General features: G+C 71.8%; 50 protein-coding genes and 1 pseudogene (2 of these 51 running past the window's edge). 34 read left to right on the top strand and 17 right to left on the bottom strand.

The window, feature by feature from the left end; genetic code table 11:
• Together ACIGDI_RS03230 and ACIGDI_RS03225 are read right to left on the bottom strand one after the other, a co-directional pair.
• A protein-coding gene (locus tag ACIGDI_RS03230; RefSeq protein WP_399889727.1) for an organic hydroperoxide resistance protein crosses the window boundary here: on the bottom strand, nt 1-77 show its 5' portion. It extends 343 nt beyond the left edge of the window; only the first 77 of its 420 coding nucleotides appear in the window; it begins with the start codon at nt 75-77; its stop codon lies off the left edge, out of view.
• 107 nt (nt 78-184) lie between these two features.
• Entirely contained in the window at nt 185-1,183 is a 999-nt protein-coding gene (locus ACIGDI_RS03225; RefSeq protein ID WP_390626047.1) for an NADP-dependent oxidoreductase, read from the bottom strand.
• An 89-nt stretch (nt 1,184-1,272) separates the two neighbouring features.
• Between ACIGDI_RS03225 and ACIGDI_RS03220 the strand changes: the two genes are divergently transcribed.
• Nucleotides 1,273-1,722: a MarR family winged helix-turn-helix transcriptional regulator gene (locus ACIGDI_RS03220; protein WP_399889723.1), complete on the top strand. Its 450-nt coding sequence runs from the start codon at nt 1,273-1,275 to the stop codon at nt 1,720-1,722.
• A 240-nt stretch (nt 1,723-1,962) separates the two neighbouring features.
• On the opposite strand, the gene ACIGDI_RS03215 is transcribed toward ACIGDI_RS03220, so the two are convergent.
• Nucleotides 1,963-2,793 (bottom strand): hypothetical protein, encoded by an 831-nt coding sequence (locus ACIGDI_RS03215; RefSeq protein ID WP_399889720.1) that lies wholly within the window; start codon nt 2,791-2,793, stop codon nt 1,963-1,965.
• Nucleotides 2,794-3,072: 279 nt separating this feature from the next.
• On the opposite strand from ACIGDI_RS03215, the gene ACIGDI_RS03210 reads away from it, so the two are divergent.
• From ACIGDI_RS03210 to ACIGDI_RS03180, 7 genes are all read left to right on the top strand, one after another.
• Nucleotides 3,073-4,230 carry a mandelate racemase/muconate lactonizing enzyme family protein gene (locus ACIGDI_RS03210; protein ID WP_200704599.1) on the top strand — a complete coding sequence of 386 codons (1,158 nt, stop codon included), beginning with the start codon at nt 3,073-3,075 and terminating at the stop codon, nt 4,228-4,230.
• Nucleotides 4,227-5,231, top strand: a complete 1,005-nt coding sequence (locus tag ACIGDI_RS03205) for a zinc-binding dehydrogenase (protein WP_399889717.1) — start codon at nt 4,227-4,229, stop codon at nt 5,229-5,231. The genes ACIGDI_RS03210 and ACIGDI_RS03205 overlap by 4 nt, the downstream gene beginning before the upstream one ends.
• A 112-nt stretch (nt 5,232-5,343) precedes the next feature.
• Nucleotides 5,344-6,315 (top strand): hypothetical protein, encoded by a 972-nt coding sequence (locus ACIGDI_RS03200; protein WP_399889714.1) that lies wholly within the window; start codon nt 5,344-5,346, stop codon nt 6,313-6,315.
• Nucleotides 6,316-6,352: 37 nt separating this feature from the next.
• Complete coding sequence (gene chvE / locus ACIGDI_RS03195; RefSeq protein ID WP_399889711.1) at nt 6,353-7,462, top strand: multiple monosaccharide ABC transporter substrate-binding protein; 1,110 nt, start codon at nt 6,353-6,355, stop codon at nt 7,460-7,462.
• Nucleotides 7,463-7,494: 32 nt separating this feature from the next.
• Nucleotides 7,495-9,045, top strand: coding sequence for a multiple monosaccharide ABC transporter ATP-binding protein (gene mmsA, locus ACIGDI_RS03190; RefSeq protein ID WP_399889708.1), 1,551 nt, complete (start codon nt 7,495-7,497; stop codon nt 9,043-9,045).
• Nucleotides 9,042-10,286 (top strand): multiple monosaccharide ABC transporter permease, encoded by a 1,245-nt coding sequence (gene mmsB / locus ACIGDI_RS03185; RefSeq protein ID WP_399889705.1) that lies wholly within the window; start codon nt 9,042-9,044, stop codon nt 10,284-10,286. Before mmsA ends, mmsB begins: the two co-directional genes overlap by 4 nt.
• Nucleotides 10,287-10,344: 58 nt before the next feature.
• Nucleotides 10,345-11,499, top strand: coding sequence for an aldose epimerase family protein (locus ACIGDI_RS03180; RefSeq protein ID WP_399889702.1), 1,155 nt, complete (start codon nt 10,345-10,347; stop codon nt 11,497-11,499).
• 67 nt (nt 11,500-11,566) lie between these two features.
• On the opposite strand, the gene araD is transcribed toward ACIGDI_RS03180, so the two are convergent.
• The 3 genes from araD to araB are packed head-to-tail and all read right to left on the bottom strand — an operon-like array spanning nt 11,567 to nt 15,470.
• The gene (gene araD / locus ACIGDI_RS03175) at nt 11,567-12,271 is read right to left on the bottom strand and encodes an L-ribulose-5-phosphate 4-epimerase AraD (protein ID WP_272173824.1); all 705 of its coding nucleotides are present in this window, start codon (nt 12,269-12,271) and stop codon (nt 11,567-11,569) included.
• Nucleotides 12,268-13,788 carry an L-arabinose isomerase gene (gene araA, locus ACIGDI_RS03170; protein ID WP_399889698.1) on the bottom strand — a complete coding sequence of 507 codons (1,521 nt, stop codon included), beginning with the start codon at nt 13,786-13,788 and terminating at the stop codon, nt 12,268-12,270. The genes araD and araA overlap by 4 nt, the downstream gene beginning before the upstream one ends.
• 29 nt (nt 13,789-13,817) lie before the next feature.
• Entirely contained in the window at nt 13,818-15,470 is a 1,653-nt protein-coding gene (gene araB, locus ACIGDI_RS03165) for a ribulokinase (RefSeq protein WP_399889695.1), read from the bottom strand.
• A 327-nt stretch (nt 15,471-15,797) separates the two neighbouring features.
• Here araB and ACIGDI_RS03160 point away from each other — a divergent pair, with 327 nt between their 5' ends.
• A complete protein-coding gene (locus ACIGDI_RS03160; protein ID WP_399889692.1) occupies nt 15,798-17,459 on the top strand; it encodes a pyridoxal phosphate-dependent aminotransferase in 1,662 nt (553 codons plus the stop codon).
• A 200-nt stretch (nt 17,460-17,659) separates the two neighbouring features.
• Here the strand turns inward: ACIGDI_RS03160 and ACIGDI_RS03155 are convergent, their stop codons facing one another.
• Nucleotides 17,660-19,288 carry a methyltransferase gene (locus ACIGDI_RS03155; RefSeq protein WP_399889689.1) on the bottom strand — a complete coding sequence of 543 codons (1,629 nt, stop codon included), beginning with the start codon at nt 19,286-19,288 and terminating at the stop codon, nt 17,660-17,662.
• Between the two features lie 15 nt (nt 19,289-19,303).
• Nucleotides 19,304-20,475: pseudogene (locus ACIGDI_RS03150) on the bottom strand (4-hydroxybenzoate 3-monooxygenase).
• Nucleotides 20,476-20,755: 280 nt separating this feature from the next.
• Between ACIGDI_RS03150 and ACIGDI_RS03145 the strand changes: the two are divergent.
• Nucleotides 20,756-20,974, top strand: coding sequence for a hypothetical protein (locus tag ACIGDI_RS03145; protein ID WP_399889686.1), 219 nt, complete (start codon nt 20,756-20,758; stop codon nt 20,972-20,974).
• Complete coding sequence (locus ACIGDI_RS03140; protein ID WP_399889683.1) at nt 20,975-21,364, top strand: DUF4328 domain-containing protein; 390 nt, start codon at nt 20,975-20,977, stop codon at nt 21,362-21,364.
• 10 nt (nt 21,365-21,374) lie between these two features.
• Here ACIGDI_RS03140 and ACIGDI_RS03135 read toward each other — a convergent pair whose 3' ends face one another.
• Nucleotides 21,375-21,854, bottom strand: coding sequence for an ATP-binding protein (locus ACIGDI_RS03135; protein ID WP_399889680.1), 480 nt, complete (start codon nt 21,852-21,854; stop codon nt 21,375-21,377).
• 169 nt (nt 21,855-22,023) lie between these two features.
• On the opposite strand from ACIGDI_RS03135, the gene ACIGDI_RS03130 reads away from it, so the two are divergent.
• From ACIGDI_RS03130 to ACIGDI_RS03120, 3 genes are all read left to right on the top strand, one after another.
• On the top strand, nt 22,024-22,809 hold the full coding sequence (locus ACIGDI_RS03130; protein WP_272174253.1) for a helix-turn-helix transcriptional regulator: 786 nt from the start codon (nt 22,024-22,026) through the stop codon (nt 22,807-22,809).
• A complete protein-coding gene (locus ACIGDI_RS03125; protein ID WP_399889677.1) occupies nt 22,806-22,994 on the top strand; it encodes a DUF397 domain-containing protein in 189 nt (62 codons plus the stop codon). The genes ACIGDI_RS03130 and ACIGDI_RS03125 overlap by 4 nt, the downstream gene beginning before the upstream one ends.
• A 79-nt stretch (nt 22,995-23,073) precedes the next feature.
• A complete protein-coding gene (locus tag ACIGDI_RS03120; RefSeq protein WP_399889674.1) occupies nt 23,074-23,841 on the top strand; it encodes an intradiol ring-cleavage dioxygenase in 768 nt (255 codons plus the stop codon).
• A 78-nt stretch (nt 23,842-23,919) separates the two neighbouring features.
• Here ACIGDI_RS03120 and ACIGDI_RS03115 read toward each other — a convergent pair whose 3' ends face one another.
• Nucleotides 23,920-24,570 carry a DUF4360 domain-containing protein gene (locus ACIGDI_RS03115; RefSeq protein WP_399889671.1) on the bottom strand — a complete coding sequence of 217 codons (651 nt, stop codon included), beginning with the start codon at nt 24,568-24,570 and terminating at the stop codon, nt 23,920-23,922.
• Nucleotides 24,571-24,905: 335 nt separating this feature from the next.
• The gene (locus ACIGDI_RS03110) at nt 24,906-25,364 is read right to left on the bottom strand and encodes an Rrf2 family transcriptional regulator (protein WP_142151752.1); all 459 of its coding nucleotides are present in this window, start codon (nt 25,362-25,364) and stop codon (nt 24,906-24,908) included.
• Between the two features lie 77 nt (nt 25,365-25,441).
• Here ACIGDI_RS03110 and ACIGDI_RS03105 point away from each other — a divergent pair, with 77 nt between their 5' ends.
• Complete coding sequence (locus tag ACIGDI_RS03105; protein WP_399889667.1) at nt 25,442-28,381, top strand: beta-galactosidase; 2,940 nt, start codon at nt 25,442-25,444, stop codon at nt 28,379-28,381.
• Nucleotides 28,382-28,421: 40 nt separating this feature from the next.
• Nucleotides 28,422-29,594 (top strand): hypothetical protein, encoded by a 1,173-nt coding sequence (locus tag ACIGDI_RS03100; RefSeq protein ID WP_399889663.1) that lies wholly within the window; start codon nt 28,422-28,424, stop codon nt 29,592-29,594.
• A 9-nt stretch (nt 29,595-29,603) separates the two neighbouring features.
• On the opposite strand, the gene ACIGDI_RS03095 is transcribed toward ACIGDI_RS03100, so the two are convergent.
• Nucleotides 29,604-31,124 carry an alpha-N-arabinofuranosidase gene (locus ACIGDI_RS03095; protein WP_399889660.1) on the bottom strand — a complete coding sequence of 507 codons (1,521 nt, stop codon included), beginning with the start codon at nt 31,122-31,124 and terminating at the stop codon, nt 29,604-29,606.
• 268 nt (nt 31,125-31,392) lie between these two features.
• Between ACIGDI_RS03095 and ACIGDI_RS03090 the strand changes: the two genes are divergently transcribed.
• On the top strand, nt 31,393-32,037 hold the full coding sequence (locus tag ACIGDI_RS03090) for a toxin-antitoxin system, toxin component family protein (RefSeq protein ID WP_399889657.1): 645 nt from the start codon (nt 31,393-31,395) through the stop codon (nt 32,035-32,037).
• Here ACIGDI_RS03090 and ACIGDI_RS03085 read toward each other — a convergent pair.
• Together ACIGDI_RS03085 and ACIGDI_RS03080 are read right to left on the bottom strand one after the other, a co-directional pair.
• Nucleotides 31,952-32,797, bottom strand: a complete 846-nt coding sequence (locus ACIGDI_RS03085; protein ID WP_399889654.1) for an SMP-30/gluconolactonase/LRE family protein — start codon at nt 32,795-32,797, stop codon at nt 31,952-31,954. The two genes, ACIGDI_RS03090 and ACIGDI_RS03085, sit on opposite strands and share 86 nt — an antisense overlap.
• Nucleotides 32,794-33,567 carry an IclR family transcriptional regulator gene (locus ACIGDI_RS03080; RefSeq protein WP_200702826.1) on the bottom strand — a complete coding sequence of 258 codons (774 nt, stop codon included), beginning with the start codon at nt 33,565-33,567 and terminating at the stop codon, nt 32,794-32,796. Before ACIGDI_RS03080 ends, ACIGDI_RS03085 begins: the two co-directional genes overlap by 4 nt.
• Nucleotides 33,568-33,745: 178 nt before the next feature.
• Between ACIGDI_RS03080 and ACIGDI_RS03075 the strand changes: the two genes are divergently transcribed.
• The gene (locus ACIGDI_RS03075; protein ID WP_399890472.1) at nt 33,746-34,786 is read left to right on the top strand and encodes an NAD-dependent epimerase/dehydratase family protein; all 1,041 of its coding nucleotides are present in this window, start codon (nt 33,746-33,748) and stop codon (nt 34,784-34,786) included.
• Nucleotides 34,787-34,822: 36 nt separating this feature from the next.
• Here ACIGDI_RS03075 and ACIGDI_RS03070 read toward each other — a convergent pair whose 3' ends face one another.
• A complete protein-coding gene (locus ACIGDI_RS03070; protein WP_399889650.1) occupies nt 34,823-36,064 on the bottom strand; it encodes a PucR family transcriptional regulator in 1,242 nt (413 codons plus the stop codon).
• A gap of 3 nt (nt 36,065-36,067) precedes the next feature.
• Nucleotides 36,068-36,220, bottom strand: a complete 153-nt coding sequence (locus ACIGDI_RS03065) for a hypothetical protein (RefSeq protein WP_174267325.1) — start codon at nt 36,218-36,220, stop codon at nt 36,068-36,070.
• A 349-nt stretch (nt 36,221-36,569) separates the two neighbouring features.
• Between ACIGDI_RS03065 and ACIGDI_RS03060 the strand changes: the two genes are divergently transcribed.
• The 10 genes from ACIGDI_RS03060 to ACIGDI_RS03015 all read left to right on the top strand — a co-directional run bounded on the left by ACIGDI_RS03060 (nt 36,570) and on the right by ACIGDI_RS03015 (nt 49,075).
• Entirely contained in the window at nt 36,570-37,556 is a 987-nt protein-coding gene (locus ACIGDI_RS03060) for a DUF3068 domain-containing protein (RefSeq protein WP_399889647.1), read from the top strand.
• A gap of 194 nt (nt 37,557-37,750) precedes the next feature.
• Nucleotides 37,751-38,902 (top strand): glycosyltransferase family 4 protein, encoded by a 1,152-nt coding sequence (locus tag ACIGDI_RS03055; RefSeq protein WP_399889644.1) that lies wholly within the window; start codon nt 37,751-37,753, stop codon nt 38,900-38,902.
• Nucleotides 38,899-39,639: a bifunctional 2-polyprenyl-6-hydroxyphenol methylase/3-demethylubiquinol 3-O-methyltransferase UbiG gene (locus ACIGDI_RS03050; RefSeq protein ID WP_200702831.1), complete on the top strand. Its 741-nt coding sequence runs from the start codon at nt 38,899-38,901 to the stop codon at nt 39,637-39,639. The genes ACIGDI_RS03055 and ACIGDI_RS03050 overlap by 4 nt, the downstream gene beginning before the upstream one ends.
• Entirely contained in the window at nt 39,636-44,378 is a 4,743-nt protein-coding gene (locus ACIGDI_RS03045; protein ID WP_399890470.1) for an alpha-(1->3)-arabinofuranosyltransferase family protein, read from the top strand. Before ACIGDI_RS03050 ends, ACIGDI_RS03045 begins: the two co-directional genes overlap by 4 nt.
• Before the next feature lie 5 nt (nt 44,379-44,383).
• Nucleotides 44,384-45,772, top strand: coding sequence for a condensation protein (locus ACIGDI_RS03040; RefSeq protein ID WP_399889640.1), 1,389 nt, complete (start codon nt 44,384-44,386; stop codon nt 45,770-45,772).
• Nucleotides 45,769-46,503, top strand: a complete 735-nt coding sequence (locus ACIGDI_RS03035; RefSeq protein WP_399889637.1) for a class I SAM-dependent methyltransferase — start codon at nt 45,769-45,771, stop codon at nt 46,501-46,503. Before ACIGDI_RS03040 ends, ACIGDI_RS03035 begins: the two co-directional genes overlap by 4 nt.
• A gap of 23 nt (nt 46,504-46,526) precedes the next feature.
• Entirely contained in the window at nt 46,527-47,444 is a 918-nt protein-coding gene (locus tag ACIGDI_RS03030) for a hypothetical protein (protein WP_200705606.1), read from the top strand.
• The gene (locus ACIGDI_RS03025) at nt 47,441-47,665 is read left to right on the top strand and encodes a Trm112 family protein (RefSeq protein ID WP_399889634.1); all 225 of its coding nucleotides are present in this window, start codon (nt 47,441-47,443) and stop codon (nt 47,663-47,665) included. Before ACIGDI_RS03030 ends, ACIGDI_RS03025 begins: the two co-directional genes overlap by 4 nt.
• Nucleotides 47,662-48,510 (top strand): FkbM family methyltransferase, encoded by an 849-nt coding sequence (locus tag ACIGDI_RS03020; RefSeq protein WP_399889631.1) that lies wholly within the window; start codon nt 47,662-47,664, stop codon nt 48,508-48,510. The genes ACIGDI_RS03025 and ACIGDI_RS03020 overlap by 4 nt, the downstream gene beginning before the upstream one ends.
• Nucleotides 48,476-49,075, top strand: coding sequence for a hypothetical protein (locus ACIGDI_RS03015; protein WP_399889628.1), 600 nt, complete (start codon nt 48,476-48,478; stop codon nt 49,073-49,075). Before ACIGDI_RS03020 ends, ACIGDI_RS03015 begins: the two co-directional genes overlap by 35 nt.
• A gap of 32 nt (nt 49,076-49,107) precedes the next feature.
• On the opposite strand, the gene ACIGDI_RS03010 is transcribed toward ACIGDI_RS03015, so the two are convergent.
• Nucleotides 49,108-49,980 carry a RimK family alpha-L-glutamate ligase gene (locus ACIGDI_RS03010; RefSeq protein WP_399889626.1) on the bottom strand — a complete coding sequence of 291 codons (873 nt, stop codon included), beginning with the start codon at nt 49,978-49,980 and terminating at the stop codon, nt 49,108-49,110.
• Between the two features lie 145 nt (nt 49,981-50,125).
• Here ACIGDI_RS03010 and ACIGDI_RS03005 point away from each other — a divergent pair, with 145 nt between their 5' ends.
• The 6 genes from ACIGDI_RS03005 to ACIGDI_RS02980 form a co-directional block, all read left to right on the top strand.
• Nucleotides 50,126-51,178: a MerR family transcriptional regulator gene (locus ACIGDI_RS03005; RefSeq protein WP_399890467.1), complete on the top strand. Its 1,053-nt coding sequence runs from the start codon at nt 50,126-50,128 to the stop codon at nt 51,176-51,178.
• An 85-nt stretch (nt 51,179-51,263) separates the two neighbouring features.
• Nucleotides 51,264-52,712, top strand: a complete 1,449-nt coding sequence (locus ACIGDI_RS03000; protein WP_399889623.1) for an acyl-CoA synthetase — start codon at nt 51,264-51,266, stop codon at nt 52,710-52,712.
• On the top strand, nt 52,705-54,126 hold the full coding sequence (locus tag ACIGDI_RS02995) for a carboxyl transferase domain-containing protein (protein ID WP_399889619.1): 1,422 nt from the start codon (nt 52,705-52,707) through the stop codon (nt 54,124-54,126). Before ACIGDI_RS03000 ends, ACIGDI_RS02995 begins: the two co-directional genes overlap by 8 nt.
• A gap of 46 nt (nt 54,127-54,172) precedes the next feature.
• Nucleotides 54,173-54,523, top strand: a complete 351-nt coding sequence (locus tag ACIGDI_RS02990) for a CU044_2847 family protein (RefSeq protein WP_399889616.1) — start codon at nt 54,173-54,175, stop codon at nt 54,521-54,523.
• Nucleotides 54,520-56,187 (top strand): trypsin-like peptidase domain-containing protein, encoded by a 1,668-nt coding sequence (locus ACIGDI_RS02985; RefSeq protein WP_399889613.1) that lies wholly within the window; start codon nt 54,520-54,522, stop codon nt 56,185-56,187. The genes ACIGDI_RS02990 and ACIGDI_RS02985 overlap by 4 nt, the downstream gene beginning before the upstream one ends.
• A 43-nt stretch (nt 56,188-56,230) precedes the next feature.
• Nucleotides 56,231-56,433, top strand: the beginning of a protein-coding gene (locus ACIGDI_RS02980) for an AAA family ATPase (RefSeq protein ID WP_399889610.1). Its footprint extends 799 nt past the window's final position; 203 of the gene's 1,002 nt are visible here — the first part of the coding sequence; it begins with the start codon at nt 56,231-56,233; the stop codon falls past the right edge of the window.

Raw genomic sequence — 56,433 nt, 5'->3', positions numbered from 1 at the left:
GTGGCGACCCGGCCGTCGCGGCCGTTCTCGGCGGTGGCGACGGCGGTGTACAGGACGTCGGACTGCTGAATGGGCATGCGGTTGTCTTCCTCCTCGGTCCGCCGCGACTCGCGCCCACGATCGACGACGGAATTCGGAAAGAAGTTACCGCATGCCGGAAACGGCAGCCAGGGGCCCGGGAGGGTCAGAGCTTGACGATCATCTTTCCGGTGTTCTCGCCCCGCAGGACCCCGAGGAACGCCTCCAGGTTGTTCTCGATGCCCTCGACCACGGTCTCGCGGTACTTCAGCGCACCCGAGGCGACCCACGGGCCGACCTCCTGGACGAACTGCGGCTGCAGGTCGTAGTGGTCGCCGACCAGCACGCCCTCGACCCGGAGCCGGTTCTGCAGGATCTTGACCATGTTGCGCGGGCCGGGCGTCGGCTCGGTCGAGTTGTACTGCGAGATCATGCCGCAGATCACGGCACGGCCCCGCAGGTTGAGCGCGCCGATCGCGGCCTCCAGGTGCTCGCCGCCGACGTTGTCGAAGTAGACGTCGATGCCGTCCGGGGCAGCCTCCTTGAGCTGCTCCCACACCGGGCCGTTCTTGTAGTTGAACGCGGCGTCGAAGCCGTACTCCTCGACGAGGAGCTTGACCTTCTCGTCGGAGCCGGCCGAGCCGATGACCCGGGAGGCGCCCTTGAGCTTCGCGATCTGGCCGACCTGACTGCCGACGGCACCCGCGGCGCCGGAGACGAACACCGCGTCGCCCTCCTTGAAGGCGCCGACCCGCAGCAGGCCCGCGTACGCCGTCAGGCCCGTCATGCCGAGCACGCCGAGGTAGGTGCTCAGCGGGGCCGCGTCCGGGTCCACCTTGACGGCGCTCTTCGCGTCCACGACGGCGTACTCGCGCCAGCCCAGGAAGTGCAGGACGCGGTCGCCGACGGCGATGCCCTCGGCGTTGGAGGCCACGACCTCGCCGACCGCGCCGCCCTGCATGACCTTGCCGAGCTCGTAGGGGGCCACGTACGACTTCGCGTCGCTCATCCGGCCACGCATGTACGGGTCCACCGAGAGGTACTCGTTACGGACCAGCACCTGCCCCTCGCCCGGCGTGCCGACCTCCGTTTCGACCAGGGCGAAGTCCTCGGGCTTGGGCCAGCCGACGGGGCGGGAGAGGAGGTGCCACTCGCGGTTGATCATGACGGAGCCTTTCCAATTTACTTCAGTACCTTAAACAACCATGCCTCTGAATATTTCAGGTTGTCAAGCAATGGGGTAGGCTGAAGCCTATGGCCACTCCGCAGCAGACTCAGCGTCCCGACGCGCTGACCCTCGAGGTCGTCGAGCTGATCGGTGACGTCGTGGCGCGTTATCACGCGGACTTCGACGAGGCGGCCGCGCGGCACGCGCTGACCGGGGCGCAGGCCCGGCTGCTCAGCCTGCTGTCGCTGGAGCCGCTGCCGATGCGGAAGCTGGCCCAGAAGCTGAAGTGCGAGCCGTCGAACGTCACGGGGATCGTGGACCGGCTGGAGTCGCGGGGGCTGGTCGAGCGGCGGCCCGACCCGGCCGACCGGCGGGTGAAGCTGGCGGCGGCGACGCAGGAGGGGCGGCGGGTCGCCCGGGAGCTGCGGGACGGGTTGCGCTTCGCGCGGGAGCCGTTGGCGGGGCTGTCGGATGCGGAGCGGTTGTCTTTGCGGGATTTGCTGAAGCGGATGCTGGGGGCTTCGCAGGGGGCGTGATGGGCGGGTGCCCGGCGTTTCGGGGGCGCCGTGTGTTGGTGCCGGCGTCACGGGGGGCTGCCGCCCCCGGACCCCCGCTTCGGCCCTGAACGGGCCTCGTCCTCAAACGCCGGACGGGCTGATGATGAGCGGCCGACGTCCGTCAGGAGCACTCGGCCTCAGCCACGGGACGGGCCGGACGCCGCCTCCTGCGCCGGACGGGCTGATTGTGACCGGCCGGCGCCGAGCAGTGTCCGGGGTCTAGCTGCACCACCACAGGAAGCGTGTGCACGTCTTCGTGGGGGACGGGGTCGGGCTCGGGGCCGATGTCGTGGGGGCGGACGTCGGGGTGGGGGTGGTGGCCGGGGGGGCTGCCGTGGGGGTCGTCGTCGACGTTCCCGACGTCGTGCCGGTCGTGGCGGACGAGGCGGAGGCGCTCGGTTCGTCGTGCTTCTTCTTGTCCTTGGGCGGCTTGGAGGCCGTCGAGGACGCGGAGGCTCCGTCGGTCGGGGTGCCCGTCGCCCCGGCGCCCGTGGCGTCGTCGACCGACTTGGCCTTGCCGCCCGCCTCCGCCGACGCCCCGCCCTCGGCCGAGTCGCCCCCGGCCGTGGCCGGTGCCGGTGAGGAGAAGGGGGCGTCCATGCCCAGCTCGGCGAGGCTGAGGCCGCCGGCGGCGAGCACGGCCGCCGCGGTGATCAGCAGCACCCGGCGGCGGCGCCTGCGGTGTGCGGCGGCTTTGCGATCGCGGCGACTGGCGGCACCCCCGGGGCCGGCGGGACCCTCGTCGCCCCCGCCCGACCGTCCACGGCCGCGCCCACGGCCCTGCGCCCGGCGCGCCGCCCGGCCGGCCGGGCGGCCGTCCTCCGGGGCGTCCTCGTCGTCGTAAGGGCCCTCGTCGTCGCCGTGAGAGGCGTCGTCGTAGGACCCCTCGTCGCCGTGGCCGTCGTACGCCACCCCGTGCCCGCCCTCGTACGGGGGCAGGCCCGAGTGCTGCGCGTGCGTCTGCGCGCGGAGCTCTTCGAGGGTGGTGCCGCACCCCGGGCAGGCGAGGGCGCCGTTGAGGTGCCTTCGGCACGGGTCGCAGTAGTCCATGACGCGGGAAGACTAAGTTCCTGACAGGTCACGTTCATAGGCACAGCTGTGAAAGTTGTGTGGTGAACGACCTGTTCCGGCGTCGCGAGTTGAGGACATCTGCGAAGACGCGACCGAAAAGCGTGCCGAAAGCAGTGTCGAAACCGTTATGTGTTCGACCCATTGACACCCCCGCCACCCCGTCCTTACTGTCACGCCAGCATTTCGAACGTGTGACGAAATTTCGAACACACTCGACGAGCCGAACGCAAGCAGACGACGCAGCAAGGGGCAACTGCCGTGCGCATCACCGGAATCAGCACACACGTGGTCGGGACGCCGTGGCGCAACCTGACATACGTCCAGGTGCACACCGACGAAGGAATCACGGGAGTCGGCGAGACCCGGATGCTGGGCCACACCGACGCGCTGATCGGCTACCTGCGGGAGGCCGAGGCCAATCACATTCTGGGCTCCGACCCGTTCGCCGTGGAAGACCTCGTACGCCGGATGAAGTACGGCGACTACGGCCGCGCCGGCGAGATCGTGATGTCCGGCATCGCCGTCATCGAGATGGCCTGCTGGGACATCAAGGGCAAGGCCCTCGGGGTGCCCGTCTGGCAGCTGCTGGGCGGGAAGGTCACGGACAAGGTCAAGGCCTACGCCAACGGCTGGTACACCACGGAGCGCACCCCGGAGGCGTACCACAAGGCCGCCCAGGGGGTCATGGAGCGCGGGTACAAGGCGCTGAAGATCGACCCCTTCGGCACCGGGCACTTCGAGCTCGACCACGAGCAGAGCCTGTACGCCGTCTCCCTCATCGAGGCCGTGCGCGACGCCATCGGGCCGGACGCCGAGCTGATGCTGGAGATGCACGGGCGGTTCTCGCCGGCCACCGCGGTGCGGCTGGCCCACGAGCTCGCCCCCTTCAAGCCCGCCTGGCTGGAGGAGCCCTGCCCGCCGGAGAACCTCAAGGCGCTGGAGAAGGTCGCCGCCAAGGTCGACATCCCGGTCGCGACCGGTGAGCGGATTCACGACCGCATCGAGTTCCGCGAGCTGTTCGACAGCCAGGCCGTGGACATCATCCAGCCGGACGTCGGCCACATCGGCGGCATCTGGGAGACGCGGAAGCTGGCCGCCACCGCCGAGACCCACTACATGCTCGTCGCCCCGCACAACGTGGGCGGGTCCGTGCTCACCGCCGCCTCCCTCCAGGTCGGCTTCACCTCCCCCAACTTCAAGATCCTTGAGCACTTCAACGACTTCGCGGACGCGGAGATCAAGAAGGTGGTCAAGGGGGCGCCGGAGGTCGTGGACGGCTACTTCCACCTCTCGGACGCGCCGGGTCTCGGCGTCGAGCTCGACGTGGACGCGGCCGCGGAGTTCCCGCAGCAGCAGGCCCGCTTCGACCTGTGGGCCGAGGGCTGGGAGCAGCGCAAGCCCAAGGGCACCAAGTGAGCACCCAGGTCGTCATCGAGGCGCCGGGCGAGCACCGGCTGACCTCGCACGACCCGCGGCAGCCGGGACCCGGCGAGGCGCTGGTGGCCGTCCACGCGGTCGGCATCTGCGGCAGCGACCGGGAGGTGTACCAGGGCAACCGGCCCGAGGGGTACGTCCGTTATCCGCTGACGCCCGGCCACGAGTGGTCGGGGACCGTGGAGGCGGTCGGCGCCGGGATCCCGGAGACGCTGGTCGGCCGCAAGGTGGTCGGCGAGGGCTTCCGCAACTGCCAGGTGTGCGACCGCTGCCACGCGGGCGAGACCACCCTGTGCAGCAGCGGGTACGAGGAGACCGGGTTCACCCAGCCCGGTGCGATGGCCACCACGCTCACCCTGCCGGCGCGGCTGTTGCACGTCCTGCCGGACGACGCCGACCTCACGGCCGCTGCGCTGCTGGAGCCGGCCGCCTGTATCGCGGCCGCCGCGATCAAGGCGAACGCGCTGCCGGGCGAGCGGGTGGCCGTCGTCGGCACCGGGACGCTGGGCATGTTCGCCGTCCAGTTCCTGAAGGCGGGCTCGCCGGCCGAGCTGCTCGTGGTCGGGACCCGACCCGACCGGGCGGAGCTTTCGAAAGCTTTCGGCGCCACCGACTTCCGGACCAGGGACCAGCAGCTCCCCGACGACTTCGACGTCGTCATCGAGACCGCCGGGTCCGCGTCGGCCGCGGGCACCGCGGCCTCCCTGCTGCGGCGCGGCGGACGTCTGGTGCTGACCGGCATTCCCGCGCCGGGAGCCGATGGGCTGGACCCAACGGCCCTGGTGGTAAGGCAGTTGGAGGTGTCGACTGTCTTCGGCGCGCCGCCGGCCGCCTGGGCCCACACGGTCCGGGTGTTCGGCGCCGGGCTGCTCGATCCTCTGCCCCTGGTCACGCACGAGCTCCCGCTCGACGAGTTCGAGGAGGCCATCGAGCTGGTCGGGTCCGGCGATCCGAAGGTGGGCAAGGTGCTGCTCCGCCCCTAGACCGTACGCCGGTACGGGGGCGACCTGACGGCCCCCGCACCGGCGTACACCCAAGCCCCCCATGACTTGAGCCGCGAACCTCGTCCGAAATATCGAACAAGAAGGACAGCTTGTGACGACCGACGCTTCCGCTACGGCGGCCCGCCGACCCGGTGAGCAGGTGCTCTCGGCCCTCGGTCTGGGCGCGCCCGCCCCCGACCCCGCCGACGCCTCCCCGCACACCTTCCCCGGCGGCGGCAAGTGGCGCACCGAGATCCCCTCGTGCGAGGGTCCCGAAGCGCTGGCCGTCGTCCTGAAGGAGTCCTCGCGCCTGGACGTGCCGATCCACCGGATCAGCCAGGGCAGCGGGGTGTGGATGCTGAGCGACGCCGAGATCACCGAGATGGTCGAGGCGACCGACGAGCGCGACATCGAACTGTGCCTGTTCACCGGCCCGCGCGGCACCTGGGACATCGGCGGCTCCGTACGGTCCGACTCGCGGGGGGCCGGACTGCGCGCACGCGGCCACGACGCCGTCGCCGGCTGCGTCGAAGACGCCGTCCGTGCGACGGAGTTGGGCGTCAAGTGCCTCCTCGTCGCCGACGAGGGCGTGCTGTGGACGCTGCACCGGGCGCGTGCGGCGGGGATCATCCCGGCCGACACCACCCTGAAGGTCTCGGCGCTGATCGGTCCCGTCAACCCGGCCTCGTACGCGGTGTACGAGCGGCTCGGCGCCGACTCCCTGAACGTGCCCAGCGACCTGACGCTGGATCACCTCACCGAGATCCGGCGGGTCTCCGCCGCCCCCATGGACATGTACATCGAGGCCCCCGACGACCTCGGCGGATACATCCGGATGTACGAGGTCGCCGAGCTGATCCGGCGTGGCGCACCGCTCTACCTGAAGTTCGGTCTGTCCAAGGCTCCCGGCATCTACCCGTGGGGCACCCACCTTCGGGACGTGACCCTGGACACCGCCCGGGAGCGGGTGCGGCGCGGCCGTCTCGCTCTCGACCTGCTCGCCCGGCACGGTGCGGACGGCGACATGGCGCCGCTCGGCTCCCGGCTGCCCGGACCCCTCAACCGCTTCCCCACCGAAGCCTGACCCTCTCAACGACGAGAAACCCAAGGATGGATGACCCATGCGCAACCGCAGAGCAGCCCTTGCCGCGATAGCCGGAGCCGCGTCCCTCGCCCTCACCCTGTCCGCCTGCGGGCAGAGCAGTTCGGGCGGCAGCAAGGAGAAGGCCGACGACTCCAAGGGCGGCACGATCGGCATCGCGATGCCGACCAAGTCCTCCGAGCGCTGGATCGCGGACGGCAAGAACGTCGTCAAGGACCTTGAGGCCAAGGGTTACAAGACGAAGCTGGTCTACGGCGAGGACAACCCGGACACCCAGGTCTCGCAGATCGAGAACCTGATCACGCAGGGCGTCAAGGGCCTGATCATCGCGGCCATCGACAACAAGTCCCTGAACAACGTGCTTCAGGAGGCCGCGTCGGCCCACATCCCGGTCATCGCCTACGACCGTCTCATCCTGGGTACCAAGGACGTCGACTACTACGCCTCCTTCGACAACGAGAAGGTCGGCGTGCTGCAGGGCACGTACATCGTGCAGAAGCTCGGCCTGGACAAGGGCAAGAAGGGCCCGTTCAACATCGAGCTGTTCGCCGGTTCGAACGACGACAACAACACCAAGTACTTCTTCAACGGTGCGATGAGCGTGCTCAAGCCGTACATCGACAAGAAGGAGCTGGTGGTCAAGTCCAAGCAGACCGCGCTCAACCAGGTCACCACCCTGCGCTGGGACGGCGCCACCGCCCAGAAGCGCATGGAGGACATCCTCACCTCCACGTACTCCAACGCCAAGGTCGACGCGGTCCTCTCGCCGTACGACGGCATCTCGATCGGCATCCTCGCCGCGCTGAAGTCGGACGGCTACGGCTCCAAGAGCCAGCCGCTGCCGGTCATCACCGGCCAGGACGCCGAGCTCGCCTCGGTGAAGTCGATCATCGCGGGCCAGCAGACGCAGACGGTCTACAAGGACCTCCGCAAGCTCGCCAAGGTCGCCGCGGCCATGATGGACGACGCCCTGAACAAGAAGACGCCGCAGGTCAACGACACGAAGACCTACGACAACGGCACCAAGGTCGTCCCCGCGTACCTGCTGCAGCCGGTGAGCGTCGACAAGAGCAACTACGAGGACGTCCTGGTCAAGGGCGGCTACTACACCGACGCCGAGCTCAAGTAACCGCCGCCCCCTACTGATTGGAAGGCACGACCATGGCGGGACCCGTCCTGGAAATGCGCTCTATCGTCAAGACCTTTCCCGGTGTCAAGGCGCTGTCGGACGTCACGCTGACAGTCCGCCAGGGCGAGGTCCACGCCATCTGCGGAGAGAACGGCGCCGGCAAGTCGACCCTGATGAAGGTGCTCTCCGGTGTCCATCCGCACGGCACCTACGAGGGCGAGATCCTCTTCGAGGGAGAGGTCTGCGAGTTCAAGGACATCCGGGCCAGTGAGGATCGCGGCATCGTGATCATCCACCAGGAGCTGGCCCTGGTGCCCTTCCTGTCCATCGCGGAGAACATCTTCCTCGGCAACGAACACGCCTCGGGCGGGTTCATCGACTGGCGGGAGACGCTCAAGCACGCCAGCGAACTGCTGCGCCGGGTGGGTCTGAGCGACCACCCGGAGACCCGCGTCGCCGACATCGGCGTGGGCAAGCAGCAGCTGGTGGAGATCGCCAAGGCGCTGTCGAAGAAGGTGAAGCTGCTCATCCTGGATGAGCCGACCGCGGCCCTGAACGACGAGGACAGCGGCAAACTCCTGGATCTAATGCTGGAGTTGAAGAAGCAGGGCATCACCTCGATCATCATCTCCCACAAGCTCAACGAGATCCGCCGGGTCGCGGACTCGGTGACGATCCTGCGCGACGGGCGGACCATCGAGACGCTCGACGTGAAGGCACCGGAGACGACCGAGGACCGGATCATCTCCGGCATGGTCGGCCGCGACCTCGACCACCGCTTCCCCGACCGCACTCCCTACGAGGGCGAGCCGGACGCGGCGCCGGCGCTGGAGATCCGCAACTGGACCGTGCACCACCCGCTCGACCAGGCCCGCAAGGTCGTCGACGACGTGTCGATCAACGTCCGGCGCGGGGAGATCGTGGGCATCGCGGGCCTGATGGGCGCCGGCCGCACCGAACTCGCGATGAGCGTGTTCGGGCGCACCTACGGCCGGCACGCGGGCGGCACCGTCCTCAAGGACGGCGCGGAGATCCGTACCAAGACCGTCTCGGAGGCGGTCGGGCACGGCATCGCGTACGTCACCGAGGACCGCAAGCACTACGGGCTCAACCTCATCGACACGGTCAACCGCAACATCTCGCTGAGCGCGCTGCAGAAGGTCGCCAACCGGGGCGTGGTCGACGAGCACGAGGAGCGGCAGGTCGCCGAGGGCTTCCGCAAGTCCATGAACATCAAGGCGCCGACCGTCTTCGAGCCCGTGGGCAAGCTGTCCGGCGGCAACCAGCAGAAGGTCGTCCTCAGCAAGTGGATCTTCGCGGGTCCGGACGTGCTGATCCTGGACGAGCCCACGCGCGGTATCGACGTGGGCGCCAAGTACGAGATCTACACGGTCATCGACCGGCTGGCGGCCGAGGGCAAGGCGGTCGTCTTCATCTCCTCCGAGCTGCCCGAGCTGCTCGGCATGTGCGACCGCATCTACACGATGGCCGCGGGCCGGCTGACCGGTGAGGTGGCGCGGGCCGAGGCCACGCAGGAAGTGCTGATGCGCCAGATGACGAAGGACAAAGAGGTAACCCGATGAGCACGGACGTCACCGACAAGACGCCGGCGGCGGCACCGCCCGGTGGCGGAAGCCCGTCCGGCGGCCGCAACTTCGTGCAGGTGGTCTTCGGCTTCATAGCCCAGAACCGGCGCCAGTACGGCATGCTGATCGCGCTGCTGCTGATCGTGCTGCTCTTCCAGTTCTGGACGGGCGGGGATCTGCTGCTGCCGCGCAACGTCTCGAACCTGGTGCTGCAGAACAGCTACATCCTGATCCTCGCGATCGGCATGATGCTGGTGATCATCGCCGGGCACATCGACCTGTCGGTCGGCTCGCTGACCGCGTTCATCGGAGCCTTCGCGGCCGTCCTGACGGTCAGTCATCATGTGGCGTGGCCGGTCGCGTTGGTGCTGTGCCTGCTGATGGGCGCGGTCGCGGGCAGCGTCCAGGGCTTCCTGATCGCGTACGGCGGCATACCGTCGTTCATCGTGACCCTCGCCGGCATGCTGCTCTTCCGCGGTCTGACGGAGATCCTGCTGAAGGGTCAGACCCTCGGCCCGTTCCCGAACGGCCTGCAGAAGATGGGCAACGGCTTCCTGCCCGCGGTCGGCCCGAACACCAACTACCACAACATCACGCTGCTGCTCGGCATCGTCCTGGTCGCCTCGGTGGTGTGGCAGGCGGTCCGGGGCCGGCGCAGGCAGCAGGAGTTCTCGCTCGACGTGCAGCCCAAGGGACTGTTCTACGGTCTGCTCGCCGCCCAGGTCGGCGCCATCATCTGGCTGACGCTGACCCTCGCCAGCTACAACGGCGCACCGATCGTGCTGATCATCCTCGGTGTGCTGGTGGTCGGTTACGGCTACGTCATGCGCAACTCCGTCTTCGGCCGTCACATCTACGCGATCGGCGGCAACCTGCCGGCGGCCAAGCTGTCCGGCGTGAAGGACAAGAAGGTCACCTTCTATGTCTTCCTGAACATGGGCGTGCTCGCGGCCCTGGCGGGTCTGGTGGTCGCATCCCGTCTGAACGCGGCGTCTCCGAAGGCGGGACTGAACTTCGAACTCGAGGCGATCGCCTCGTCGTTCATCGGTGGCGCGTCCATGAGCGGCGGTATCGGTACCGTCATCGGCGCGATCATCGGTGGTCTCGTCCTCGGCGTGCTGAACAACGGCATGAATCTCCTCGGCGTCGGCACCGACTGGCAGCAGGTCATCAAGGGCCTGGCCCTGTTGGCCGCGGTCGGATTCGATGTCTGGAACAAGCGCAAGTCCGGTTCGTAGTAAGTCAGCTCGGGCCCCGTCGCAAGGCGGGGCCCCACCCCTTTACGGGAGCCGCAACATGGAACTGAACAGACGCACGGTCATCGCAGGAGCCGCGGCGGCGGGTATCGCCGCGACCACCCTCGGCACGGGTACGGCCGAGGCCGCCTCGGGAGGCAGGAAGCCGGTGAAGGAGCTCTTCGGCAAGCTCGCCGACGGCACCAAGGTCTACCGCTGGTCGCTGGAGAACGGCGGCACGCGGCTGAAGGTCCTCAACTGGGGCGGTGTCGTCCAGGGCCTGGAGATCCCGGACCGCAAGGGCCACTACGCCAACGTCTCCCTCGGCTTCGACAACATCGAGGACTACGTCGCCAAGACCCCGTACTTCGGCGCGCTGATCGGCCGTTACGGCAACCGCATAGCCAAGGGCCAGTTCACCCTGGACGGCAAGAGCTACCAGCTGTCCGTGAACGACGGCGTCAACAGCCTGCACGGCGGCACCCAGGGCTTCGACAAGCACATCTGGGACGTCGAGCCGTTCACCAAGGGCTCCGACGTCGGCCTCCACCTGTACTACACGTCCGTCGACGGCGAGATGGGCTACCCGGGCACGCTCAAGACGAAGGTGACGTACACCCTCACCAAGCACGGTGACTGGCGCATCGACTACGAGGCCACCACCGACAAGGCCACCGTCCTCAACCTGACCAGCCACGTGTACTGGAACCTGGCGGGCGAGGGCAGCGGCACGATCGAGGACCACGAGCTGTCGATCGCCGCCGGCCGGTACACGCCCACCGACTCGGGTCTGATCCCGACCGGTGAGCTGGCGAAGGTCGCGGGCACGCCCTTCGACTTCCGCAAGACCAAGACGATCGGCCGGGACATCCGCGCCGGTCACGTCCAGCAGGTGCAGGCCAAGGGCTACGACCACAACTGGGTCCTGGACAAGGGCATCACCGCCAAGCCCGAGCACGTCGCCACCCTGCGCGACCCGCGCTCCGGCCGCACCCTGAAGATCGCCACGGATCAGCCGGGCCTGCAGTTCTACTCCGGCAACTTCCTCGACGGCACGCTCACCGGCACCGGCGGCCACACCTACCGTCAGGGTGACGCGCTGTGCCTGGAGACCCAGCACTTCCCGGACTCGCCGAACCACGCGAACTTCCCGTCGACGGTCCTGCGTCCCGGGCAGACGTACCGGACGAGCACGGTCCACACCTTCGGCTGCTGATCCGCGTCCGAAGTGAGAAGGCGGCCCGTGCTGTGCGCACGGGCCGCCTTCCGCGTTGCCGGGACGGTCAGTTGCCGTAGTAGGCGCCCGGACCGTGCTTGCGGGTGTAGTGGCGGTCGAGCAGATGGCGGGGCGGCGGTGCCGTGGCGGCCAGCGCCATGGTGTGGATCGCCATGTCGGCGACGGCCTCGCAGATGATCGCGTGCTCCACGGACTTGCGGGCACTCGCGCCCCAGGTGAACGGCCCGTGGTTGGCGACCAGCACGCCGGGGACCTCGATCGCCCTGTCGTCGTCGCCGTCGAGCAGGTCGACGATGATCCGGCCGGTGTTGTACTCGTAGTCCTTCGCGCACTGTTCGGGGGTGAGGTCGGGCGTGCACGGAACAGGCCCGTTGAAGGTGTCCGCGTGTGTGGTGCCGAGGACGGGTATGTCCCGGCGGGCCTGGGCGAAGGCGACCGCGTGCGTGGAGTGGGTGTGGGTGACGCCCCCGATGGAGGGGAACGCCAGGTAGAGGCATCGGTGGGTCTCGGTGTCGGTCGACGGACGCAGCTCGCCGTCCACCACCGCCCCGTCGGACAGCCGTACCGTCACCAGGTCGTCCGCCTTCAGTTCCTCGTACGGCACTCCCGACGGCTTGATGAGGAAGACCCCCGCCTCCCGGTCGACCCCGCTCACGTTGCCCCAGGTCAGGGTGGCGAGGCCGGCCCGGGGGATGGCGAGGTTGGCTTCCAGGACCTCCTGCCGCAGGGCGTCCAGGACATGCGTGGTCATGGCTGACTCCGGTGGGCGAGGCGGTAGTAGGCGGAGTTCCAGCGGATCTCCTTGGCCAACTGGTCCGAGCTGGTGTGCTCGTCGATGGTGAGCAGTTCGACGTCGGCCATGGAGGCGTAGTCGGTGAGGGTCTCCAGGTCGACGGCCGCGCTGAGCACGGTGTGGTGCGGGGCGCCGGCCAGCAGCCAGCTCTCGGCGGACTCGGCCAGCGACGGGCGCGGCACCCACACGGCCCGGGCGACCGGCAGATAGGGCAGCGGTTCACTGGCCATGACGTCGACGGTGTTGGCGGTGAGCCGGAAGCGGTCGCCGAGGTCGCACAGGCCGACGACCACGGCCGGGCCGGGGGCGGCGTCGAAGACGAGCCGGACCGGGTCCTCGCGCCCGCCGATGGACAGCGGGTGGATCTCGCAGCGGGGACGGCCGGCGGCGATGGACGGGCAGACCTCCAGCATGTGGGCGCCGAGGATGCGCGGGGTGCCGGGGCCCAGGTGGTAGGTGTAGTCCTCCATGAAGGTGGTGCCGCCGTGCCGGCCGGCGCCCATGACCTTCATGGTGCGCAGCAGCGCGGAGGTCTTCCAGTCGCCCTCGGCGCCGAAGCCGTAGCCGTCGGCCATCAGCCGCTGGACGGCGAGTCCGGGGAGCTGACGCAGGCCGCCGAGGTCCTCGAAGTTGGTGGTGAACGCGGTGAAGCCGCCGTCGATCAGGAAGGCGCGCAGGGCGAGTTCGACCCGGGCCTCGTACACCAGCGAGTCGTGGCGGGGGCCGTCCGGACGCAGGATGGGCACCACGTCGTACGACTCCGCGTACTCGGCGGCGAGTTCGGCGGCCGCCTTGTCCTCGACCTCGTCGACGAGCGCGACCAGGTCGTTGACGGCGTAGGTGTTCACGGAGTAGCCGAAGCGCAGTTCCGCCTCGACTTTGTCCCCCTCGGTGACGGCGACGTCGCGCATGTTGTCGCCGAAGCGGGCCAGGCGCAGGGTGCGGGCGGCCTGCCGGCCGGCCGCGGCGCGGGACCAGGCGGCGACGCGGGCGATCACCCGGGGGTCGGTGACATGCCCGGCGACGATCTTGCGGGGCACGCCCAGGCGCGCCGCGATGTGGGCGAACTCCCGGTCGCCGTGGGCGGCCTGGTTGAGGTTCATGAAGTCCATGTCGATGCTCGACCACGGCAGCGACAGATTGAACTGGGTGTGCAGGTGCAGCACCGGCCGGTCCAGGACGGCGAGTCCGCCGATCCACATCTTGGCCGGGGAGAAGGTGTGCATCCACACGATCACACCCGTGCAGGTGTCGGAGGCGCTGGCCTCCTGGCACATCCGGCGGATCGAGTCGGCGTCCGCGAGGACCGGCTTCCATACGATCCGGGGGCGTATCTTCGGCGACTCGTCGAGGATGGCGGCGATCCGGCGGGACTGGTCGGCGACCTGCTTGAGGGTGTCCTCGCCGTAGAGGCTCTGGCTGCCGGTGAGGAACCAGATCTCCTGAGGCTGGTAGGTCTCGTTCGGTGCGGTCATGACGGTTCCTTTCGGGGAGATCCGGTTCGTCAGGAGGCCTCGGCGCGGATGCGGCGCAGGCGGTGCATGACGTCGTTGGCGCCGCGCCCGAAGTAGTCGTGGAGGGTGCGGTACTCGGCGTAGAGGCGGTCGTAGACCGCCGCCCGGTGCGGGTCGGGGAGGTAGACACCGCGCTCGACCTTGCCCATCGCGCGAGCGGCGGTACGGATGTCGGGGTGGGCGCCCGCCGCGACGGCCGCGTGCGTCGCCGCGCCCAGCGCCGGGCCCTGGGTGGAGCCGATCAGGCTCAGCGGGCGGCGGGTGACGTCGGCGTAGATCTGCATGAGCAGGGCGTTCTTCGTCAGCCCGCCCGCGATGATCAGCTCCCGGACCGGGACACCGGCGGTCTCGAAGGCCTCGACGATGGTGCGGGTACCGAACGCGGTCGCCTCCAGCAGCGCCCGGTACACGTCCTCGGGTCGGGTGGCCAGGGTCTGGCCCACGATCACGCCGCTGAGGTCGTGGTCGACCAGCACCGAGCGGTTGCCGCTGTGCCAGTCCAGGGCGACCAACCCGTGCTCGCCGACCTTCTGCCGGGCGGCCAGCGCGGTCAGGTAGGCGTGCGAGTCCTGGCCCGCCGCCTCGGCGGCAGCGGCGTACTCGGCGGGAAAGCCGGTACGCACGAACCAGCCGAAGATGTCACCGACCCCGCTCTGCCCCGCCTCATAGCCCCACAGGCCCGGCAGGATGCCGCCGTCGACGATCCCGCACATCCCCGGCACCGTGCCGTAACGGTCGGAACTCATCACATGGCAGGTCGAGGTGCCCATGATCGCGACCATCTGGCCCGGTTCCACCGCCACCGCCGCCGGTGCCGTGACATGCGCGTCCACGTTGCCGACACACACCGCGGTGCCCTCCGCGAGGCCCGTCCAGGAAGCCGCCTCCGCCGTCAGGCCGCCCGCGCGGTCGCCGAGTCGAGCGATCGGCTGCTCCAGCTTGTCGGCGACGAACCCGGCGAAGTCCGGATGCAGGGCGGCCAGATATTCGCGGGAGGGATACCGACCGTCCTGGTACTGGCCCTTGTACCCGGCCGTGCAGGCGTTGCGGACGTACCTGCCGCACAGCCGCCACACGATCCAGTCCGCCGCCTCCAGCCACCGCTCGGTACGCCGGTAGACCTCCGGGTCCTCCTCCAGCACCTGCAGCGCCTTGGCGAACTCCCACTCCGAGGAGACCTTCCCGCCGTACCGCTCCAGCCACGCCTCCTTGCGCTCCGCGGCCAGCGCGTTGATCCGGTCCGCCTGCCCCTGCGCCGCATGGTGCTTCCACAGCTTGGGATAGGCGTGCGGGCGAGCGGCGAACCCGGGCAGCTCACACAGCGGGGTGCCGTCCGCCAGCACCGGCAGCACCGTGCAGGCGGTGAAGTCCGTGCCGATGCCGACCACCTGCTCCGCCCGCACCCCCGCCGCCGCCAGCGCCTCCGGCACGGCGGTGCGCAGCACCTCGACCCAGTCGGCCGGCACCTGCAGGGCCCAGTCGGCCGGCAGGGGCGTGCCGTCGGGCAGTTCCCGGTCCAGCACGGCGTGCGCGTAGACGTGCTCGGCCGACGCCAGTTCCGCGCCGTCGCGGACCCGTACCACCACCGCCCGGCCCGACAGCGTGCCGAAGTCCACTCCCACGACGCAGAGTTCGGGGTTCATCAGCCGGCCACCCTTCCCAAGTGTTCGACATATCGACCGTCGTTCGGAAAATCTGGAAAATCGATGCCGGAGGCGAAGGCATCACCCCTTCATGGTGTCCGCGCGGACGACCTGCGGGCATGGGCCGTCAGGTCCCGCGTGAAGGGTCGAACGGGGCCGATCCGGGCACCAGTTGGGCTCGGCCCGGCGCCTCGCGCGGTTTCGCCGAGAGTTGAACAACGCCACCCCCGCCCTCGTATCTAGGTGCGGCCCGTGCTCCCCCGCGCGGGCCACCCAAAGACGACGGGCCCGGTCGTCCCCAGCGGGCCCGCCCCATACGGAGGTTCCATGGCCGACAACGTCACCTCGCTGTTCCGCAGCAACGCGGCCCACAGTCCGTCGATGGCTGCGTTGGCACGGGAGGGCGGCGACGGGGCCGGTCCGATCGACTTCTGTATCCCCTGCAATCCGTACTTCCCCACCCCGGCCATGTTCGAGGAGATGTCGGCCCGCCTGCGCGACATCATCACGTACTACCCGAGCAGCGCCGACACGATCACCGCCGAACTGTGCAGCCTGCTGCAGCTGCCGCCGCAGTGCGTGGCCATGGGCAACGGCTCGACCGAGCTGATCACCTGGATCGACCACCTGCTGGTCCGCGAGTCCCTCGCCATCCCCGTCCCCACCTTCGGCCGCTGGACCGACCAGCCGATGGAGACCGGCAAGCGGGTCGACATGTTCCCGCTGCAGGAGTCCAGCGGCTTCGCCCTGGACCTGGCCCAGTACGCCGAGTTCATACGCAAGAGGGGCACTCGGGTCGCGGTGATCTGCAACCCCAACAACCCCGACGGCGGCTACCTGCACAAGCAGTCGCTGGTGCAGTTCATGGACGCGATGGCCGACCTGGACCTGGTCGTCATCGACGAGTCGTTCCTGGAGTTCGCCGACGCGGAGGCCGAGCCGTCGGTCGTGCAGGAGGCGATGATCCGCCCCAACGTGGTCGTGCTGCGCAGCCTCGGCAAGAACTTCGGCCTGCACGGCATCCGCTTCGGCTACCTGGTCGCCAACCCCGCACTGGCCGGCAAGGTCCGCTCGATGCTGCCCAAGTGGAACCTGAACTCCTTCGCCGAGCACGTGGTGTTCATGCTGAAGGAGCACGGCGCGGAGTACGCGCAGAGCCTGCAGCAGGTGCGCCGGGACCGCCTCGACATGTCCGGTCAGCTCTCCGCGCTGCCCGGGCTGACCGTCTATCCCTCCCAGGGCAACTTCCTCTTCGTACGCCTTCCCGTGGGCGCCGAGGGCAGTGTGGTCCGGGACCGGATGCTCACCGAGCACCGGATCCTGGTCCGCGAGTGCGGCAACAAGATCGGTTCTTCCAGCCGCTTCCTGCGGCTCGTGGTGCGCCCCCAGACGGACGTGCGTCGCCTGGTGTCCGGCATGGAACAGGTGCTCTACGGGACCAGGAGGGGAGCCGCCGTGCCCGAGCTGGGCGCCGGGACCAGCTACAGCTCGGGTACGGCGGCCGTGGACCGGCTGGTCAGCGAGACCAACGGGGCCGGTCTGCCGCTCGCCGCGCAGGCCTTCGCCGGGGGCGGGGTCGGTATGCCGATGCCGGTGCCCGCGGCGGCTCAGGCGGGGCCGCAGCCGGTGCCGGCTCCCATGCAGGCGCCCCCTCCCATGCAGGCGCCCACGCCGATGCCCACGCCGGCGCCCGCGCCGATGCCGATGTCCGCGCCGGCTCCGATGTCCGCGCCGACTCCGATGCCGGCGCCCGCGCCCGTGCCGGCGCCCGCGCCCGTGCCGGCGCCCGCGCCCGTGCCGGCGGCAGCACCGATGGCGCCCGCCGCCGCCATGCCCGGGCCCACGCCTCCGGGAGTACCGGCCCGTGGTGGGCTCACGGCCGCGCAGGTGCGGGGGACCACCGGGCCGGGGCTGACTCCGGCACCGGCCACGGGGTGGCCGAACGCGCAGAGCTGGCCGAACGCGGCGGGGATGGGGCAGGCCGGGTAGTCGTCGTCGGGGTCCTGTGCGTGGCCGGGTGCGGGTTGGTCGTGGCCGGTCGCGCAGTTCCCCGCGCCCCTTTCGGGGCGCGCAGGCACCCGGCGCGGAGGAGTGCGGCCCGCTCCACCTTTCGCGCAGTTCCCCGCGCCCCTTCGGGGCGCGCAGGCATCCGGCTGGCAGGAGTGCGGCCCACTCCCTCTTTCGGGGCGCTACACGCGCTCCGCGTGGAGGAGGGATGCCTGTAGAGGGAGGTTGTGGCTGGTCGTCAGTGCGAAGCCCGCCTCTGCCAGGAGGCGTCGGTAGTGGGACTCCGTACGTTCTCGGCCGCCCACGTTGCACAGCATGTGGACGTCCCAGGCCACCGCCGTCGACCAGGCCCCCTCCCGCTCGGGCAACAGGCGTTCCACGACGAGGAGTCGGCTGCCGGGGCGCATCGCCTCCGCGCACCGGCGCAGGATGGTCAGGCAGCGGTCGTCGTCCCAGTCGTGCAGGACCCGGGACAGCAGGTAGAGGTCGCCTCCGCCCGGGATGGACGCGGTGAAGTCCCCGGTGACGAAGGTGCAGCGCCGTTCCAGGCCCTGCGCGGCCAGTTGCGTCCGCGCCGCCTCCAGCGCCTCCGGCCGCTCCAGGAGTACGCCCTCCACCTGGTCGTGCGCGCGCAGCACGCGGGCGAGCAGGGCGCCGTTGCCGCCGCCGACGTCGATCACGCGTCGTACGCCGGAGAAGTCGACCAGGTGGGGTACCGGGGTGAACATCTCGGCGCTCGCCGCCATCGCCCGGTGGAAGAGCGCGCCGAGTTGGGGGCGCTGGGCGAAGTAGGGGAAGTGGTGCTGTCCGTGGCGGTGGGCGAAAGCTTCCTGCCCGGTGCGTACGGAGTGCGTGAGGCCGGCGAAGGAGTCGTAGAACGGGCCGCCGTAGAGCAGCGCGAGCGGGTGGAGGGAGAACTCAATCCCGGTGCGCAGGGGCCGGCCGGTCTCGGTGAGGTGGTAGGTGCCGTCGGCGGACGTCAGCAGGCCGAGCGTGGTGAGGTAGCGCAGCAGCCGGCGCAGCGCGTCGGGGTCGGCGCCGGTGAGGCGGGCGAGGGTGTCGGCGGCGAGGCCCGGGCGGTCGGCGAGGTGGTCGGCGATGCGGAGTTCGGCCATGGCGGCGACGGCCTGCGTGGCCCAGGCGCCGGTCATGACGCCCAGGAGCGCGGTGGCGGGGTCGGGGAGCGGCTCGTGGCGGCCGGGCAGGCGCAGTTCGAAGCGGCGGTGGTCCGAGGTGCGGAAGTAGAGGACGGTGACGTCCTCGTGGTCGTTGTGGCCGCCGCCGTCCGGTGCCGCGCCGCCCCGCTCCGTCAGGAGCGTGCGCAGCCCGGCGGGGACCACGGCGCCCGGTGAGGTCACCGCGAACGCGGCGTGTGCCTCGTGTTCGGCGGCGCGTTCGGCCTCGGCCACGGCCTCCAGCCCGGAGCCCGGCGGCACGGGCAGCGCGAAGATCTCCACGCTCCGCCCGTCGACGGCGACATGGACGATGCCGACGGGGCTGTCGCCGAGGACCGGGCCGTGCCGTCGGGCCAGCCGTTCGCGGACGACGACGCTCGGGGTGACGGGGCCGGGGCGCAGTCCGCACCGGCTCAGTTCCTCGCACAGCCCGTCGAGGGAGTCGGGGAAGACGAGGACGGCGGTGTGGTCGAAGACGAGGTGGCGGGAGACGTCGTCCCGTTCCTCCTCGGTCAGGTCGGGCAGCAGTTCGGCCAGGACCTGGTGGGTGTCGTGGGTGGCGACGTAGGAGACGGCGCGGTGGATCCGCGTCAGGTCGGTCTCGGTCAGACACGCCTGTACGACGGGGAGGTTCATGGAGGTTCCCGTGGGTCAGATGCCGGTGTAGTTCTCGGCGAAGAAGTCCTGGTGGGTGCGGGAGGTGCGCAGGCTGTCCAGGCGGGCGTACTGCAGGGCCCGCCCGTACCGGGCCTCGGCGTCGTCGCCGGCCGGTCCGTGCAGCAGGCCGCTCATCCAGTGCGAGAACTCGTGCGCCCGCCAGACGCGGGGCAGGCACTCCGCCGCGTATCCGGCGAGCCCGTCGTCGTCGCCGGCCAGCGCCCGTTCGAGGGCGAGGGCCAGCCGCTCGGCCTGGAGTACGGCGAGGTTGGCGCCCTTGGCTGCCGACGGGCTGATGAGACCGGCCGCGTCACCGGCGAGCCACAGGCGGTCTGCGCCCGGGGTCTGCAGGACGTCTGAGCGCAGGTCCACGACCGCCTTCTCGATGACGGCGCCCTCGCGCAGTGACCCGAACTCGGCGGTCCGCATACGGGTAGCGAGCTCGGCCCAGATCCGTTCGTCGCTCCAGTCGGCGGGATCGGTTCCGCGCGGGCACTGGAGGTAGTAGCGGGTGACGGACGCCGTGCGCGCCATGTGACCGGCGAACCCCCGCTCGTGCAGGGCGTATCCGACGGCCGCCATGCTCGGCGGGGCCTCGGCCAGCACCGCCAGCCACGAGACGCCGTGGTCCCGGCGGGCCGTGCGCACGCCTCGGGCGGTCAGCGCCGCCCGGGCGACACCGCGGTGCCCGTCGCAGCCGGCGACGTACCGGCCCGTCACGTCCTCGCCGCCGCGCACCCGGACCCGGCCCTCGGCGATCTCCTCGACCTCGGCTTCGAAGCGGAGTTCACCGCCGCGGCGCAGGTACTCGGCGATCAGGTCCCGTACCAGCTCCTGCTGGGGATGGACGGTGTGCACCTCGCCCCGCCCCAGCCGCCCGTAGTCGAGGGTGAACTCCCCCCGCTCGCTGCGGAAGAGACAGGTGCCGTGCGCCCGCCCCCGGGCCGAGACCCCGGCCCCCAGTCCGTGCTCGGTCAGGACGCGTACGGAGTGGGCGCCAGGAACCCGGCCCTGGCCCGCCCTTCCACCGCCGCCCGTCCGCGCCGTTCGAGGATCACGCAGTCGACGCCCCGGTCCAGCAGCAGATTGCCCAGGACCAGGCCCGCCGGACCGGCCCCGACGATCACCACACCGACCTGTGCGCCCGGGTCGAACCGTTTCCCCATACCCGCCTCTGAAGTTGTACTTTCGGCCAAGGTGTTTCATATCACCTTGATCTTCACCGAAAGCACACAAAGCGGGGCGATTAACCCGTACGGATGGACGAGCGGCCGTCGGCCGGTACGCCACGGGCCAACCGCTGCTCCAGGCCGACTTGTCGGAGCCGAAGGTCGAGACGGCCTAGTACATCCGGTACTTGCCGCCGTGCTACGAGATCGCCTCAACGGTCCACGCGATCACTGGAGTTGCCGGAGATCGCACAGGTGAACGTCTATTCTCCCCACCATGACCGAACCCGTCAGACCCGACAACCGGGCTCCCCGGCTCCTCGCCCGCCTCGCGCAGGGCGCGATACCCGCGACCGCCGCCGCGGAGGTGTTCCGGGCCGCGACCGTCCGAGCACACCGCCTGCATCCCGCGAGCACGTCGGCCCACCGGTCGGCGTTCGCGTCGATGCTGCTGGTGTACGCGGGGACGGTCGCGGCCGTGCTCTTCCTGGTGTAGTTGGGGCGCTGCCGGAAGAACACCCGCCTGATCTCGCCCGGCGCCGCCCTGGGGTCGGACGTCTGGGCCGTCGTGGCATGGCTGATCCCGGTGGTCAACCTGTGGTTCCCCCGCGGAGTGCTGCTCGGGACCCTGCGGGCCAGTGGCCCCTCCCCGGACAAGAAGCGTGACGACCTCATGGTGAACGCCTGGTGGGTGGCCTGGGCCGGACACGGGATCCTCGCCCTGGTGGCGCAGTCGGGAACCTCGCTGCCCCTCCTGCTCCCCTCCGAAGCCCTGTTCGTCGCGGCGGCCGGTCTCGCCGTCGCCCTGATCCAACGCGTCACCACCCGTCAGAGCGCCGCCCTGGCCGCCCTCCGGCCCATGGAGCGCGGAGCGGCGACCGTCTGACGCGGGCACCTCAGGCGCCGGTCGCCGGGCCGACCAAGGAGCGCCACCCCGGCACATCGACCTCGGCGCCCACGGTCTTCCCGGGCGTCTCACGGTCCAGGACCTCCCAGCGGTCGGCGAGCGCGTCGACGAGGACGAGTCCGCGACCGTGTTCGTCGAGGAGATCGGGAGTCCGTACGGCGCCGGGGGCGGGCGGTCTCAGCTCGTCGCGCGTGTCGGTGACCTCGACGCGGACACTGCCGGTGACGAGCGAGAGCCGCAGCTCGAAGTCCCGCCCCGGCACCCGGCCGTGGGTGACGGCGTTGGCGGCGAGTTCGGCAACGATCGCGGCGACGGCGTCGGAGGGCGCGGTGCCGTACGGGATGCCCCAGGCATGCAGCCGACCGACGGCGAGGCGCCGGGCCAGGCGGGCACCTCGCGGGGTGGAGCTGAGGCGCTGTGTGAACGTACGTACGGTAACCGGGGGTTGCGGGGCGGGGCGTGCGGTCATGGTCCCCATCTGACCGGCCCGGACCCTCCTTCACCAGGTCGGGCGCGCGTACGCCGCCGCAGCGTACGCGGTCACGGAATGGACAGTACTCGTGACGGGCCGTGACCATGGGCGCGGGAGGTGACCGACTGTGGTCGATGGTGGCGGTGAGCCGGAGTCGTCGGACAGCATGCGGACGTTCGGGGCGGTGCATCAGGCCCTGCGGGAGCACGCGGGGATGAGCCGGGAGGAGTACGCCGATCTCGTCCGGTTCTCCAAGCACACGGTGGCGTCCGTGGAGTTGGGACGACGCATGCCCGACGCGGCGTTCGTGGAGCGCGCGGAGGAACTTCTGGGCAACACGGGGGCGCTCCGCAAGGCACTGCCCACACTGGCCCGCCAGCCGGGGTTGGCCGCCTGGTTTCGGCGGTGGGCGCGGCTGGAGGCGACGGCGATCGTCCTGTACACGTACGAGTGCCGCATGATTCCAGGGCTGTTGCAGACGAAGGCCTACGCCGGGGCCCTGTCCGCGGATCAGTTGCCGCCGCTGGACGACGCACAGATCGAGGAACGGTGGGAGGCCCGAGCGAAGAGGCAGCAATTGCTGCGAGAGCGCCCGAACACCGCGTTCAGTTTCCTCCTCGAAGAGCACCTGTTCCTACGGCGCACGGGTGGGACGCGGGTCACGCGCGAACTCATCGATCACGTGCTGGAGGTCGCCACGCTTCGGAACGTCGAGATTCAGGTCGTGCCCCTGGTACAGGAGTCGCACGCCGGTCTGCAGGGCCCCATCCGCCTGTTGGAGACGCCGGAAAACAAGTGGTTCGCCTACAACGAAGGCCAGGAAAGCGGCCAGCTCATCACCGACCCGAAAGTGGTCAGCGTGCTTCAGAGCCGGTATGCGAGGATGCGTTCGCAGGCTCTCAGCATGAAGGACTCCTTGAGCCTGTTGACGCAGATGCGAGGAGACCTATGAGCACCTCCGAACTGTCGTGGTTCAAGAGCAGCTACAGCAGCGCTTCTGGGGACGACTGCGTCGAGGTCGCCCTCACCCCCGCCACCGTCCACGTCCGTGACTCCAAGGACAGGCAGGGCCACCGGCTCGCGCTAGCGCCGGACACCTGGACGGACTTCGTGACGCACGTCGGTCGACGAGCCTGACCGACAAGCAACTTGACGGGTCGTCACTTTGCGAAACTGACAGCTCGGCAACAGATTCCGCTTCTACGGTGCCGTGTCCATGACAGACACCCCAGAAGCAGCGAACCCCATCGGGCGCCGCACCCTGCTGATCGCCACGGGTGCCACCGCCGCGACCCTCGCCGTGGGCGCCGCCGCGCCCGGAGCCCCGGCCGCCGCGGACACGGCCGACACGCAGCCCGTCGCCGCCGCGGCCGTCTGCACCCTCACGAAGGAGATGACGGAAGGCCCCTACTACCTCGACGGAGCGCTCGTCCGCTCCGACCTCACCGAAGGCAAGGCGGGCATCCCGCTCAAGCTCGCCCTGACCGTCGTGAACTCCTCCTGCGCCGTCGTACCCAACGCGCTGGTGGAGCTCTGGCACGCCGACGCCCTCGGCGAGTACTCGGGCTACGTCGGCAACAACGGCCACCACGAGAGCGACGACGGCACCTTCCTGCGCGGCGGTGTCCTGACCAACGCCTCGGGCGTCGCCAACCTCACCACCATCTACCCCGGTTGGTACCGGGGCCGTTGCGTGCACATCCACGTCAAGGTGCACACCGGCGTCACGCTGACCTCCGACGGCTCGTTCACCGGCGGCACCGAACTGCACACCGGACAGCTCTTCTTCGACGAGTCGGTGACGACCAAGGTCGCGACGGTGTCGCCGTACTCGACGAACACGGTCACCCGCACCACGCTCTCCCAGGACTCCATCTACGACGGCGGCGGCGCCTCCTCCGGGCTGCTCACCCTGACGGCCCTGGGCAGTTCGACCTCCTCCGGCTACACCGGCGCCCTCACCCTGGGCGTCGACCAGAGCTGACGCCGCACTCCGTCCCCGCACGGCAGGGGTGGCCCGCACCGGGGGCCACCCCCTTTCCGTGGGCCGGACTCCGCCGGCTCAGGACGTCGGGCACTCCTTCCACGCCATGTGGTAGACGGTGCTGATGTCCCCGTCGGTCGAGTCCATCGTCATGAAGCTGACCTTGCCCGGGTTCGAGGTCCCCGCGTTCACTCTCAGCTCGGTGTTGATGTTGAAGTTGCGCTGCACCCCGCAGGGCGCCCAGACGAGCTGGGCCCAGTCGGTCGAGTCGGTCGCCTGCCAGTCGTCGTTGTACGAGCCGCTGAACGGGTGGGTCTTGGGCACGGTGTTCGAGGAGCCCTGGAAGTAGTACGAGGCCTTCTGCGTGGCGCTCGCCCCCGGCTGGAGCGAGAGGAAGCCCCGGTAGTCGGCGCTTGCGACGGCGTAGGTGAAGCCCTGCGGGACGTGCACGATCAGGTTGAGCTGGCAGTTCTTGCGGAAGGCCGTGGGGTCGGAGTTGCCGCCGGCCTGCGCGAGGTACTGGCTGTAGGTCACCGTGAAGGCCGTGTTGTCCGGGGCGACGGCGACGGCCGCCGTGCCGGCGGGGCAGCCGGAGCCGTTCACGGTCGCCACGTCGATGACGATCTTGTCCGGGGGCGGGTTGTCGAAGACGCCCGAGTGGGTGTGCGCGGGTATCGCGGTCGTGAGAAGAGCGGCTACGGCGCCGCCCAGCAGGAGTCCACCAGGCATGGTCTCTCCGGATTCTGTGAGTGGGGGGTGGCACGCCCCGGCCCACCGGAAAGCTCGGAGAGCTCTCTGGAGAAACAGTGAGGTTTCTGTGAAGGCCGGAGGCGATCCGCATCGTAGAAAGCCGCGGGAGCAGCGGTCAGGGCGAACTCCGGCCATTCACATTCGCGGATTTCACACCCGCTCAGGCGCTGACCGGCTGCCGCACTCCGCTGGGCGCCCAGACCCGCGAGCGCGAGCAGGATCAGCGTGCGCATGTGTCGGTCCCGTCCTGTTGCCGGCGAACGGGACGGGACCCTGGGCCGTCGGCCTGAGGACAGCGTGAGAGAGCGCCGCGGCTACGGGTTCTCCCACGCCGCCGGCTCCGCCGCCAGGTCCCGCACCTGTTCGGGCAGCGCGTCCTGCGCGAGGTCGGCGATCGTGACGCCCTCCAGGATGCGGCGGACGTTGGCGCGCAGGGCGATCCACAGAGGCAGCAGGGGCTGGGCCGAGCCGGTGTACTCGAGGCCCGTGGGGCGTTCGCCGCGCACGGACACGATCGGCCCGTCCACGGCCCGGATGACGTCCGCGACGGTGATCTCCCCGGCCTCGCGGGCCAGCCGGTAGCCGCCGCCTCCCCCGCGCCGGCTGTCGACGATGCCGCCGCGCCGCAGGTCGCCGAGGATGCCCTCCAGGAACTTGTGCGGGATCTCCTGCACCGCGGCGATGGCCTCCGCCTTCACCGGTCCGCCGTCCTGCCGAACGGCGACCTCAAGAACCGCCCGTACCGCGTAATCCGCTCGTGCCGAGATCCTCATACGACCATTGTGGCCGGTCCCGCGTACACAATGATCCCGCACGCGCCGCCCACCGACCGGCACGACGGGAGGCTCCCATGGGGCTCAGCAGACGTACCTTCAGCGCTCTCGCCGGAACCACCGCACTGGGCCTGGCCCTGGGCGGCAGCGGCGCGGCGAACTGCGCCTACGCCGCCCCGATGGCGCCGACCGGTCCCGCGCCCGCGACGCCGTCCGCGGACGGCCGGCGGCACACCATCGGATTCGACCGCTACTCGCTCGTCGTGGACGGCCGGCGGCTGGTGGTCTGGTCGGGCGAGATGCACCCCTTCCGGCTGCCGAGCCCCTCCCTGTGGCGGGACGTCCTGCAGAAGATGCGGGCCCACGGCTACAACGCGGTCAGCGTCTACGTGTCGTGGAACTACCACTCCCCCGCCCCGGGCAGCTACGACTTCACCGGCATCCGCGACCTGGACCTCTTCCTGCGCACGGCCGCAGAATGCGGGCTCTACGTGATCCTGCGCCCCGGCCCCTACATCAACGCCGAGATCGACGGCGGCGGCTTCCCCGGCTGGCTGACCGCCGCCAAGGGCACGGCACGCACGGCCGACCCGGCGTACCTGGCGCACGTCGACGAATGGCTCACCCACGTCGACGCCATCGCGGCCCGCCACCTGTACACCGACGGCGGCGGCACGATCCTGCTCTACCAGATCGAGAACGAGTACGACGCCCATGTCACCGAGGCGACGGGCCGCGACTACATGGCCCACCTGTACCGGAAGGTGCGGGCCGACGGCATCGACGTACCGCTCTTCCACAACGACAAGGGCAGGAACGGCTACTGGATCCCGGGCTCCTTCGACACCCGTGGCGAGGACGGGAGTTGGCTCTACGGATTCGACGGCTACCCGTCGCCCGCCCAGACGCCGCCCGACTGGGGGCACTTCGGGATCGGCGGGATGAAGGGCGGGGCCACGGCGAGCCCGCGGACGCCCGGGTTCATGCCCGAGTTCGGGGGCGGCTGGTTCGACCCGTGGGGCGGGGTCTGGTTCGACCGGAAGGGGTACGCGGAGTCGCGGCGGCAGCGGGACGCCGCGTACGAGCGGCGCTTCTACCTCACCAACCTCGCCAACGGCATCACCCTGCACAACGTCTACATGACCTACGGCGGCACCTCGTGGGGCTGGCTCCCGGCGCCGGTCGTCTACACCTCGTACGACTACGGCGCCGCCTTCGACGAGGGACGGCAGCCCACCGCCAAGCTCGTGCCCATGCACCAGCTCGGCCATCTGCTGCACCACGTGCCGGACCTCGCCAAGCTGGACCGGGCGGCCGACGTCGAGGCGGCCGGGCTGAGGGTGTACCACCTGACCAACCCGGACACCGGGGCGCATGTCTACGTGGTGCGCAACGACGGTGCGCAGCAGGTGACTTCGACCGTGCCGGGCCTCGACGGCCTCCCGGTCACCGTCCCGGCGAAGGACGCGCGCCTCCTCGTCGCCGGGATGGTCCTGGGCAGACGGAAGGTGCGCTGCTCCACCGCCCAGCCGATGCTGTCCCTCACCACGGGACGCCAGGAGATCGCCGTCTTCACCGGACGCCCGGGCGAGGCGACGGTGACCGTGCTGGAGTGCCCGGAGCGGCCGGCGGTGAAGGTGCTGGAGGGCGGCGCGGCCCACACCTACGAGGACGGGCTGCTGCGTGTGGAGGCCCGACTCGACGGCCTGACCCGGGTGTCGGTCTCCGGGGACGGGACCGGCACCCCGCTGCTGCTGCTCCTGGCCGACGACGAGACCTCGCTGCGGCTGTTCCCCCACGACACCCCGTCCGGACCGGTGCTGGTGCACGGGCCCGCCCTGGTGCGGAGGGCGGCCGTGAGCGGGAAGGCGCTACGGCTGACCGGGGACACCGTGGCGGCCGCCGCACTGGAGGTGTGGGGACCGCGCGGCGTCACCGAACTCGCCTGGAACGGGCGGGACTTGGCGGTCGAGGCCACCCCCTCCGGGAGTCTGCGGACCGCGCGGCCGCTGCCCGGCGTCGGGAAGGTCTCCCTGCCCGCGCTGCGCGAGGGCTGGCGGCGCAGGACCGAGAACCCGGAGTCGGCCCCCGGCTACGACGACTCGGCCTGGAAGCGCGCCGACCGCACGACGTCGTACAGCACCACGCCCGTCCCCGGCGGGCAGCCCGTCCTCTTCGCCGACGACTACGGCTTCCACTACGGCGACGTCTGGTACCGCGGACACCTCACCGACGCGCGTGGCGCGCGGTCGGTGTCCCTCGCCTACAGTACGGGCACGCAGGGCCTGCTGATGGCCTGGCTGGACGGGCGGCCACTGGGCACCCACCGCATGCCCGTGCCGGACAACAGCACTGTCCGCAAGGGGAGTTGGACGGACACGGCGGTGTTCTCCGTACCGGAGGCCGCGCGTACGGCGGGTCCGCACGTGCTGTCCGTCCTCGTCCGCCGGATGCAGCACGACCAGGACGGCAAGGCGCAGGACACCCACAAGGCGGCGCGCGGGCTGACCGCGGTCACCTTCGACGGGGCGTCCCCGCACGTGAGTTGGCGGATCCAGGGCGAGAAGGCGCCGGACGCCGAGCGCGGCCCGCAGAACACCGGCGGGCTCTACGGGGAGCGGCACGGCTGGCATCTGCCGGAGTACGCCGACGGGAGGTGGGCGGCCGGCTCGCTGCCGCGCGCCGACCGGCGGCAGGGCGTGACCTGGTACCGGACGACGTTCCGGCTGGCGGTCGACCCCGGCATCGACGCGTCCGTCGGGCTCGTCCTCGACGACGACCCGGCCCGCGCCTACCGCGTCCAGATCTTCCTCAACGGCTGGAACATGGGCCAGTACATCAACGACGTGGGCCCGCAGCACACCTTCGTGCTGCCGAACGGGATTCTGCGCGCACGTGGTTCCAACACACTCGCTCTCGCCGTACTGTCCGACGGAACCACACCGTCGGGGCCGTCGGACGTACGGCTGACGCTCCTGGGGGCGGCTGCGGGCGGGGTGCCGGTGGTGTCGGTCTGACCGTGTGCGTCACAGGCATGACCCGAGAAGGGGGACCATCGTGCGAAGAAGGCGCTTCATCACCGGATTAGTGGGGGCCGGGGCCGGACTGGGGCTGACCTCGGCGAGCGCGCGGGCGGCGACGACGGGCGGCGACCGCTCGACCGACCGGGGCACGACCGGCGCGGGCACGACCGGCGCGGGCACGACCGGCGGTGTCCGGTCGGCCACCGCCGGGGAACCCCACGTATGGCAGACCGTGCCCGCCCCCGGGGGCACACCCGCCGCCCAGCTCATCGGGGTGGCGGCGGCAGGACCCGACCTCGCCTGGGCCGTCGGCGAGGAGGGCCGCAACGGGGGGACCGCCGGGACACCCCTCGCCCTCGTGTGGGACGGAACCACCTGGACCAGGGTCGGCCTCGCGCACCTCGGCCCGACCGGCGGCCTGCGCTCCGTCGCCGCCGACCCCACCGGCCGGGCGTGGGCCGTGGGCACCGGCGCACACCTGCTGAACTGGGACGGAAACACCTGGCAGGAGGCCGGCTTCCCCGGCCGCGGGACCTCCGGCACCACCCTCACCGGTGTCGCGACCGACGCCGACGGCGGCGTGTGGCTCTCCGGCCGCAACGGCGCCGGCTCGGTGCTGCTGCACGGCGCGGACGGCGAGTGGTCCTGGATCGCACCGCCCCCGAGCGGCACCACCGCCACCCCGTCCGGCGTCCGCGTCACCGTGCGCGGCGACGTCTGGGTCTACGACAGCGCCCTCGTCGCCCGCTGGGACGGCTCGGCGTGGACCGAGCTGCCCGCGCCCGGCGGCCTGCGCCCCGCCGTCACCGGTCTCCTCCCGGTCGCCGCCGACGACATCTGGCTCACCGGCTACGACTACGGCGTCGGCGGACCGCCCGGCAAGCCGCCCGGCGTCACCCTCAAGCACTGGGACGGCACCGCCTGGAACAGCGTCACCGCCCCGTTCACCGCCGGGATGCTGACGGCGATCGTCGACGACGGGCAGGGCGGCCCGGACCGGATCGCCGGCTGGGACTTCTGGGACCAGACCCGGGCGCACTACCTGCGCTGGCAGGACGGGGGCTGGGTGAGCGAGCGCGGCGCGACCGCGACGACGTCCGTCCTGCCCGAGGCGCTCACGACCGTGCCCGGCACGGGCGGGTACTGGTCCGTCGGCACGACGTCGTTCTACCCGTACCCGCCCGCGCAGCTGTACATCGAGCGCTAGGGCCTGTCGTCAGGCCAGCCGGATCACGTTCCAGGACAGCGGCTCCAGTACGGCGGCGAGGGTGCCGTCCCGCACCTCGGTGCCCTCGACGGCGTGCGGGGCGACCCGCTCGGGCTCGGTGAGGGTGTTGCGGGCGTCCGGGTCGGCGTCGGCGAGGGCGCTGTGCTCGACCACGGAGCTCAGGTCGAGCCCGTTCAGGGCCACTTCGAGGGGCAGCGCCTCCGTCCGGGAGCGGTTGACGGCGAAGACGGTGACGGTGCCGTCCTCGGCGCGCACCGCGGTGGCGTGCAGCAGGTCGGCCTCGCCGTACTTCCTCGTCTCGTACGTCGGCGACTCCACGCGCACGTCGAGGACCCGGCCGCGGCCGTGCTTCGCGGCCTGGGCGAAGGGGAAGAACGTCGTCTGGCGCCAGGCCGGGCCGCCGGGCTCGGTCATGATCGGGGCGATCACGTTGACGAGCTGGGCGAGGCACGCGACGGTGACGCGGTCGGCGTGCCGCAGCAGGGCGATGAGGAGCGAGCCGAAGACGACCGCGTCCAGGACGCTGTAGTTGTCCTCCAGCAGGCGCGGGGCCTCGGGCCAGTCGTGCTGCTCGAACGTCTTCGCGCGCTCCTCCCACTCGGGCAGATACCAGACGTTCCACTCGTCGAAGGAGAGGTTGATCCGCTTCTTGGACTTCAGGCGGGCGCCCACGTGGTCGGCCGTCGCGACGACGTTGTCGATGAAGGACTCCATGTCGACGGCGGAGGCGAGGAAGGAGTCGACGTCACCGTCCTCCGGCCAGTAGTAGGCGTGCAGGGAGATGTAGTCGACGAGGTCGTACGTCTCCTTCAGGACCGTCGCCTCCCACTCGGCGAAGGTCGGCATGGACTGGCTGGAGGAGCCGCAGGCGACGAGTTCGACCTTCGGGTCCTGCTGGCGCATCGCGCGGGCCGTCTCGGCGGCGATCCGGCCGTACTCCTCGGCCGTCTTGTGGCCGGTCTGCCAGGGGCCGTCCATCTCGTTGCCCAGGCACCACAGCCGGATGCCGAAGGGGTCCTTGTCGCCGTGGGAGACACGCAGGTCGGACAGGGCGGTGCCCTCGGGGTGGTTGGCGTACTCCTGGAGTTCGAGGGCCTCGGCGACCCCGCGGGTGCCGAGGTTGATCGCCATCATCGGCTCGGACTGCGGGCCGACCTTGCGCAGGAAGTCGATGTACTCGGACAGGCCGAAGCGGTTCGTCTCGGTGGAGTGCCAGGCGAGGTCGAGGCGGCGGGGGCGGTCCTCGGCGGGGCCGACGGAGTCCTCCCACTTGTAGCCGGAGACGAAGTTGCCGCCGGGGTAGCGGACGGCGGTGACCCCGAGCTCACGGACGAGTTCGAGGACGTCCTGGCGCAGCCCCTTGTCGTCGGCGGTGGGGTGACCCGGTTCGAAGATGCCGGTGTAGACGCACCGGCCGAGGTGCTCGACGAAGGATCCGAACAGACGGGGGTCGACCTCGCCGACGGTGAAGGCGGGGTCGAGGGTGAAGCGGGCGGTGCTCTTGCTCATGGAAGCCTTCCGAAACGGGGTCAGGTGATAACCGGCCTACGGGGCGTCCGGACCGGGTCGCCCCATGCCCTGCCCTGTCTGATCGGCTGTTCCCGATCAATCGTGTTCGACATGTCGACTTGCGCTCGTAACCTCGAACGGGACCGTAGATAGGAAGCGTTTGCCAGTCAATGGGTCGGACCGGACTTTCCGGCCAGCGGGACCGTTCGCGGTTGAACGACCGGCGTAGTCTCGAACGGCCTGCTGTGCGGCGGCGAGAGGGGACTCGATGGACATCGCGGGCGTGCGGAGGACGGCTGCCCGGATCGCCGCGGGGCTGCGCCGCTCGCCGAGATCCTCCGGCATGCGGGAGCTCGCTCACCACCTGCACGCCGCCGTGCGGGTCAGACCGCGTCCGCCGGCCGACGCGCGCGAGTTGTGCCGGGCGCTGTGCGAGGAGATGAGCGCGCGGCGCGGCGGACGGCCCGTCGAGCTGCGGTTCGAACGGTTTCCGGACGAGATCGAGGTGACGGGACTGTGGGTGGGCTTCCAGGACTTCGACCTCGTCATCGTCGAGGAGCGGGCCGAGGGCGCGCAGCAACTGGTCATTCTCGGCCACGAGTTGTGGCATCTGCACCTCGGACACAGCCATCACCACACGGCCGGGACCGCGCTGGCCGAGGAGCGCGACTGGACCGGCAGGGCGTTGTCCGTGGCGGCCCGTGACGGCTCGCGCGCGGCCGACGAGGCGGAGGCCGACGACTTCGGACACCGGCTCGCCGCCACGCTGCGGCCGTACCTGCCGGGGGCGGCCGTGCGGAGTGCCCGCCGGCCGCCCCTCGGGGCGTTCAGCCCGCGAACGCCGGCAGGGGCAGGCCCTTCCCCGCGCCGGGGACGACCAGGAGCGAGCCCGCCACCGGGTGGGGGGCCGTGAGGCCCACGCGGGCGGTCGTGATGTACAGGTCCGTCAGGTCCCGGCCGCCGAAGGCGCACGCGGTCACGCGGGGCGTGGGCAGTTCGACCACGCGGTCCAGCTCGCCGTCGGGCGTGTAGCGGCGTACCGCGGCACCGTCCCACAGGGCCACCCACACGCAGCCGTCGGCGTCCACCGTCAGCCCGTCGGGGAAGCCGGCGCCCTCCTCGATCTGCGCGAAGCGGCGCCGGTCGGTGATCCGGCCGTCCTCGTGGTGGAAGACGTCGACCTGCCGGGTCGGCGAGTCGATGTAGTACATCAGGCGCCCGTCGGGGCTCCAGCCGGTGCCGTTGCTCACGGCCACGTCGTCGAGGACGACCTCGGCGGAGCCGTCCCCGGTGATCCGGGAGAGCGTGCCGCCGCCGGGGGCCTCGTCGTAGCGCATGGTGCCGGCCCAGAGGGAGCCGTCGGGGGCCACGGCGGCGTCGTTGGCGCGGCGGCCGGGGACCGGCTCGCGGTGCAGCCAGCGGAAGGCGCCGTCCGGGTCGACGAGCCCGACGCCGTCCCGGAGGTTGAGCACCAGGCCGCCGCCGGTGCGCGGCTTGGCCGCGCCGACGTGCTGGTCGGTGACGCGGACCGCGCGCCGGCCGGTGACGGGGTCGTACGTGTGTACGCGCGCGCCCAGGATGTCGATCCAGATCAGCCGCCCGGCGGCGGCGTCCCAGGTCGGGCCCTCGCCCAGGGTCGCCTCGGCGCGCACCGCCACCTCGTAGGGCGTCATGCGACGGTCCGGTGCCCGAGGCGCTCCGACAGCTCGGCGGCGCCCTTGGCGGCGAGCTGCTCCAGTTCGGCGCGGCGCTCGTCGCTCCAGCGGATCATCGGGACCGAGATGGACAGGGCGGCGACGACCTGACCGGTGCGGTCGCGGACGGGCGCGGCGACACAGCTGACGTCCGGGTTGGACTCCCGGCTCTCGACCGCGATCCCCCGCTCACGGATCTCCGCGAGGGCCTCGCGCAGGGCGGCGGGCTCGGTGATGCTGTTGGGTGTCATCCGCACGAGCTCGGCGTCGTCCGGGACGCGCGCGGTGAGTTCCGGCTCCGGAAGGGAGGCCAGCAGCATCTTCCCGACGGACGTGCAGTGGGCGGGCAGCCGGCGCCCGGCGGCGGACACCATCCGTACCGCGTGCGTGGAGTCCACCTTGGCGATGTAGATGACATCGGTGCCTTCGAGGATCGCCACGTGCACGGTCTCGTCGCAGGTCTCGGCGACGGATCGGGCGACCTGCTGCCCCTCGGCCGCGAGGTCGAGCTGCTCGGCGTAACGGCTGCCGAGCTGGTACGGCCGTACGCCGAGCCGGTAGCGTCCGGGCTGCCCCGGCACCTGGACGATGTACGACCGGGCGGCGAGAGTGGTCACCAACTCGTGCACGGTGGTGCGCGGCAACTGCAGCCTGCGCACTATGTCGGGGGCGGAGAGCGTCCCGTCCCCGTCGAGGAAGAGCTCAAGAATGTCGAGAGCCCGAGTCACCGCAGGTACGAGGCGTCCCACGACCGGCCCCCTCCCTTGTTTTCCTAGGCGCCTGTGTTCGAAATTTCAACAGACGATCGGCATGACGAACACAGGGTAGACATAGCGCGTTTGCCCGGGCAATGGGCTTGCGTGGAACGCATGAGTCCGAGAGTGAAGAAACCCATTGCCGATCAGACCGGACAAGATCGGAGTACGCATGGACGTCCTGGTGACCGGCGGCAGTGGTTTCGTCGGTAGTCATCTGGTGCTACGGCTCCTGGAGCGCGGACACCACGTGCGCGCCACCGTCCGCCGCACCGCCGACTCCGCCAAGGTCGCGCCCCTGCGGGCCATGCAGGACGAGCACCCCGGGCGGCTGGAGTTGTTCGAGGCCGATCTGCTTGTCGACGGGGGATTCGACGAGGCCATGAAGGGGTGCGAGGTGGTGTTCCATGTCGCCTCGCCCTTTCTGATGCCCGAGAAGATCAAGGACGGGCAGCGGGACATGGTCGAGCCCGCGTTGGTGGGGACGCGGAACGTGATCGGGAGCGTCGAGCGGACGCCCGCCGTCAGGCGGCTCGTCCTCACCTCCACCGTGGGTGCCGTCTTCGGCGACTACGTCGACGTGCTCGCCATGGACGGGCAGGTGCTGAGCGAGAAGTACTTCAACACCACCAGCACCGTGGACAACAACCCGTACCACTACGCCAAGACCGTCGCCGAACAGGCCGCCTGGGAGGCCGCGGAGGCGCAGGAGCGGTGGAGCATGGTCGCCGTGAATCCCGGGCTCGTACTCGGGCCCTCGCTCACCCCCGCCTCCGAGTCCGGCAGCCTCTTCCTCCTGGAGGAGCTGTTCAAGGGCTACTTCTTCTACGGCGCCCCCGACTTCAGCTTCACCACGGTCGACGTACGCGACCTGGCCGACGCGCACATCGCCGCGGCCGAGAAGCCGGACGCCCACGGGCGGTACATCGTCGCCGCCGAGCGGATGACCTCCTTCCACGAGATGGCGCGGATCGTGCGTACGCGGTATCCGAGGGATCTACGGCTGCCCCGGAACCGCCTCCCGCACTGGCCCGTCCGGATCCTCGGTCCGGCCTTCGGGCTCACCCAGGACTACATCCGCAAGCACCTCGGCATACGGTTCGAGGTCGACAACCGCCGTGGGAGGGAGGAGTTGGGGATCGAGTACCGGCCGGTCGAAGAGACCCTGCTCGATCACTACGAGGCCTGGCGGCGGCAACGGCGGATCCGGTGACCGATCCCGGGGACCGGTCCCGGTGACCAATTCCGGTCACCGGTGGCCCTTTTCCCCCAGCACTCCCCTCAACCTCTGCGCCCGCAGCACCAGTTCCAGTTCGAAGCGGCGGTCGGGGTCGTCGATCTCGTCGCCCCACAGTTCACGGATCTGGCGGAGGCGGTAGCGGACCGTCTGGGGGTGGACGCCGAGTCGTGCGGCCACCTCCGGCGCGCCGCCGCGGGTCTCCAGCCACGCCAGCAGCGTCTCCGCCAGCCGGCGTCCGTGCGTCGGGCCGCAGTGGGCCAGCGGTGCCAGGCAGCGCAGGGCGAGGTCGTCGATCAGTTCCTCCGGCTGCAACAGCACCAGGGCCTCGGTGTGCTCGGTGCAGTACAGGACCTCCCCGCCGGGCAGCAGTCCCCGCTCCATGAGGTGTACGGCGGCCTCGGCCCAGCGCAGCGACTTCGCCGCGTCGGCCAGCGGTACCGGCGGCCCGATCGCGCCGGCCCAGCCGGTCAGCGCCCGGTGCAGGAGTTCGGGGCGGCCGGCCGCGGCCGGTTCGGGGACGACCATGCGGGGCTGCTCGTACTCCATGTCGAGCAGCACGCCCTCCCCGACGGCGGGCGCGACCGCCTCCCGGGCCGGGCGGAGCAGGACCCCGACGGCGACCTTGCGGGGCAGCGGCCAGCCGACCCGGGCGGCCCGTTCGGTGAGCGCGTCGGCCGGATCGCCCCGGTGGCGCTCGGCCAGCAGCAGCTCCATCAGCCGGCGCTGCAGTCGCAGGCGTTCCCCGGCCTGCCGCGCGGCCGCCTCGGCATAGCCGCGTACCGACTGGTCGACGAGGCCGTCGAGGTATTCGTAGCCGGCGTCGACGAGTTCGTACATCGCGGGCGGCGGGATCTCCACGCGCTGCCCGATCTCGGCGAAACGGCGCCAGGCCAGGCGTACGCCCATGCGGTAGATCGCCTGCAGGGAGTCGAGGGAGCGGCCGTGCAGGCCCTCGCCGCGGCCGAACTCCTGGAAGACGCCGGGCGGGACGGTGGGGCGGCCCTCGGACTTCTCCAGATGCTGGACGAAGACCTCGATGGCCCGGCGGATGCCGACCAACGCCATGGGCTCGCCCGACTCGTCGAGCACGACGGGCAGGTGGGGATACTCGCGGCGGATCTCGCGCAGGATCTCCTCGGCGAGTTCGGGTGCTTCCGCCATGGCGATGGCGGCGAAGCGGCGGACCTGGAGACGGGGCACGTCGTGCCAGGCCGAGCGGGTGGTGACGACCGGCGGGTGAGCGGGCGTCACAGGTCAACTCCCCTGGCCGGCTTGCTCGTATGTGATCAACGGCGTGTTCGGCTGGTCGGGGGTCGCGTCGAGCAGGGCGACGATACCGAGGGCGGCGCCCACGGCGAGGGCCGCGGCGGCCACGACGGTCAGCGCGGCGGCGAGCAGTCTGGACATCGCAGGGTCAGCCTCTCCGTACGGAAGGTCGTCCCCACCCCGGTGTCCCACCTCTGCCTGTCGGCCCAGTCTCGACAAGCATTGACACCCCGTCAAGAGCAGCCTACGGTCTCCCGCTCATAGGCCCTGCCTTTCGGACCAGCTCGGCGTCGCGGGCCCCGGCACGCACATCCGCGGCGTTGTCGTCGGTCGCCGGCGCTCCGCGTCGACGCCCTCCTCCGCCTTGCGGCCGCACGCGCCGGACCCCGCTCGGCCCGGCCGACCAGCGCCGTCCCTCACCGCCGACCCGGTCCGAAAGGCAGGGCCGGAGCGGCCCGAACTCCGTCGTCCCTCTCCCTGGAGTGTCCGGATGCGCCGTACAGCCTCCCCCCTTTCGCTGATTCTGCTGGGACTGGGCACGTTTCTGCTGGTCCTGGCGCCGATGCTGGTCTGGTACGTCGAGCCGCGGGCCGCTGTGAACCCGATCGACATCGACACCACGGCCGTTTACCAGGGCACCGGAAGCTACTTCGACACCGACGAGATCAAGACAGTCCACGACCAGCGCATCACCGTCACCCAGCAGGTGCGCGGCAACGTCGCGGACAGCGAGAAGAGCGGGCGGGCGGTGTGGGACGTGACGACGACGGTCGACACGGACAAGTCGCTGCCGGCCGCCGACCCGCACGACGCCCTGGAGTTCTTCCTGAACCGCTGGGTGACGGACCGCCGTACCAACCGCCCGGTCCACTGCTGCAAGGAGAACCCCTACTTCGAGGGCGACGCGTATCTGAAGTTCCCCTTCGACGTGCAGCGACGCTCCTACACGTGGTGGGACAACTCGCTCGGCGACACCGTGGTCCTGCACTACGCGGGTACGAGGAAGGTCCAGGGGTACAAGGGTTACCGGTTCACCGGCACCGTCCCGCCGACGAAGATCGGCACGCGGCTGGTGCCGGGCACGATCGTCGGCCAGAAGAGCAAGCCGCAGGTTCTGGCCGAGGAGTGGTACTCCAACCACGGCATCGAGCTGGTCGTGGACCAGGCCACCGGCCGGGTGCTCTACGCCCAGGTCGGCCCGCGGCGCACCCTGCGTGCCCCCGGTGCCGAGAAGGACGCCGTGGTGCTGCTGGACAGCGAGAAACTGGGGTTCACCACCGCGACACAGAAGGAACAGGTGAAACAGGCGAAGAAGGAGAGCGGACAACTGCGCATGGTGGGGCAGACGTTGCCGATCGCCTCCGCGGTGGCCGGATTCGTACTGGCGGCGGTAGGGGCCGTTTTGGTGGTACGAGGCCGTAAGCGCCCCGAGTTGGCCGAAAGCTCCCGATCGCCCCAGCCCCAGCTCACGATGTGACATGACGTCAGTTCTAATAAAGCCGCAAATTGTCACCTCCGTGAGTAGCCGTGGCGAACGGCTCGGCGAAAACTGTCCAACCCCACCCGAGCACAACCCGTCCACACCCCACGCCCAGGAAGCGCTCAGTCCCCCCACGGCACGTCCGGAAAGCCACCACTGAGTTCCGCACCCTGAGACGAGTTGGAGCACCCATGCCCCAGCACGTGCCATCCCCGCTGCGCGCCATGTATCCCCAGGCGTCGCAGCACCCCCCGGCGCTCCCCCCACAACCGCGCCGAATCGTTTTCCTCGCCCATCGGGACCTGGACAACCCGGCCGCCGGCGGCTCCGAGCTGCTGGTCGACCGGCTCGCCGAGGGCCTCACCGGCCTCGGCCACCAGGTGACCCTGATCTGCGGCGGGCCCGCGGCCTTTCGCGACTACAGAGTCGTCTCGGCGGGCGGCGAGTTCGGCCACTACCTGCGGGCCCGGTCCGCCTTCGCCCGTCAGGTCGGCGAGACCGATCTACTGGTCGAGGTCTGCAACGGAATGCCGTACCTCGCACCCCTCTGGCACCGCGGCCCCACCCTGTGCCTGGTCAACCACGTCCATTCCGACCTGTGGAAGATGCGGTTCGGCGGGCCCCTGACGCCGGCCGCGCGACTCGGCCGAAGACTGGAGCAGTGGGCGCTGACCGGGGCACAGCACCGCAGCCTGCTGGTCGCCGTCTCCCCCTCCACCGCCCATGCGCTGCGGGCGATCGGCGTCGAGAGAGACCGCATCCGTGTGGTCCACAACGGCGTGGAGGAGCCCGGCCCGCGGGCCGAGCGGTCGGCCGAGCCGCTGTTCGTGGCGGTCGGCAGACTCGTCGAGTACAAACGGATCGATCTGCTGCTCAGACTCTGGGAACGCGTCCGACCGGTCACCGGCGGCCGGCTGGTGATCGTCGGCGACGGTCCCGAACGGCAGCGGCTGGAGCAACTCGCCGGTCCCGGCGTGGAGTTCGCCGGGCATGTGTCGGAGACCGAGAAGCACCGGCTGCTGTGTGCCGCCTGGCTGCTGCTGCACCCCTCGGCCGTGGAGGGCTGGGGCCTGGTGGTCACGGAGGCCGCGACACGGCAGACGCCGACCGTCGCCTTCGACGTGCCCGGCCTGCGGGACTCCGTCGTCGACGGGGAGACCGGTGTGCTGGCGCACGGCGAGTCGTCGTTCGCGGCCGCCTGGTGCACGCTCGCCCTGTCGTCGGAACGCCGTGAGGCGATGGGCAAGGCCGCGCGGGACCGGGCGGCCCGCTACCGCTGGCACCGTACGGTCAGACAGTTCCGCGCCGTCGCCGCCGAGGCGGTGAGGAGCTGGGCCCCATGACCGGCACCGGTCTCAAAGACCCCTCCATACGCCGGTCGATGACCCTCTTCCGGGCGTTCCTCCACGAGCAGGACGATCCCGAGACCTGCTACGCGCTGCTCGCCCGCGACGCCGTCGACCAGGTCGAGGCCTACGACGGTCCGGTCGCCGGGCGGACGGTCGTGGACGTCGGCGGCGGCAGCGGCTTCTTCACCGAGGAGTTCCGCCGCCGCGGCGCCCACGCCCACCTCTTCGAACCCGACGTGCGCGAGCTGGGCGGGAAGCCGCCCGAGGGCACGGTGATCGCCGACGGCTATCTGCTGCCCCTGTCCGACGGGGTCGCCGACGTCACCTTCTCGTCCAATGTGCTGGAGCACGTCGCCGATCCGCAGACCTTCCTCAGCGAACTGGTCCGGGTGACCCGGCCCGGCGGCCTGATCTACGTGTCGTTCACCAACTGGCTGTCCCCCTGGGGCGGCCACGAGTGGGCCCCCTGGCACTACTTCGGTGCCGAGCGGGCCCGCGCCCGCTACCGGCGTCGTACCGGAAGACCGGCCAAGCACACCCTCGGCGAGAACCTGTTCGCCGTGCACATCGGCACCACCCTGCGGCAGGTGCGCGCCCGGGACGACGTCACGGTCGTCTCGGCGCGCTCCCGCTACTGGCCCTTCCTCGCCGAGACGGTCGTCAAGGCGCCCGGCATCAGGGAGCTGGCCACCTGGAACCTCCTCCTCATCCTCCGGCGGTGTCCACCATGACGACCACGGTCCAGGCCCCTCCTCCGGCAGCCGTCCCCACCACCGCGGCCACCTCGGGTCCGCCGGAGGGCCCGCGGTCGAGGCGCTGGCTGGTCGGGTTCTGGGCCGTGATGTTCGTGCTGTTCCTGGTGGTGCACCCGGGGCGGCAGACCTTCGACACCAAGCTGGGCGTGACGACCGACCCCGGCGCGTTCCTCTCCGACCTGGGGCAGCTCTGGCACGACCAGGGCGGCTTCGGCGGCATCCAGGACCAGTACGCCGGCTATCTGTGGCCGATGCTGCCGTTCTACTGGCTGGCCCATCTCGTGCACCTGCCGGTGTGGCTGGCCGAGCGGCTGTGGATGTCGCTGATCGTGTCGGTCGCCTTCTGGGGCGCGCTGCGGCTCGCCGAGCGGCTGCGGGTGGGCAGCGGCGGGTCGCGGCTGCTCGCCGGGATCGCGTACGCGCTGTGGCCGGTGTTCACCATCGTCGTCGGGTCCACGTCGGCCGCCGTGCTGCCCGGCGCCTTCCTGCCCTGGGTGCTGCTGCCGCTGACCGACGAGCGGTACACCGCGCGGGTGGCCGCTCTGCGCTCGGCGCTGGTCGTGCCGTTCATGGGCGGAGTCAACGGGGCGTCGACGCTGGCCTCGTTGCTGCCCGTCGGGCTGTATCTGCTCTCCCGCCCGCCCGGGCCACGGCAGCGCAAGCTGATCGCCTGGTGGGTGCCGGGGGTCCTCGTGGCGACGGCCTGGTGGTGGATCCCGCTGCTGATGCTCGGCGTCTACGGCGAGAACTTCCTTCCCTACGTGGAGACTTCGCAGACCACGACGGCCACCATGTCGGCGACGGAGTCGCTGCGCGGGGCCGGGAACTGGGTGGCGTACCTGCACTTCGGGCAGGCGTGGCTGCCGGCCGGATGGACGGTCGCCGCCTCGGTGGTCGTGATCGTCTCCTCGGCGCTGGCCGCCGGGCTGGGGCTCGCCGGGCTGGCGAGACGGGACATGCCCGAGCGGCGGTGGCTGGTGCTGACCGTGGTGTCGTGCGCGCTGGTGCTGCTCGCCGGGTACGGCGGGGCGTTCGGCGCACCCTTCCACGGGGTCGTGCAGGACTGGCTGAACGGCTGGCTCGTCCCCTTCCGCAACATCTACAAGTTCCAGACGGGGCTCGCGCTCGCGCTGGTCCTCGGGCTCGCCCATGTGGTGGGCGTGGCCGCCGAGTCGCGCGGTGTGCGGCCGGTGCGGGGGCGGCGGTTCGCGCCGCTCGTCGCGGCGGTGCTGATCCTGCCGGGCCTGCTGTGGCCGTACCTCAACGGCTCGATCCTCAACCCGGGGTCCTTCCAGGAGCTGCCGAAGTACTGGAAGACGACGGCGAGTTGGCTGCATAAGTACTCCCCCGACTCGCGCGCCCTGGTCGTGCCCGCCACCGCGCACGGCATCTACAGCTGGGGTGCCCCCATCGACCAGCCGCTCGACGTGCTGGCCAAGTCCCGCTGGGCGCAACGGGACTACGTGCCCTTCGGCACCCCCGGCAACCGGCGGGCGATGGATGCCGTCGAGAACGCCCTCGCCTCCGGGAGCGAGGTGCCGGGCCTGGCCGACTACCTGAGCCGGGCGGGCATCTACTACGTCGTCGTACGCAACGACCTCGACCCCGGCCAGATCGGCGCGGTGCCGACCACGACCGTGAAGCGGACCCTGCAGCAGTCCGGTTATGTGCGGGTGACGGGCTTCGGGCCGGTCATGACCGGCGGCCGGATCGCGCACGACGCCCCTCTGCAGGTGGAGGGCCTGTATCCGCGGCAGCGGGCGGTCGAGATCTACGAGCCGGGCGGCAAGGACGTGCCACGTCCGGGGCAGGCACGGCTGCTGCCAGTCTCCGACACGGCCGTCGTCTCCGGCGGACCCGAGGCCCTGCTGCCGCTCGCCTCCGAGCTGCGCGGCCGGGCGACCGTGCTCACCGGCGACAACACCCCCGGGCTGGGCACCCCGGCACTGCGGATCGTCGGCGACGGGCTGCGGCGCGCGGACACCCGGTTCGGGCTGGTCAGCGCCAACACCTCGTACACGTACACGAGTTCGGAGCGCAACGCCCCGGACGCCGTGCAGGACGCCGGGAAGGCACCGCACCAGATCCTGCCGACCAAGGGCATCGCCCACCAGACGGTGGCCCAACTGCGTGGCGCCCGCTCGGTGACGGCCTCCTCCAGCGGCAACTGGCTCTTCCACCTGCCCCAGTACGACCCGGTGAACGCCTTCGACGGCAACCCGGACACCGCGTGGGCCGAGGGTGCGCCCGGCTCCGCGGACGGGCAGTGGCTGCGGATCGGCTTCACGGGCTCGTACGACATGCCGTCGTCGTTCAAGGTGACTCCGTTGCCGCAGGCGAGCGTGCGGTCGGCGGCGACGAAGGTGCGGGTGGAGACGGAGAAGGGGAGCAGGACCTCTTTCCTGCGGCCCAACGGCCAGACGCAGTCGATCAAGGCACCGGCGGGCGCGACGCGTTGGATGAAGCTGACGATCGTCGACTCCGAGCGGCGCCACACGGGTCTGACGGGTGCCGGTTTCTCCGAGGTCGCCCTGCCGCACGTCCAGGTGACCCGCCTGCTGCGCCTGCCGACCGACGCGGACAACGCCTCCGACGCCGCCGCCACGCAGATCTCCCTGCACCGCACCCCCGACCCCACCGGCCTGTCCGCGACGGGCACGGAAGCGGGCCTGCACCGCCGGTTCACGACGGCCACGGCGGGGACGTACGAGGTGACGGCGAGCGCGGTGCCGGTGAACGGAGCGGAGCTCGACAAGCTGCTCTACCGGGTCGCCCCCGACCAGCAGAACCGCATCGTCGCGACCGCCGACTCCACGGCGGCCCTGGGCGCGGGACTGTCGGCGCGCAACCTCACCGACGGCGACCTGACCACGGCGTGGGTCGCGGGTGACCGGCCGACCATTCATCTGAGCTGGAACGGCAAACAGCCCGTCGGGGAGATCGTCCTGGCTCCGGCGGGCGGGCTGTCCACCCGCGCCACCCAGGTCGACATCAGCTCCCCCGACGGCGCGACGATCGCCGGGGTCGACGAGAACGGCGTGGCCCGCTTCGACCCCATCACCACGGACCGCCTCGACATCACGATCACGCGGACGGCTCCGCTGACCCTGCACAACCCGGTGGCCGACGAGGACCTGCAACTGCCCGTCGGGCTGAGCGAGGCGTACATCCCCGCCCTCGACCGGTACCGCACCCCGCAGCCCGGTGCCTCCCACGCCTTCTCGCTGCCCTGCGGGCAGGGTCCGGACGTTGCGGTGGACGGGAAGCTGTACCGGACGAGCGTGAAGGGGACCGTGCGGGACCTGGTGGAGCGCCGCCGGGTGGACGTGACGCTCTGTCAGCAGGGCGGTGGCGAGGGCGGACTGGACCTGACGGCCGGCACGCACCGGGTGGAGGCCGGCGACGCGGCCCCCCTCGTCCTGACGGACCTCACGCTGACCCGCGGGACGGTGAGCGACGCCGGCTCCGAGACACGGCAGTCGACCGTACGGGACTGGCTCGGCGACCGACGCGAGGTCAGCGTCGGCTCGGGCGGCGCCACGTATCTCACGACGTACGAGAACTACAACGACGGCTGGAAGGCCACCCTGGGCGGCAAGGAGCTCACCCCGGTCCGGCTCGACGGCTGGCAGCAGGGCTGGCGGATCCCCGCCGGGGCGGGCGGCACGGTCAAGCTGTCCTACGAGCCCGCGACCACGTACGAGGGCGGGCTGATCGGCGGTGCGGTCGGGCTGGCGGCGCTGATCGGCCTGGCCGTGTGGCGCCGGCGCGCACCGAACCCCGATCCGCCGCAGCCGGTGCCGCCGCTGCCGGGGCTGTGGCTGGGCACGGTGGCGCTGACCGCGGTGGCGATCGTGATCGCCGGGTGGTTCGCCCTGCTCATCCTCGCGCTGGCCCTGCTGGCCTCCCGCCGGCACGCACTGCTCGTGCCGATCGCGTTCGCCGCCCTCGCGGGCGCGGGGATCGCGGCGGCGACCGGGGCCGGGGAACCGGTGGGCGCCGGCCACGGGGCGTTCGGGCACGCGGCCCAACTGCTCGCGCTGATCGGGCTGTTCGCCGGTGTGGTGAGCGTCCACGAGCCGGACGAGGGACCGGGCCACACGGCGGTCCTGCCCCCGGCGACCGAACCGGCCCTGTGGGCATCCTCGGAGGCCCCGACCCGCGAACTGCCGCAACGGCGCCGCGGGGAGAGGACCGGCCCGGACGCCGGGAAAACCGGCGCCGACTCGGCCGGCCCGGAGACCACGACGGCCCCGCCGCCCGTCGAACGGCACGGAGAAGGCCTCTTCGGGGCGGGTCCCTGGCAGCAGGAGCAGCCGAGGGGAGGGCAGGAGGGCAGCCGCGAGGAGGAGCGGCACGCCGAAGGCAGCCCCCGGCGGGAGCAGCACGCGGAGGGCATTCCTGCGAGCGGCTCCCGGCAGGAGGAGCACGCCGAGGACCCTTCCGCGGAAGGCCCCCGCCAGTTCGCGGACAACCCCCGGCAGGAACAGCACGCGGAGGGCATTCCGGCGAGCGGCCCCCGGCAGGACCAGCACGCCGAAGGCCTCCCCGCGGACAGCCCCCGGCAGGACGCCGGCCCCGTCGTCTCCGCTCGGGGGCCCGGGGGTGCGGAGCCCGCGCCGCCGACCGGGCGGGTGCCGTTCCGCAAGCCCCGGCTGCGCGCCACCGAGGCCGAGCCGCCGCAGGGGCCGGACGACGACACGGGGAGGGGCTGAGCCCTATGACCGCACTCGAACATCCCGCACGCGCCGGCGGCCCGCCCGGGCCGCCCGGGCGGATCCCGTTCCCCGTGGTGGACGAGGTGGCCCGGCACTGTCTCCAGGAGGAGGAGCCGGAGACCGTGCACATCGAGGTCCATCTGCCCGGCTCGCTGGACCGCGACCGGCTGCGGACGGCCTTCGCCGAGGCCCTGCGACGGCACCCCCGCATCCTGATGCGCGAGGCGCCCGGCAGCTGGTACCGGCGGCGCTACGAGTGGGAGCTGACGGCGGAGCCGGAAGTGGAGGTGGTCACGTTCACCCCGGTGGGCAGGTGCGCCCTGCGGGACGCGCGGACCCGCGCCCTGACGGAGGCCCCGCCGCTGTCCGCCTCGCCGCCGATCAGGCTGGAGGTGGTCGAGGGCGCCGGGGATGTCGAAGGGAGCGAGGCGACGGACGCGGTCGGTGTGCCCGCTCCGCACGACGGCGCCGAGCCGCGCCGGTCCGACGGCACCGTCCTCTTCCTGACCATCAACCACACCGCCCTCGACGGCCCCGCCTGCCTGCGCGTCCTGGCCACCGCCGCCGAGCTCTACGGCGGCCGGGACAACTCCCCGGCGGCACCACCCGTACGCCGGGCGGAAGCGCCCCACGCCCCGGAGGACACGCCCTCCAACTGGGCCCGGCCGGCCCGGGTCGCACCCGGCACCCCCGAACCCTCCCCCGGCAACGGGCTGCTCGTGACCGAGCTGCCCCTCCCCCACCGGCCCAAGGGCTCCCCGTACACCGTCAACGACCAGCTGATGGTCACCACCGCCCTCACCCTCACCCACTGGAACAGGGAACACGGCGCCCGCCCCCGCCCACTGCGCATCACGATGCCCGTCGACGACCGCCCCCGGGACGCCGGCATGCCCATCGGCAACGGCACCCGACTCGTCGAAGTACCGTTCTCACCAGAGGAGTTGGCCGCGCACGAGCCGGCCGAGATGCCCGCGCTGCTGCACCGCACGGCCACCCGGACCCGCGCCCTGAAATCCCTCCCGCGTCCTCAACTCGGCCACGGCGCCGCCCTTCTGACCGCCCCGGTCACCCCCGTCGCCTGGCGCGCGGCCCTCACCCGCGGCCTGCGCAGGGCGGCCGCGCCGTGGACGTCGACGACGCTGCTCAGCAACATCGGGCGCGTCCCGTACCCGCTGGACTTCGGCGAGGAGGCCGGCCGCGCGTACGCCGTCTGGTTCTCGGCGCCCGCCCGCATGCCCCGCGGCCTCACCGTCACCACCGCCTCCACCGCCGGCCGCCTCCATCTGGCCCTGCGCTGGTCCCGGACCCTGCTCAGCCACGGCGACGGCGCCCATCTGCGGGACCTGTTCGAGCACTACCTGCACACGACGGAGGTGAGCGGCCCATGACGACCACGGTGCCGCACCCGCGCCGCAAGGACCTGCGCGACTTCTACGAGGATCCGTCGGTCCCCGTCGCCTCCGGCGCCCCCCGCAGTCTCCGCCAGGCCCGCATGCTGGCCGCCGCGCTGGGCACCGCCCGCGAGCAGACCATCCTCGACGTCGGCTGCGGCGACGGCTCGGCCGCCGCCACCGCCCGCCCGCTGCTGCCCGGCCACCGCATCGTCGGCGTCGACTGGTCCCAGGACGCCCTCAAGCGCGCCCGCACCCACCTGTCGTACCCGATCCGCGGCGAACTCACCGGCGGCGGGCTGCCGTTCAGGTCGGCCGCCGCGGACGCCGTGCTGTTCAGCGAGGTGATCGAGCACCTCGTCGACCCGGACGCGGCCCTCGACGAGATCCGCCGCGTGCTGCGCCCGGGAGGCCATCTGATGCTCTCCACCCCCAACCTGGCCGCCTGGTACAACCGCGGTCTGCTGCTGGCCGGTGTGCAGCCGGTGTTCTCCGAGGTCAGCCTGCGCGGCATCCACGGCCGGCCGGGCACGGAGGTCGTCGGGCACCTGCGCCTCTACACCGCCCGCGCACTGCGGGAGTTCGTCGCCGCGTCCGGTTTCGAGGTCGTACGAATGGCGGGCGCCCCCTTCCACGGCGTGCCGCGTCCGTTGCGCCCCCTCGACCGGCTGGCCTGCTCCAGACCCTCCCTCGCCTCGATCCTTCTCCTGCACGCACGGAAGACCTAGGGGGCGTACCCATGTGGTGGGGAGTGGCCGCGGCCCTGTTGGCGAACACCCTGTACAGCCTCGGTTTCGTCCTGGAGAAACGGGCGCTGACCGCGCTCCCCGAGGTGACGATCCGTCAACCGGCGCGGCTGCTGCGGCTGGTGCTGGGCAGTCCGCTGTGGATCGCCGGATCCGTCGCGCTGGCCTCCGGGTTCGGCGCCCAGCTCGTCGTCTACCGCACCCTGCCGATCGCCGCCGCCCAGGGCATCTTCGTGTCCGGCCTGGTGCTGCTCGTCCTGCTGTCGGCCCGGCTGCTGGGCGAGCAGACCACCGGGCGGGAGCGGTACGCGCTCGGCGCGATCCTCGCCGCGCTGCTGATGGTCGTGCTGTCCCTGAAGGAGGCCGGCGCGCACGCGGACACCGTCGGCCGCGGCGCCCCGTACCAGCTGATCCTGCTGGTGTGCGTGCCGTCGCTGGCGGCCGGCGTGTGGCTGTACGGGGCCGCCGAGCGCCGCTCCCGGCACCGGCACCGGGCGCCGACCACGGGCGTGGAGTACGGGGTGGCGGTGGGCCTGCTGTACGGCGTCAGCTCGCTGGCGATCAAGGGCGTGTCGAGCTACCTGAGCACGAGCGGACTCGGCCACGCGGTGGTCGGTGTGCTCAAGTCGCCGTACCCGTATCTGCTGCTGTTCACCGGCGCGTTCGGCCTCGTCATGTCGCAGGCCGCGCTGCAGCGCTGCCGGGCCTCGCTGATCGTGCCGGTGTGCACGACGGTGACCTCGCTGTACACGGCGGTGATCGGCACGCTCTCGTTCGGCGAGGCGCTGCCGCACGACCCGCTGCGGCTCGCGCTGCGCCTCGCGGGCACCGCGCTCGCCGTCTCCGTACTGCTGACCATGCCCAAACACGACCCCGCACCACAGCAACCCCCCATCGGTGCCAAGGAGTTGACGCCACCATGAACCCCGACGACCCGCTGCTGCGGATACTGGCGTGCCCGCTGGACAAGGGCCCGCTGCACCTCGTCAGGCCGGACGGGCCCGAGGCGTCCGAAGCCCTGTACAACCCGCGTCTGCACCGCCGTTACCCCGTCGTCGACGGCATTCCCCAGCTGCTGCCGTCGTCCGGGGAGCAGGTCTCGGACGAGGAGCACGAGATTCTGCTGAAACAGGTGGCCCGGTGAGCACGGCACACCGGCGCCCGTCCCGCACCCTGGCCGCCCGGCTGGCCCCGCTGCTGCCCACCCGCCTGGTCGCCGCCACCGCCCGGGCGGTCTATCCGCGGTTCGAACCCGAGCTGGCCCGGCTGGCGGAGCTGTGCCCTGCGGACTGCGGGACGGCCGTGGACGTCGGCGGCTGGTACGGCCCCTGGACGCGACGGCTGGCCCGGCGGGCGCGGCACGTGGTGACCGTGGAGCCGGTCCCCCATCTGGCCCGGCTGCTCACGGCGGCGGCCCCGTCGAACGTCCGCGTCGTCGAGGCGGCCGCCGCGGACCGCTCGGGCACCGCCCGGCTGTGGCTGCCGCCGGACGACGCCGGCGACCGGGGGGTGTCCTCCCTGGTCCGGCGGGACATCCACGGTCACGCGCTGGACGTCCGGTGCGTCACCCTCGACGAACTGGGCCTGCGGGACGTCGGCTTCATCAAGATCGACGTGGACGGCAGCGAGGCGGCCGTGCTGCGCGGCGCCACGGGCCTGCTGGTCCGCGACCGTCCCGCGCTCTTCGTCGAGCTGGAGTCGCGCATCCAGCCCATCGCCCCGGTCGTCGCCGACCTCTCGCTGCTCGGCTACGACGGCTGGGTGCTGCCCGGCGCCGATTGGGTACCGTTGGCGAAGTTCCCGCTGGAGGAGCACCAGGCGGCCGCCGTGCACGTGGTGGCGCAGGGACTGCTGCCGCGCGTCCTGCCGTTCCGCAGCCGTCCCCGCTACGTCAACTCGGTCCTCTTCCTGCCCGACGGCCGCCGCCCGGGCGATGTCGGTGCCGTGCGCGACGATGGGAGACATGCCGTCCGCCAAGCGCCCCGCTGATCCCTTCACCCCGCTCGACTTCCAGCTGGTCCTGCTGCGCCGCATGGCCGACCACAACCCCGGCCTGGTGGAGGAGGCCCGGCGTGAGCTGGGCGTGTCCATCGCCGGGATGCGGGAGGCCAACAAGCGCTGGCAGGCGATGCTGCACTCCCCACGCGCGCGTGCCGCCGCCTCCCGGTACCGCTCGATCCTGGGCGAGCCCGAGTCGACGGCCGCCCGCAGGATCGGCGACCTGGACTGCGAGGCCTGGCTGTGGCCGCTCCCCCTCTGGCCCGACCTGCGCTTCGAGGTGCTGCTCGCCCCGAACGGCGCGGTCTGGAACGAGTGGCTGGTCCGCGCCCCGGGCGCCCCGAGCCCGTCCCTGAAGACCCTCGACGATCTCACGCCCTGGTCCTGCACGGTCGACGAGGCGGCCCGCGCCTTCGCCCCGGCCCGCCCGCTGGAGGGCACGGCGCCGACCCGCTGGGGACTGGCGTTCACGGCGCCGGACGGGCAGGGGGTGCGGCGGAAGGTGGCGGCGGAGTTCACGTGGGGGCTGCTGCAGCGGGTCGCCGTCGCCGACTGAGCCGGCCGCGAGTGCTGAGCCGGCCCCCTGCCTCAGCCCGCGGCCGCCGCGAGGATCGCGTCCCGCACCGCCGGCACCGAACCGGGGTGCAGGAACAGGAAGAGGTTCGGCTCGACCAGCTCCAGCTCCATCACCACCGGCTCCCCGTCCTCCCCGTCGACGAGGTCCACGCGCGCGTAGAGCAGCCCGGCGGCGTCCGGTACGGCGGCCAGGGCGCGCTCGGCGACGGCGAGTTCGGCCGGCGTGGGCCGCCACGGCTCCAGGTCCGGGTGGGCGACCTTGTCGGCGTCGTAGGCGGTGCCGGGGGCGAGGACGGCCCGCTTGCGGCTGGCGTGCAGCAGGCGTCCGCCGAAGAACTGCAGGGCCCGCTCGCCGCCGGTGTCGATGGCGCGCATGTACGGCTGCACCATCGCGGTGAACCCCTCCTCGTGCATGCGCGCGAGGTGTCGTACGGCCGTCTCCCGCTCCTCGGGCAGGTAGCGCGCGGCATAGCGGGCCCCGGCGCCGGAGGTGGGCTTGACGACGTACTCGTGCCCGTCCGGGAGGTCGGGGGCGTTGCCCGGCGTGAGGTACCGGGTGGGTACGACGGGCACCCCGGCCGCCGCGAGGTCGCCGAGGTAGCGCTTGTCGCTGTTCCACCGCACGATGCCCGCCGGGTTGGCGAGCCGGGTGAGCGCGCCGCACTTGTGGGCCCAGGCGGTGAACTCGGCCGCCCGCCAGCTGTAGTCCCAGGTGGAGCGGATGACGACCAGGTCGTAGGCGGCCCAGTCCACCTCGACGTCGTCCCAGACCACGACATCGGCCCGCGCACCACCCGCACACAGCGCGTCCCGCAGGACGGGCAGGTCGCGATCGCGGTGGGGCTCGGGTCCGGGGTCGTAGGTGACGAGGGCGACGCGGGGCACGGGCGGAACTCCGTTCGACGACGGGCACGGGACCGTCGCAGGCTAACCGGACGGCCCCCGGCCCCGGCAACCCGCTTGACCTTCACCTTCGGGGAAGCCCCAGCATCGGGGCGAGGAAACGGAAGAGGTGCACGTGGACGGGGAGATACGCATGCTGACCATCGGCGCCTTCGCCAGGGCGAGCCGGCTGTCGCCCAAGGCCCTGCGGCTCTACGACGAGCTGGACCTGCTGCGTCCCGCCCGCGTCGACCCGGAGACCGGCTACCGCTACTACGCCCCCGCCCAGCTGGAGCGGGCGCGGCTGGTGGCCTGGCTGCGGCGGCTCGGCATGCCGCTGGCCCGCATCCGTGAGGTGTGCGCGCTGGAGCCGGCGGCCGCCGCGGCCGCGATCCGCGCCCACTGGGCGGGCGTCGAGGCGGAGACGGCGGTACGGCGGGACCTCGCCGCGTTCCTCGTGGACCACCTGTCGACACCGTCACGAAAGGACACCCCGATGCTGGAACTGCGCTACTTCGCCCACTCCGACCGCGGCCTGGTCCGCCCCGCCAACCAGGACACCGCCTACGCGGGCGCCCGGCTCCTCGCGGTCGCCGACGGCTTCGGGCCCGCGGGCGGCCCGGCCAGCGGCGCCGCGGTGGAGGCGCTGCGCTTCCTGGACACCGACGAGCTGCCCGCGGGCGATGTCCTCAACCTCCTTCAGGAGGCGGTACAGGGCGCGACGGAGGCGGTCCACGACGTGGCCGACGACACCGAGCACAACGGCACGACCCTGACGGCGCTGCTGTGGACGGGCTCCCGGCTCGCCCTGGTCCACGTCGGGGACTGCCGCGCCTATGTGCTGCGCGACGGCGGGCTGTTCCGCATCACCCACGACCACACCGTGGTCCAGTCGATGATCGACGAGGGCCGGCTGACGCCGGAGGAGGCCACGTCCCATCCGCAGCGCACCCTCCTGCTGAAGGCCCTGGGCACCGACGCCCCCGACCTCGCCCTGCGCGACGCCGCCGCCGGCGACCGCTACCTCCTCTGCTCCGACGGACTGCCCAGGGCCGTCCCCGACGCCCTCATCCGCACCGTGCTGTCCGACGCCCGGGACCCCGACGAGGCGGCCCGGACGCTGATCGCCGAGGCGAACGCGCGGGGCGGGCACGACAACGTCAGCTGTGTGGTGGCCGACGTCGTGGAGGCGGGCGTCTGAGGGTGGTTCGTGGTGGGGGTGTGTTTGCGTGGGGGCGGTGCAGGGACGATGGTGTCGTCGTCCCCTGCAGCAAGGAGATCGCCGCGTGTCCTCTCTGTTCCCAGCCCTGAGCGATGAGTCGAGCGAGCGGGTCGCCCTGCGCTTCGGCGAGCGGTCCCTGACGTACGGGGGGCTCGCGGCAGCAGCCGGTGCCCTCGGGGAGCGGATCCGCGGGGCGGACCGGGTCGCGGTGTGGGCCACCCCGGCGCTGGAGACGGCCGTCGCCGTGGTCGCCGCCCTGGAGGCCGGGGTGGCCGCGGTGCCGCTGAACCCGAAGTCGGGCGCGACGGAGCTGGAGCACATCCTGTCCGACAGCAAGCCCGCCCTGGTGCTGACGGCTCCGGGCGACCGGCCGCCCTCCCCGGTGAGCGATCTGCGGCGCGTCGACGTGGAGGTGACCGGCGCCGGTGTCCCGGTCCCCGCTTCCTCCGTCACCGGTGAGGACCCCGCTCTGGTCGTCTACACCTCCGGCACCACCGGCCCGCCCAAGGGGGCCGTCATCCCCCGCCGGGCGATCGCCGCCACCCTGGACGCGCTCGCCGACGCCTGGCAGTGGACCGGCGACGACGTCCTCGTGCACGGGCTGCCGCTGTTCCATGTGCACGGGCTGGTGCTGGGCATCCTCGGCCCGCTGCGGCGCGGCGGCTCGGTCCGGCACCTGGGCAGGTTCTCCATCGAGGGCGTCACCCGCGAGCTCGGGGCCGGCGCGACCATGCTGTTCGGCGTCCCGACGATGTACCACCGGATCGCCCAAGCGCTGCCGGAGGAACCGGAGTTGGCCCAGGCGCTGGGCCGGGCCCGGCTGCTGGTGTCCGGTTCCGCCGCGCTCCCGGTGCACGACCACGAGCGCATCACGGCCGCCACCGGGCAGCGGGTGATCGAGCGGTACGGCATGACGGAGACCCTGATGAACACCAGCGTGCGGGCGGACGGGGAGCCGCGCGCGGGGACCGTCGGTGTGCCGCTGCCGGGCGTGGAGCTGCGGCTGGTGGAGGAGGACGGGACGCCCGTCGTCTCGTACGACGGAGAGACCGTGGGCGAGATCCAGGTGCGCGGCCCGAACCTGTTCACCGGCTACCTCAACCGGCCCGACGCGACCGAGGCCGCCTTCACCGCGGACGGCTGGTTCCGCACCGGGGACATGGCGGTGCGCGAGAGCGACGGGTACGTGCGGATCGTCGGGCGCAAGGCCACCGACCTGATCAAGAGCGGGGGTTACAAGATCGGGGCCGGTGAGATCGAGAACGCGCTGCTGGAGCATCCGGGGGTGCGGGAGGCCGCGGTCACCGGGGAGCCGGACGCGGACCTGGGCGAGCGGATCGTGGCGTGGGTGGTGCCGGAGGATCCCCGAACCCAGCCGAGCGCCGAGGAGTTGGCCGACCATGTGGCCGCCCGTCTCGCCCCGCACAAGCGGCCGCGGGTGGTGCACTACCTGGGCGCCCTGCCCCGCAACGACATGGGGAAGATCATGAAGCGGGCCCTGAACCGTGACTGAACGCCTCACGGCCCGCGAGATCCTGGCCCTCCTCGCGGACGACGCCACCTTCACCGAACTCCCCCACCCGACCGGCGTCTGCGGACCCGACGGGCCCCTCGCCTGGCAGGGGTACGACGCCTCGCGGGCCCGCGCGGCCGAGCGGACCGGCGAGCGGGAGTCCGTGGTCGTCGGTACCGCCGGCGTCCTGGGCACGCGGGCGGTCCTGATCGCGTTCGAGTTCGGCTTCCTCGGCGGCTCGCTGGGCGAACGCACCGGCGACCGCCTGGTGGCGGCCCACGAGTACGCCCGCGACCACCGCCTGCCCGTGGTCCCGCTCGTCGCCACCGGCGGCAGCCGGATGCAGGAGGGCATGGTCGCCCTCACCCAACTCCAGCGCGTGGCCCGCCAGTCGGTCCTCACCCGCGAGGCGGGCCTGCCCCAGATCGCGGTCCTGCGCGACCCGACGACCGGCGGCGGCTGGGCGACCCTGGGCGCGGGCGCCGACGTGATCCTCGCCCTGCCGGGCGCCCAGGTCGGCTTCGCGGGCTCGCGGGTCCGCCCGGCGGACGCCGATCCGGCGGCGTACACGGCCGAGGCCCAGGTGGCGTGCGGCGCGGCGGACGCGGTGGTACCGGCGACGGAGCTTCGGCAGGTGCTCGGGCGGTGGCTGCGGTTGCTGACCGGTGGTGCGGACCTCACAGCCTCTCCCCGCCCGGCCCCCGTCCCCTTCGCTCTGGGCGCCCAGGACCTTCCGGGCAGCGGATGGGAGGCCGTGCGGCGGGCCCGTTCACCGCAGCGGCCCCGCGCCCGCGCCTACCTCGACGCCTACTTCGCCCACCGCGTGGCGATCAGCGGGGACCGGTGCGGCGGTGCCGATCCCGACGGGATGCTCTGCGGCTTCGGCGGGCATCAGGGCCGTACCGTCGCCTACGCGGCCCAGACGGGCACCGCCACCCGGCCCTCCGGGTACCGCACCGCCGCCCGGCTGATCCGTCTCGCGGACCGGCTCGGCATCCCGGTGCTGACGCTGGTGGACACCCCGGGTGCGGCCAACGACGCGGAGGCGGAGCGGCAGGGGGCCGGGGCGGCGATCGCGGAGCTGTTCGGCGCGGTGGCCGGCGCCCGAACCCCCGTCACCACGCTGGTGATCGGCGAGGGCGGCTCCGGCGGCGCGCTCGCGCTCGCCGCGCCCGGCGACACCTGGGCCACGCCCGACGCCTACTTCTCGGTCATCGCGCCGGAGTCGGCCGCCGCCATCCTGAAACGCCCGGACGACCAGGTCGAGGCGACGGCGGACCAACTCCGCGTCCGCCCGCAGGACTTGGTGGAGCTGGGGGTGATCCGTGGCATCGTCGGCCCGGAGGGGGACTTCTCGCCAGTCGCACGGAAACGGCACATGGGAAACCACGACAGCACCGGCCACCGTCCGTAACATGTGAGGTTGCCTTGAGTCACCAGCACGGGGGAGTCGCCACGCCATGGACGCGTTAATGGAGTTCAAGACCGAGGACGGCGCGCTGGTCGTCGTCGAGGGCGTCGACGAGGACGCGGGGGCCCGGATGGTCTCGCGCGGTGACGCACCGGCCCAGGCGGCCCGCACCTTCGAGAACGCGCTGGGCGGGGTCCGGGCCGCCGCCGAGTCGGCGCTCCGGGTGTTCCGGGACGGCACCCTGCGGCCGGACTCGGTGGAGCTGGAGTTCGGGGTGAAGCTGAGCGCGGAGGCCGGGGCCGTCATCGCGAAGGGGGCGGCCGAGGGCCATCTGCTGGTGAAGCTCAGCTGGTCGCCGGGGCCGGCGGACGCGGACCCGGAGGCAGCCGACCGGTCATGAGCGGTTTCGCCTGGCACGCCCGGATCGTCTGCGGGAACGAGATCGGCGCCGGATTCCTCGTCTCCGCACGCCATGTCCTCACCTGCGCCCATGTCGTCCGCGCGGGCGGCACCGGCGCGGTGACGGTGTTCTTCCCCGGCGGCCGCGGCCTGGGCCAGCTCTCCGCGACCGTGGCCGTGCACGGCGGCTGGGCGGGCGGCGCCGCCGACCCGGGCGACCTCGCCGTACTCGAACTCGACCGCGAAGTCCCGCTCGAACCGGCCGAGTTCGCCCCGCCGGGCGCCGAACTCGCGGGCGAGCACGCGCCGACGCTCGTGGCGTACGGCTTCCCCAAGGGGTACGACGAGGGCATGCTCGCCCGCTATCACGCCGTGCCCGGCGCCCTGGTCTCGGACGAGTGGCGCCAGTTGGAGGCGGCCACCGCGCACGGGCAGGCCCTGGCGCCCGGGTTCAGCGGCGCCGCCGTGCATCTCGCGGACGGCAGGGTGGTCGGCATGGTGACCACCATCGCCGGTTCGCGGGACGGCCGGGTCGGCCGCATGCTGCCCACCCAGGTCATGGCCCGCTACTGGCCCGGCCTCGGCGCCCTCGTCCCCACGCCCGGCCACCGGCGGGACGAGGTGCGCCGCCTGTACGCGCTGGTGCGGCGGGCGGTGGCGGAGGGCGTCGAGTGCGATCCCGTCCGGCTGGTCAACCACGCCGTGGGGCCCTTCGGCCATCCGCCGCCCGAGGACGCCGTCGCCTCCCTGGAGGCCGCCGCCGGGTACGTGCAGTGGGAGGTCCCGGGCGCCGAGGCGGTGACGCGCTTCGCCGACCGGCTCCAGGAGGTGCTGGACGGCACGCCCCCCAGGTCCGCCGCCGGTCCGGCGTGGTCCCCGATCGTCGTCGAGATAGAGCGCAGCGGGGCCGGCGCCGACCAGGTCACCGTCGAGGTCTCCGCCTACCACGACGGGCAGCGCCGAAAGGTCGGCTCCCGGCGCCTGCGACGCTCCGCCGTCCGCGCCTGGGTCCAGGGCTGCATCGACGACGCGTTCTCCCAACTGGCGCTGGACGCACAGGAGTTGATCACGTTCGTACTGCCCCGCGAGTGGCTGAACGAGCCGGTGGCGCGCTGGGAGTGCGGCGCCGACGACTCCACCCCGCTGGGCTGCGCCTATCCGCTGGTCGTCGTGGACCGCTCGCGGTACCGCAGCGGCCGACTGCGCCGGGAACTGGCCAAACGGTGGCAGAAGCTGGACACCTCGCCCGGGGCCCGGCTGCACCGCGTCGAATGCGGCGGCCCGGAGCGGCCGCAGAGCCTGCGCAAGCGGCTGCGGGACGACGACGCCGGCCTCGCGGGCTACGCCTTCCCGCCGGACGCCGCGCAGCCGCACTTCGAGGCGGCCCTCAACTCACCGGTGCCGGTACTGCTGTGGCCGCGCACGGGCTGCGCCGGCTCCCGGCACGACGGCCCGTGTTCCGGTACGGCGTTCCTGGACCAGCTCGCCGACCTGCTCACCGGCGTCCCGCCCGCCGAACTGCCCGGTCAGGTACGGGCGTTGCGCGAGACCGCGGACGCGGACGACGACCCCGACGGGCACTGGGCGAGCGGTCTGCAGCTCCTGTGGGACGATCCGCGCTGCTTCCCCGAACCCGCCGCGTCCCTCCACTCGCCCGTCGCCTGAGCGGCCCGCCCGCTCCGACTCCCCTCAAGAAAGCGAACGTTCCATGGCCCTGTGGCCCGTCTACACCGGCAGCGGCACGCCGCACGACGGCATCACCCGGCTGCCCCCGCCGCCGCCCTGGCGCGCCTTCGACGGCACACCCGTGCTCGACGCACCGGGCGAGAGCGACACGGCGGCCGCCTCCCCCGACCGCGTGCACCGCGCCGAGACCTACCGGGCCACCCCGCAGACCGTCCAGCTCGTCAA

This window comes from Streptomyces sp. NPDC085900 (assembly GCF_044540925.1).
GTDB lineage: Bacteria > Actinomycetota > Actinomycetes > Streptomycetales > Streptomycetaceae > Streptomyces > Streptomyces gilvifuscus.
The sequence above is the reverse complement of the archived record's forward strand: the minus strand, read 5'-3'. Positions and strand labels throughout refer to the sequence as shown.

Coding starts and splice junctions, on each gene's coding strand:
- ACIGDI_RS03045 (WP_399890470.1), top strand. CDS start 39,636: ATGACGACCACGGTCCAGGCCCCTCCTCCGGCAGCCGTCCCCACCACC.
- ACIGDI_RS03095 (WP_399889660.1), bottom strand. CDS start 31,124: ATGAGCAAGAGCACCGCCCGCTTCACCCTCGACCCCGCCTTCACCGTC.
- ACIGDI_RS03085 (WP_399889654.1), bottom strand. CDS start 32,797: ATGACGCCCTACGAGGTGGCGGTGCGCGCCGAGGCGACCCTGGGCGAG.
- araB (WP_399889695.1), bottom strand. CDS start 15,470: ATGAACCCCGAACTCTGCGTCGTGGGAGTGGACTTCGGCACGCTGTCG.
- ACIGDI_RS03040 (WP_399889640.1), top strand. CDS start 44,384: ATGACCGCACTCGAACATCCCGCACGCGCCGGCGGCCCGCCCGGGCCG.
- ACIGDI_RS03180 (WP_399889702.1), top strand. CDS start 10,345: ATGGAACTGAACAGACGCACGGTCATCGCAGGAGCCGCGGCGGCGGGT.
- ACIGDI_RS03105 (WP_399889667.1), top strand. CDS start 25,442: ATGGGGCTCAGCAGACGTACCTTCAGCGCTCTCGCCGGAACCACCGCA.
- ACIGDI_RS03065 (WP_174267325.1), bottom strand. CDS start 36,220: ATGTCCAGACTGCTCGCCGCCGCGCTGACCGTCGTGGCCGCCGCGGCC.
- ACIGDI_RS03215 (WP_399889720.1), bottom strand. CDS start 2,793: ATGGACTACTGCGACCCGTGCCGAAGGCACCTCAACGGCGCCCTCGCC.
- ACIGDI_RS03015 (WP_399889628.1), top strand. CDS start 48,476: ATGGGAGACATGCCGTCCGCCAAGCGCCCCGCTGATCCCTTCACCCCG.
- ACIGDI_RS03025 (WP_399889634.1), top strand. CDS start 47,441: ATGAACCCCGACGACCCGCTGCTGCGGATACTGGCGTGCCCGCTGGAC.
- araD (WP_272173824.1), bottom strand. CDS start 12,271: ATGACCACGCATGTCCTGGACGCCCTGCGGCAGGAGGTCCTGGAAGCC.
- ACIGDI_RS03075 (WP_399890472.1), top strand. CDS start 33,746: ATGGACGTCCTGGTGACCGGCGGCAGTGGTTTCGTCGGTAGTCATCTG.
- ACIGDI_RS03155 (WP_399889689.1), bottom strand. CDS start 19,288: ATGAACCTCCCCGTCGTACAGGCGTGTCTGACCGAGACCGACCTGACG.
- ACIGDI_RS03055 (WP_399889644.1), top strand. CDS start 37,751: ATGCCCCAGCACGTGCCATCCCCGCTGCGCGCCATGTATCCCCAGGCG.
- araA (WP_399889698.1), bottom strand. CDS start 13,788: ATGACCGCACCGAACGAGACCTACCAGCCTCAGGAGATCTGGTTCCTC.
- ACIGDI_RS03135 (WP_399889680.1), bottom strand. CDS start 21,854: ATGACCGCACGCCCCGCCCCGCAACCCCCGGTTACCGTACGTACGTTC.
- ACIGDI_RS03145 (WP_399889686.1), top strand. CDS start 20,756: ATGACCGAACCCGTCAGACCCGACAACCGGGCTCCCCGGCTCCTCGCC.
- ACIGDI_RS03160 (WP_399889692.1), top strand. CDS start 15,798: ATGGCCGACAACGTCACCTCGCTGTTCCGCAGCAACGCGGCCCACAGT.
- ACIGDI_RS03130 (WP_272174253.1), top strand. CDS start 22,024: ATGCGGACGTTCGGGGCGGTGCATCAGGCCCTGCGGGAGCACGCGGGG.
- ACIGDI_RS03225 (WP_390626047.1), bottom strand. CDS start 1,183: ATGATCAACCGCGAGTGGCACCTCCTCTCCCGCCCCGTCGGCTGGCCC.
- ACIGDI_RS03090 (WP_399889657.1), top strand. CDS start 31,393: ATGGACATCGCGGGCGTGCGGAGGACGGCTGCCCGGATCGCCGCGGGG.
- ACIGDI_RS03220 (WP_399889723.1), top strand. CDS start 1,273: ATGGCCACTCCGCAGCAGACTCAGCGTCCCGACGCGCTGACCCTCGAG.
- mmsB (WP_399889705.1), top strand. CDS start 9,042: ATGAGCACGGACGTCACCGACAAGACGCCGGCGGCGGCACCGCCCGGT.
- ACIGDI_RS03120 (WP_399889674.1), top strand. CDS start 23,074: ATGACAGACACCCCAGAAGCAGCGAACCCCATCGGGCGCCGCACCCTG.
- ACIGDI_RS03110 (WP_142151752.1), bottom strand. CDS start 25,364: ATGAGGATCTCGGCACGAGCGGATTACGCGGTACGGGCGGTTCTTGAG.
- chvE (WP_399889711.1), top strand. CDS start 6,353: ATGCGCAACCGCAGAGCAGCCCTTGCCGCGATAGCCGGAGCCGCGTCC.
- mmsA (WP_399889708.1), top strand. CDS start 7,495: ATGGCGGGACCCGTCCTGGAAATGCGCTCTATCGTCAAGACCTTTCCC.
- ACIGDI_RS03125 (WP_399889677.1), top strand. CDS start 22,806: ATGAGCACCTCCGAACTGTCGTGGTTCAAGAGCAGCTACAGCAGCGCT.
- ACIGDI_RS02985 (WP_399889613.1), top strand. CDS start 54,520: ATGAGCGGTTTCGCCTGGCACGCCCGGATCGTCTGCGGGAACGAGATC.
- ACIGDI_RS02990 (WP_399889616.1), top strand. CDS start 54,173: ATGGACGCGTTAATGGAGTTCAAGACCGAGGACGGCGCGCTGGTCGTC.
- ACIGDI_RS03060 (WP_399889647.1), top strand. CDS start 36,570: ATGCGCCGTACAGCCTCCCCCCTTTCGCTGATTCTGCTGGGACTGGGC.
- ACIGDI_RS03115 (WP_399889671.1), bottom strand. CDS start 24,570: ATGCCTGGTGGACTCCTGCTGGGCGGCGCCGTAGCCGCTCTTCTCACG.
- ACIGDI_RS03050 (WP_200702831.1), top strand. CDS start 38,899: ATGACCGGCACCGGTCTCAAAGACCCCTCCATACGCCGGTCGATGACC.
- ACIGDI_RS03035 (WP_399889637.1), top strand. CDS start 45,769: ATGACGACCACGGTGCCGCACCCGCGCCGCAAGGACCTGCGCGACTTC.